Origin of the sequence: Acinetobacter sp. 197, from assembly GCF_048148385.1 — a bacterium.
GTDB classification, from domain to species: domain Bacteria; phylum Pseudomonadota; class Gammaproteobacteria; order Pseudomonadales; family Moraxellaceae; genus Acinetobacter; species Acinetobacter pecorum.
Genome location: NZ_JAYWZK010000017.1, coordinates 1 through 49,753, shown reverse-complemented (window position 1 = coordinate 49,753; position 49,753 = coordinate 1). Strand labels below are relative to the sequence as shown.

General features: G+C 43.4%; 44 protein-coding genes. 24 read left to right on the top strand and 20 right to left on the bottom strand.

Going from position 1 to position 49,753, the window contains the following annotated elements; translation table 11 throughout:
• Positions 1–167 precede the first annotated feature (167 nt).
• Positions 168–740 carry a peptidylprolyl isomerase gene (locus VXQ11_RS14590; RefSeq protein WP_416682165.1) on the bottom strand — a complete coding sequence of 191 codons (573 nt, stop codon included), beginning with the start codon at positions 738–740 and terminating at the stop codon, positions 168–170.
• 103 nt (positions 741–843) lie between these two features.
• Here VXQ11_RS14590 and VXQ11_RS14585 point away from each other — a divergent pair, with 103 nt between their 5' ends.
• A complete protein-coding gene (locus tag VXQ11_RS14585) occupies positions 844–1,518 on the top strand; it encodes an acetoacetate decarboxylase family protein (RefSeq protein ID WP_416706334.1) in 675 nt (224 codons plus the stop codon).
• Between the two features lie 68 nt (positions 1,519–1,586).
• Here VXQ11_RS14585 and VXQ11_RS14580 read toward each other — a convergent pair whose 3' ends face one another.
• Positions 1,587–2,657 carry an alpha/beta hydrolase gene (locus VXQ11_RS14580; protein ID WP_191731291.1) on the bottom strand — a complete coding sequence of 357 codons (1,071 nt, stop codon included), beginning with the start codon at positions 2,655–2,657 and terminating at the stop codon, positions 1,587–1,589.
• Between the two features lie 217 nt (positions 2,658–2,874).
• Between VXQ11_RS14580 and VXQ11_RS14575 the strand changes: the two genes are divergently transcribed.
• From VXQ11_RS14575 to VXQ11_RS14550, 6 genes are all read left to right on the top strand, one after another.
• Positions 2,875–3,360: a hypothetical protein gene (locus VXQ11_RS14575; RefSeq protein WP_416682161.1), complete on the top strand. Its 486-nt coding sequence runs from the start codon at positions 2,875–2,877 to the stop codon at positions 3,358–3,360.
• Positions 3,361–4,125: 765 nt separating this feature from the next.
• Positions 4,126–4,674, top strand: a complete 549-nt coding sequence (gene grpE / locus VXQ11_RS14570) for a nucleotide exchange factor GrpE (protein ID WP_064095248.1) — start codon at positions 4,126–4,128, stop codon at positions 4,672–4,674.
• 119 nt (positions 4,675–4,793) lie between these two features.
• On the top strand, positions 4,794–6,734 hold the full coding sequence (dnaK, locus tag VXQ11_RS14565; protein WP_064095249.1) for a molecular chaperone DnaK: 1,941 nt from the start codon (positions 4,794–4,796) through the stop codon (positions 6,732–6,734).
• A 145-nt stretch (positions 6,735–6,879) separates the two neighbouring features.
• Positions 6,880–7,719 carry an OXA-134 family carbapenem-hydrolyzing class D beta-lactamase gene (blaOXA, locus tag VXQ11_RS14560; protein WP_129717326.1) on the top strand — a complete coding sequence of 280 codons (840 nt, stop codon included), beginning with the start codon at positions 6,880–6,882 and terminating at the stop codon, positions 7,717–7,719.
• A 60-nt stretch (positions 7,720–7,779) separates the two neighbouring features.
• Positions 7,780–8,688: a matrixin family metalloprotease gene (locus tag VXQ11_RS14555; protein ID WP_416706333.1), complete on the top strand. Its 909-nt coding sequence runs from the start codon at positions 7,780–7,782 to the stop codon at positions 8,686–8,688.
• Between the two features lie 105 nt (positions 8,689–8,793).
• Positions 8,794–9,171: a hypothetical protein gene (locus VXQ11_RS14550; protein WP_171254913.1), complete on the top strand. Its 378-nt coding sequence runs from the start codon at positions 8,794–8,796 to the stop codon at positions 9,169–9,171.
• Positions 9,172–9,225: 54 nt separating this feature from the next.
• Here VXQ11_RS14550 and erpA read toward each other — a convergent pair whose 3' ends face one another.
• The 4 genes from erpA to VXQ11_RS14530 form a co-directional block, all read right to left on the bottom strand.
• Complete coding sequence (gene erpA, locus VXQ11_RS14545) at positions 9,226–9,561, bottom strand: iron-sulfur cluster insertion protein ErpA (RefSeq protein ID WP_004281944.1); 336 nt, start codon at positions 9,559–9,561, stop codon at positions 9,226–9,228.
• Between the two features lie 121 nt (positions 9,562–9,682).
• On the bottom strand, positions 9,683–10,690 hold the full coding sequence (locus VXQ11_RS14540) for a putative solute-binding protein (protein WP_064095279.1): 1,008 nt from the start codon (positions 10,688–10,690) through the stop codon (positions 9,683–9,685).
• 193 nt (positions 10,691–10,883) lie between these two features.
• A complete protein-coding gene (locus VXQ11_RS14535; protein ID WP_064095253.1) occupies positions 10,884–11,894 on the bottom strand; it encodes a putative solute-binding protein in 1,011 nt (336 codons plus the stop codon).
• Positions 11,895–12,148: 254 nt separating this feature from the next.
• Complete coding sequence (locus VXQ11_RS14530) at positions 12,149–13,153, bottom strand: putative solute-binding protein (RefSeq protein ID WP_064095254.1); 1,005 nt, start codon at positions 13,151–13,153, stop codon at positions 12,149–12,151.
• 217 nt (positions 13,154–13,370) lie between these two features.
• On the opposite strand from VXQ11_RS14530, the gene VXQ11_RS14525 reads away from it, so the two are divergent.
• Together VXQ11_RS14525 and VXQ11_RS14520 are read left to right on the top strand one after the other, a co-directional pair.
• On the top strand, positions 13,371–15,302 hold the full coding sequence (locus VXQ11_RS14525) for an ATP-binding cassette domain-containing protein (protein ID WP_064095255.1): 1,932 nt from the start codon (positions 13,371–13,373) through the stop codon (positions 15,300–15,302).
• A 325-nt stretch (positions 15,303–15,627) separates the two neighbouring features.
• On the top strand, positions 15,628–16,791 hold the full coding sequence (locus VXQ11_RS14520) for a zinc-dependent alcohol dehydrogenase (RefSeq protein WP_064095256.1): 1,164 nt from the start codon (positions 15,628–15,630) through the stop codon (positions 16,789–16,791).
• Between the two features lie 1,181 nt (positions 16,792–17,972).
• On the opposite strand, the gene gyrB is transcribed toward VXQ11_RS14520, so the two are convergent.
• The 4 genes from gyrB to dnaA form a co-directional block, all read right to left on the bottom strand.
• Positions 17,973–20,441, bottom strand: coding sequence for a DNA topoisomerase (ATP-hydrolyzing) subunit B (gene gyrB / locus VXQ11_RS14515; RefSeq protein ID WP_064095257.1), 2,469 nt, complete (start codon positions 20,439–20,441; stop codon positions 17,973–17,975).
• A 56-nt stretch (positions 20,442–20,497) separates the two neighbouring features.
• Positions 20,498–21,577: a DNA replication/repair protein RecF gene (gene recF / locus VXQ11_RS14510; RefSeq protein WP_144724936.1), complete on the bottom strand. Its 1,080-nt coding sequence runs from the start codon at positions 21,575–21,577 to the stop codon at positions 20,498–20,500.
• A gap of 29 nt (positions 21,578–21,606) precedes the next feature.
• On the bottom strand, positions 21,607–22,755 hold the full coding sequence (gene dnaN / locus VXQ11_RS14505) for a DNA polymerase III subunit beta (protein ID WP_064095259.1): 1,149 nt from the start codon (positions 22,753–22,755) through the stop codon (positions 21,607–21,609).
• A 108-nt stretch (positions 22,756–22,863) separates the two neighbouring features.
• Positions 22,864–24,246 (bottom strand): chromosomal replication initiator protein DnaA, encoded by a 1,383-nt coding sequence (dnaA, locus tag VXQ11_RS14500; protein ID WP_064101908.1) that lies wholly within the window; start codon positions 24,244–24,246, stop codon positions 22,864–22,866.
• Between the two features lie 663 nt (positions 24,247–24,909).
• On the opposite strand from dnaA, the gene rpmH reads away from it, so the two are divergent.
• The 5 genes from rpmH (at position 24,910) to mnmE (ending at position 29,016) form a co-directional block, all read left to right on the top strand.
• Entirely contained in the window at positions 24,910–25,044 is a 135-nt protein-coding gene (gene rpmH, locus VXQ11_RS14495) for a 50S ribosomal protein L34 (RefSeq protein ID WP_000831329.1), read from the top strand.
• A 29-nt stretch (positions 25,045–25,073) separates the two neighbouring features.
• On the top strand, positions 25,074–25,466 hold the full coding sequence (gene rnpA, locus VXQ11_RS14490) for a ribonuclease P protein component (protein ID WP_416682150.1): 393 nt from the start codon (positions 25,074–25,076) through the stop codon (positions 25,464–25,466).
• Positions 25,467–25,475: 9 nt separating this feature from the next.
• Positions 25,476–25,796, top strand: coding sequence for a membrane protein insertion efficiency factor YidD (gene yidD, locus VXQ11_RS14485; protein WP_004281931.1), 321 nt, complete (start codon positions 25,476–25,478; stop codon positions 25,794–25,796).
• Positions 25,797–25,801: 5 nt separating this feature from the next.
• Positions 25,802–27,565: a membrane protein insertase YidC gene (yidC, locus tag VXQ11_RS14480; protein ID WP_064095262.1), complete on the top strand. Its 1,764-nt coding sequence runs from the start codon at positions 25,802–25,804 to the stop codon at positions 27,563–27,565.
• A gap of 92 nt (positions 27,566–27,657) precedes the next feature.
• Positions 27,658–29,016 carry a tRNA uridine-5-carboxymethylaminomethyl(34) synthesis GTPase MnmE gene (gene mnmE, locus VXQ11_RS14475; RefSeq protein ID WP_416682149.1) on the top strand — a complete coding sequence of 453 codons (1,359 nt, stop codon included), beginning with the start codon at positions 27,658–27,660 and terminating at the stop codon, positions 29,014–29,016.
• A 16-nt stretch (positions 29,017–29,032) separates the two neighbouring features.
• Here the strand turns inward: mnmE and VXQ11_RS14470 are convergent, their stop codons facing one another.
• Positions 29,033–30,172 carry an MFS transporter gene (locus VXQ11_RS14470; RefSeq protein ID WP_416706336.1) on the bottom strand — a complete coding sequence of 380 codons (1,140 nt, stop codon included), beginning with the start codon at positions 30,170–30,172 and terminating at the stop codon, positions 29,033–29,035.
• 383 nt (positions 30,173–30,555) lie between these two features.
• Between VXQ11_RS14470 and VXQ11_RS14465 the strand changes: the two genes are divergently transcribed.
• The gene (locus tag VXQ11_RS14465) at positions 30,556–31,257 is read left to right on the top strand and encodes a DsbC family protein (RefSeq protein WP_416706332.1); all 702 of its coding nucleotides are present in this window, start codon (positions 30,556–30,558) and stop codon (positions 31,255–31,257) included.
• Between the two features lie 106 nt (positions 31,258–31,363).
• On the opposite strand, the gene VXQ11_RS14460 is transcribed toward VXQ11_RS14465, so the two are convergent.
• The 3 genes from VXQ11_RS14460 to guaD all read right to left on the bottom strand — a co-directional run bounded on the left by VXQ11_RS14460 (position 31,364) and on the right by guaD (position 33,876).
• Entirely contained in the window at positions 31,364–31,621 is a 258-nt protein-coding gene (locus tag VXQ11_RS14460; protein ID WP_144724926.1) for a GlsB/YeaQ/YmgE family stress response membrane protein, read from the bottom strand.
• 196 nt (positions 31,622–31,817) lie between these two features.
• A complete protein-coding gene (hpt, locus tag VXQ11_RS14455; RefSeq protein ID WP_064095267.1) occupies positions 31,818–32,345 on the bottom strand; it encodes a hypoxanthine phosphoribosyltransferase in 528 nt (175 codons plus the stop codon).
• A 211-nt stretch (positions 32,346–32,556) separates the two neighbouring features.
• Positions 32,557–33,876, bottom strand: a complete 1,320-nt coding sequence (guaD, locus tag VXQ11_RS14450) for a guanine deaminase (protein ID WP_191731282.1) — start codon at positions 33,874–33,876, stop codon at positions 32,557–32,559.
• A 159-nt stretch (positions 33,877–34,035) separates the two neighbouring features.
• On the opposite strand from guaD, the gene VXQ11_RS14445 reads away from it, so the two are divergent.
• Positions 34,036–34,551 (top strand): nucleotidyltransferase family protein, encoded by a 516-nt coding sequence (locus VXQ11_RS14445; RefSeq protein WP_416706335.1) that lies wholly within the window; start codon positions 34,036–34,038, stop codon positions 34,549–34,551.
• A gap of 39 nt (positions 34,552–34,590) precedes the next feature.
• Here the strand turns inward: VXQ11_RS14445 and VXQ11_RS14440 are convergent, their stop codons facing one another.
• Together VXQ11_RS14440 and VXQ11_RS14435 are read right to left on the bottom strand one after the other, a co-directional pair.
• Entirely contained in the window at positions 34,591–35,556 is a 966-nt protein-coding gene (locus VXQ11_RS14440; RefSeq protein WP_416706331.1) for a TerC family protein, read from the bottom strand.
• Positions 35,557–35,887: 331 nt separating this feature from the next.
• Positions 35,888–37,081: a sugar transporter gene (locus VXQ11_RS14435; protein ID WP_416706330.1), complete on the bottom strand. Its 1,194-nt coding sequence runs from the start codon at positions 37,079–37,081 to the stop codon at positions 35,888–35,890.
• Between the two features lie 301 nt (positions 37,082–37,382).
• Here VXQ11_RS14435 and VXQ11_RS14430 point away from each other — a divergent pair, with 301 nt between their 5' ends.
• On the top strand, positions 37,383–37,673 hold the full coding sequence (locus VXQ11_RS14430; protein WP_064101904.1) for a GNAT family N-acetyltransferase: 291 nt from the start codon (positions 37,383–37,385) through the stop codon (positions 37,671–37,673).
• On the opposite strand, the gene VXQ11_RS14425 is transcribed toward VXQ11_RS14430, so the two are convergent.
• Positions 37,666–38,013, bottom strand: coding sequence for a hypothetical protein (locus VXQ11_RS14425; protein ID WP_064101903.1), 348 nt, complete (start codon positions 38,011–38,013; stop codon positions 37,666–37,668). The two genes, VXQ11_RS14430 and VXQ11_RS14425, sit on opposite strands and share 8 nt — an antisense overlap.
• Before the next feature lie 197 nt (positions 38,014–38,210).
• Between VXQ11_RS14425 and VXQ11_RS14420 the strand changes: the two genes are divergently transcribed.
• Positions 38,211–38,684 (top strand): BLUF domain-containing protein, encoded by a 474-nt coding sequence (locus VXQ11_RS14420; protein WP_144724919.1) that lies wholly within the window; start codon positions 38,211–38,213, stop codon positions 38,682–38,684.
• 69 nt (positions 38,685–38,753) lie between these two features.
• Here VXQ11_RS14420 and VXQ11_RS14415 read toward each other — a convergent pair whose 3' ends face one another.
• Positions 38,754–39,836 carry a zinc-dependent alcohol dehydrogenase family protein gene (locus VXQ11_RS14415; RefSeq protein ID WP_064095273.1) on the bottom strand — a complete coding sequence of 361 codons (1,083 nt, stop codon included), beginning with the start codon at positions 39,834–39,836 and terminating at the stop codon, positions 38,754–38,756.
• Positions 39,837–40,193: 357 nt separating this feature from the next.
• The gene (gene mpl, locus VXQ11_RS14410) at positions 40,194–41,558 is read right to left on the bottom strand and encodes a UDP-N-acetylmuramate:L-alanyl-gamma-D-glutamyl-meso-diaminopimelate ligase (RefSeq protein ID WP_064095274.1); all 1,365 of its coding nucleotides are present in this window, start codon (positions 41,556–41,558) and stop codon (positions 40,194–40,196) included.
• 243 nt (positions 41,559–41,801) lie between these two features.
• Between mpl and VXQ11_RS14405 the strand changes: the two genes are divergently transcribed.
• The 4 genes from VXQ11_RS14405 to VXQ11_RS14390 all read left to right on the top strand — a co-directional run bounded on the left by VXQ11_RS14405 (position 41,802) and on the right by VXQ11_RS14390 (position 45,989).
• Positions 41,802–42,143 (top strand): DMT family protein, encoded by a 342-nt coding sequence (locus tag VXQ11_RS14405; protein WP_064095281.1) that lies wholly within the window; start codon positions 41,802–41,804, stop codon positions 42,141–42,143.
• Positions 42,144–42,341: 198 nt separating this feature from the next.
• The gene (gene purE, locus VXQ11_RS14400) at positions 42,342–42,854 is read left to right on the top strand and encodes a 5-(carboxyamino)imidazole ribonucleotide mutase (RefSeq protein WP_064095275.1); all 513 of its coding nucleotides are present in this window, start codon (positions 42,342–42,344) and stop codon (positions 42,852–42,854) included.
• A 15-nt stretch (positions 42,855–42,869) separates the two neighbouring features.
• Positions 42,870–43,991 (top strand): 5-(carboxyamino)imidazole ribonucleotide synthase, encoded by a 1,122-nt coding sequence (locus tag VXQ11_RS14395; RefSeq protein ID WP_416706329.1) that lies wholly within the window; start codon positions 42,870–42,872, stop codon positions 43,989–43,991.
• Positions 43,992–44,696: 705 nt separating this feature from the next.
• Positions 44,697–45,989, top strand: coding sequence for a lytic murein transglycosylase (locus tag VXQ11_RS14390; protein ID WP_416706328.1), 1,293 nt, complete (start codon positions 44,697–44,699; stop codon positions 45,987–45,989).
• Positions 45,990–46,092: 103 nt separating this feature from the next.
• On the opposite strand, the gene VXQ11_RS14385 is transcribed toward VXQ11_RS14390, so the two are convergent.
• On the bottom strand, positions 46,093–47,220 hold the full coding sequence (locus tag VXQ11_RS14385) for an anhydro-N-acetylmuramic acid kinase (protein ID WP_005094877.1): 1,128 nt from the start codon (positions 47,218–47,220) through the stop codon (positions 46,093–46,095).
• A gap of 80 nt (positions 47,221–47,300) precedes the next feature.
• On the opposite strand from VXQ11_RS14385, the gene tyrS reads away from it, so the two are divergent.
• Together tyrS and VXQ11_RS14375 are read left to right on the top strand one after the other, a co-directional pair.
• On the top strand, positions 47,301–48,515 hold the full coding sequence (gene tyrS / locus VXQ11_RS14380) for a tyrosine--tRNA ligase (RefSeq protein ID WP_044112806.1): 1,215 nt from the start codon (positions 47,301–47,303) through the stop codon (positions 48,513–48,515).
• A 485-nt stretch (positions 48,516–49,000) separates the two neighbouring features.
• Positions 49,001–49,270, top strand: a complete 270-nt coding sequence (locus VXQ11_RS14375) for a hypothetical protein (protein ID WP_416706327.1) — start codon at positions 49,001–49,003, stop codon at positions 49,268–49,270.
• Positions 49,271–49,753 lie beyond the last annotated feature (483 nt).

Below are 49,753 nucleotides of genomic sequence, written 5' to 3'. Positions count from 1 at the left end.
TGCTCATTATAGGGCAATTTCTTACACGTGCAAGCGCTTTTAACGCACAAGAATCACGAGTGTTTTATTTTTATGCACCAAATTGGTTCAATTTTATGCAAATCATTACATAAGTACATATTTTTAAAACAGAAATATAAATTAAATATTTCTGGTTTATTCTATGTCTAGTTTTTCACAACTGGTGCTTTAATCGTCACACTGGTGATTTTTACAGGGTTTACTGGCACATTTTGATGCATTCCATAGTTTCTAGTGGGTACTTTAGCAATCTGATCAATTACATCCATACCTTTAGTGACCTTACCAAATACCGCATAGCCGGCATTTCTAGCAGAACGATCCAGAAAATCATTATCGACCAAGTTCACAAAGAATTGTGCGCGAGCAGAATCCGGCTGATTGGTACGTGCCATGGCTAAAGTGCCACGCTTGTTATGCAGGCCATTTGACGATTCGTTTTTAATCGGTGCTTTGGTATTGGCTTTTTCCTGCATGTTCACATCAAAACCCCCACCCTGAACCATAAAGCCGGGAATGACCCGGTGAAAGATGGTGTCCTTATAAAAATTGCTTTTTACATAATTTTCAAAATTTTTTGCCGAGATGGGAGCTTTATCATTAAAGAGTTCAATTTCAATATTTCCCATTGAAGTATTCATCTCAATAATCGTATTTGCAGCAAAGCTTGGCAGACTGGTCGCGGCAAGCGCGATCACACATAATGATTTCTTTAACATTTATTAACTCATCTACTTAGAAGTAATGGTTGTGAATGACTATATATTAATCTTTTATGATTTATATTGCAGTGATCTGCCGACTAAAGACAAGAGAATAAGAATGAAACATGCATTATTACAGAAGCAAAATATCCATCAGTTTCCACCTTGGCGCTTGCAGGGTGAAGGTTTTATTCTGAACTATTGGCTGACCCCCAGCTTTATTGAACAAGCAAAACAGTTCCGTATCGCACCCTCTCCGCTGGGGCGTATGGTTCAAGTGATGCTGGTACGCTATCAAACTTCACCGATTGGTCCCTATGATGAGTTACTAATTCTGGATCATCCTTTAATTAGTAAACGGCGTCTAAGCTCGATTCCTAAAATTTATGTGTCTACCCATGAATCTGTCATACATGGTCAGCATTTATGGGGTATTCCCAAACAATATGCACAATTTAAATGGCAAGAAAAGGATCAGGAAATTCTGTGTCAGATTCAGCATCAGAACCAGCAAATGACGATTCGGTTGAAGAAAACCAAATCTGCACGTCAATTTTATATTAATAGTCACCATATTCCAGCCTCGATGCTCAAGATTCAGCAAGCCTGGAAAGGTCAACGTTTTCAGTTTAGTCCCCAGTTTCGTGGACACCTCTCCACACTTTCACAAGTAGAGTGGCAAGATGCTGAGGATATATTTCCAGATTTTTCCAAAGCCAAATTACTGCAAAGCTTTTATGTCCCCCAATTTAATCTGATCTTTCCTGAAGCACAGATCAGTAACAAGCCATAATCATGCATTTAAATTTAGCTATAAAAAAGGTGTTTCATAAGAAACACCTTTTTCTTTATGCTTTCGGCTTAACTGTTTTTGTCCCAAAATTTGCGGAAGTTCTTACTGATCTCAATCACATATTTTTTGGCACGACGGGAGATCGGGGTCAGATTGATAAAACCATGGGCTTGATCGGTATATTCATCATAATGAACAGCTACACCATTCTGACGCAACTTGTGTGCATAGATTGAACCTTCATCATGCAGGACATCATGACGTGCTGTAATCACATAACTTGGCGGCAAGTTTTTCAGCTCACCATAGGTCGGCGAAATCAGTGGGTCATCCAGTTCAATCTGATGGGTTTGGGCATACATGAAGGTCACCAGATCAATATCCTGCTCTGAAAGTACCAGTCCATCTTTATAGGCATAAAAAGATGGATGGCGACTTTTGAAGTCAACCGCAGGATAAAGCAGAAGTTGTGCCCGGGCGGCATAAGATTTGCCTGCGCTGCGCTGCGCTACCACAGCTGCCAGATTTCCGCCGGCACTGTCCCCTGCCACAGCAATACGGTTTTTATAGACTTTCAGTTGCTTGCTATGCTGATGTGCCCACGCCAAGGCATCTTCACACACCTGTACCATCTGCAAGGGGCTAAATTCTGGCGTCAGCGGATAGGCTACACTTAATACCTGAACTTTGGCATGCACTGCCAGCAAGCGACAAAATTCATCGTGAGTATCCAGACCGCCGACCATAAAGGCACCGCCATGATAAAAAATTACCATCGGTAACTTCTTTTGCGGTGCAGGATGATAATGTCGTGCAAAAATACTGCCACTCTGTAGAGGAAGGCGGAGCTCTTCGACAAATTTGACCGCGGTCGGTCTGGCCCGGATGGCTTTCATGCGTGCGTCAAACAGGGCACGTGAATGTACAACATCTTTACTGATAAAACTGCTGTGCCCCTGTTTGATCTGGATGGCCATCAGGCATTTTACCAAAGGGTCTAAATCAGGATAGACATGAGGATAATCCAAAGCCTTCACTACTGCCTCCTGGGCCATACCGGGTAAGCGATCCAGCATACGGGCTGCAGTTCCCTGTCCTTTTTCCATCAAACGTTGCAGAACCGGATGATTCACTGTCATTACTTTTAGTCCTTATTCTCTTAATTCTTCATAGTTTCTACACGATTAGCGTTTCAGTGACCATATTCTTATAGAAGTCTTAATATCTATGTACAGATAGCTTTTTCCCGATACGTTATCCTCATTTATAGAAGATGTCATTGACCGGTTAAAGGTTATTTTTGACGTAATTTTGCATGGTTAAGTATATTTTTTATTAAAAATCGGGAGAATGCCTATGGCTATTAAAATTATAGCTTTGTCTTTGGCGACTGCATTTTTAGCTGTAGGCTGCGTCGCATTTCCTGAAGATGGCGGCTATTATGACGGTCGCTATGATCAGCGTTATGACCGTCGTTATGAACAGGATCGTCGCTATGACCGGCAACGCTGGGAATATGAACAGCAGCGCAAACATATTGAACAGGATCGACGTAAACAGGAATTACAGCGTCGTAATTGGGAACAGGATCGCAAAAGACAGTTAGATCAGGATCGACGTAAAAACCAGCTAGAACGGCAACGCCAGGAACAGCAGCGTAAAAATCTGATGACGCAACGGCAAAAACAGGCAGAAGCAGATCGTAATAAGCGTCGTCAGGAGCTGGATCGTAAACGTGCCACAGATCAGCGCACGAAAAAAGTCCAGCAAAATCGTTCTAATCCACGCTGGAATGATAACCGACGCCATCAGGAGCAACGCTCACGCGATCGTCGTGATTAAGATCTGTCATTGTATTCACTAAAAGCCCGGATCGGGCTTTTTATTTGAATGCGAGAAAATATCGGGCAAAAAAAAGGCTTATCTAGAGAATAGGATAAGCCACGAAAACACATTCAAAATAAGAAGAAACTACAGCGATAGAATCTAAAATGAATCATACCGAGTTGCTTATTTTTTGTGTAATACTTTATTAGTTAAATATTAATCGCTTTTGTGTCTAATAAATAAGCAGCTAAAAAAGCTGAGTTTTTGGGAGAGGTGTAGCCGAGAAAAGTAAATTAAAAACAGGATATTATGAGGCTGACTTAGTGCATTTTTCTAATTAAGGCCACTAGGATAAGTAAAAGTGCAAGGTTACTTTTTTATAGTGACTTAAAATAAATCAAGACTGCCATTTTAATTTAAAAATACGATTATTATTATTTTCATTTTAATATTTAGTGGATTTTTCTTTTTTATATTCTAATAAATACAACATATTTACATCAGGATACTGGACTTAGGCACATAAAGACGAGCTATCTTTTTAAGATTTTTCCGCTGTATTTTTTTCACAATTATAAAATCTTCTCCCTTCTGTATTCGGGATTTTGCATAAATCATAAAATTTATCTGGGCTTATGCTTGAATTTTTATACCCCGCCCCGATTTCTTAAGGTAATTGACTATTTCAACCTTGGCAGTTCCATCTTAATACGATGAACACTAAGGGCCAAGGACTGTAGACTGTACATGTTTAAGAACCCATTCAAACGGAGTAAATCAATGGCGACTGAGCAAAATGAGCAAGCTCAAGAATTTGAGCAAGAGCAAGCGGAAAAAGATATAGCGCAAACTCAAGCTGAATCCGAGCAGGCAGAAGTTTCTGTTGAGTCTTTACAAGAACAGATTGCGCAGCTTGAAGGCGACTTAAAGCTAGAGAAAGCACGTACGGCCAATGCAGTCTATGAAGCACAGAAAAGCGTGGAACGTATTCAGCGTGAATCTGAAAAACATAAAGATACAGTATTAGAAAAATTCGCCAAAGAGCTTTTGGATACGGTTGATAATCTTGAGCGCGCAATTAATGCTGCGAATGAAGAAGAATCTCCTTTGCTTGAGGGCGTCAAACTTACCTTGAAATCATTACTCACTACACTGGAAAAATTTGGTGTTGTGGTTGTAGATACCAGTAGCGGATTTAATGCTGAGCTTCATCAGGCTGTAGGCATTGATGCAAATGCTAAGGCCAATGAAATTGGTAGTGTTTTGCAGAAAGGCTATACGTTAAACAGTCGCTTATTGCGTCCTGCAATGGTGATGGTTGGCGCTTAAGCTGAATAAATTAGGGAGTTTGTACATTTTTTTCAAAAATGTTACTTGAAAAAAAATGAATGACTCTCATATCAGATAACAAGTGGAAATCACAAGAAAATTTTTGAGGAAACATCCAAATGGCTAAAATTATTGGTATTGACTTAGGTACTACCAACTCATGTGTTGCAGTACTTGAAGGCGACAAAGTTAAAGTAATTGAAAATGCTGAAGGCACACGGACTACGCCATCTATTATTGCCTATAAAGATGGCGAGATTCTTGTGGGTCAATCTGCAAAGCGTCAGGCCGTAACTAACCCGAAAAATACACTATTCGCGATCAAACGTTTGATCGGTCGTCGTTATGAAGACCAAGCGGTACAAAAAGATATCGGTCTGGTACCTTATAAGATCATCAAAGCGGATAATGGTGATGCTTGGGTTGAGGTCAACGACAAAAAACTTGCGCCACAACAGGTTTCTGCTGAAATCTTGAAAAAGATGAAGAAAACTGCTGAAGATTACCTGGGCGAGACAGTGACTGAAGCAGTTATTACTGTCCCTGCTTACTTCAACGATGCACAGCGTCAGGCTACCAAAGATGCAGGCCGAATTGCTGGTCTAGAAGTTAAACGTATCATCAATGAACCAACTGCTGCGGCACTTGCGTTCGGTATGGACAAGAAAGAAGGCGATCGTAAAATCGCAGTTTACGACTTGGGTGGTGGTACTTTTGACGTATCAATCATTGAAATTGCAGACCTTGATGGCGACCAGCAAATTGAAGTGTTATCTACCAACGGTGATACATTCCTGGGTGGTGAAGACTTCGATAACGCGTTAATCGAGTACCTGGTTGAAGAGTTCAAGAAAGAACAGAACTTCAACTTGAAGCAAGATCCTTTAGCGTTACAACGTTTGAAAGAAGCTGCTGAGAAAGCGAAGATCGAACTTTCATCTTCTAATGCAACTGAAATCAACCTTCCATACATTACCGCGGATGCGACTGGTCCTAAACACTTGGTGATCAACGTTACCCGTGCAAAACTTGAAGGTTTGGTGGCTGATCTGGTAGCGCGTACGATTGAACCATGTAAGACTGCACTTAAAGATGCAGGTCTTTCGACTTCTGACATCTCTGATGTGATTTTGGTCGGTGGTCAATCACGTATGCCACTGGTACAACAAAAAGTTCAGGAATTCTTTGGTAAAGAGCCACGTAAAGACGTAAACCCTGACGAAGCAGTAGCGATTGGTGCAGCAATTCAAGGTGCAGTATTGTCTGGTGATAAAACTGACGTACTTCTTCTTGACGTAACTCCATTGACTCTTGGTATTGAAACAATGGGTGGTGTGTTAACTCCAATTATCGAGAAAAACACTACAATTCCGGCGAAAAAATCACAAGTGTTCTCTACAGCTGCTGACAACCAGCCTGCAGTAGACATTTCGGTTTACCAAGGTGAACGTAAAATGGCTCAACAAAACAAATTGTTGGGTAACTTCCAATTAGGCGATATTCCACCGGCTCCACGTGGTGTGCCACAAATTGAAGTATCGTTCGACATCAATGCTGATGGTATCTTGAAAGTATCTGCGAAAGATAAGAGCACAGGTAAAGAGCAATCTATTCAAATTAAAGCAAACTCCGGTTTGAGTGATGCTGAAATTGAAGCGATGATCAAAGATGCTGAAGCGAATGCTGAAGAAGACCGTAAGTTTGAAGAGCTTGCAAAAGCACGTAACGAAGCTGATGCATTAATTGCTTCTGCTCAAAAAGCAGTGAAAGATCTTGGTGAACAAGTGACTGCGGACGAGAAAACTGCGGTTGAAACTGCGGTTTCTGAACTTGAAGCTTCAACTAAAGAAAATGACGCTGAAGTGATTAAGTCTAAAACTGAAGCATTGCAAAACATCATCATGCCGATCACACAACGTGCATATGAAGCAGCACAAGGCCAAGGCGGTGCACAAGGTTTCGACCCGAATGCATTCCAAGGTGGCGAAGGCCAAGCTCAAAAAGCGGATGACGGCGTTGTAGATGCTGAGTTCACTGAAGTGAAAGATGACAAAAAATAATTTGTCGCTTTAACTGAAAAAACCGCGCGAAAGCGCGGTTTTTTATGTCTCGAATTGAGGGAATAAAATAAAAATTACTAAAATTTGATCGTATTTTCAGGAAAAGCTGTTTAAGTTAAATCAATCATTAAAATACCTTGAACCCATGAAAATTCTGATTTTGCTGCCTTTACTGAGTTGCTTGGGCCTGACAGCATGTAGCCTGCCCGTTTCATCTTCCCCATCTCAAAGCACTTTGACTCAATCCACCCAAGCCATCGCCAGCTTATTTGATCAAGCACAAAGCTCTGGCGTTCTAGTGATTCAGCGTGGTCAACAGTTACAGGTCTATGGCAATGATTTGAGCCGAGCAGATACCGAATATGTTCCTGCTTCAACCTTTAAAATAGTGAATGCCCTGATTGGCTTGCAACATGGCAAAGCCACAGCCAATGAAATCTTTAAATGGGATGGCAAGAAACGCAGTTTTGCCACCTGGGAAAAAGATATGACGCTCGGCGAGGCCATGCAAGCTTCTGCGGTACCGGTCTATCAGGAACTGGCACGCCGTATCGGTCTGGAATTGATGCAGCAGGAAGTGCAACGCATCCGGTTCGGCAATCAGCAGATTGGGCAGCAGGTCGATAACTTCTGGCTGGTCGGGCCTCTAAAAATTAGTCCGAAACAGGAAGTCGAATTTGTCTCTGCTCTTGCTCGAGGAGAACTTGCCTTTGATCCTCAAGTCCAGCAGCAAGTTAAAGCCATGTTACTTTTACAGGAACGGCAAGCTTATCGCCTGTATGCTAAATCCGGTTGGGGCATGGATGTAGAACCGCAAGTCGGCTGGCTGACCGGGTGGGTCGAAACCCCTCAGGGGGAAATCGTGGCATTTTCCCTGAATATGCAAATGCAAACCAATATGAATCCAGCCATTCGCCTTGAAATTCTACAGCAGGCTCTAGGCGAATTAGGGCTTTACCCAAAAGCGGAGCAGCAAAGCAAATAGGCATGGGAAAAGTATTAAAATTAAGTTATATTTTTAAAAAATAAACATTTAAATAAAAATATGCGTCTCTTGCTCTGCCTGTTCATTATGGGATTGATCGTGTCTGCCTATCTACATATGCAGACCAAAACCCATCCACAACTGCGCTATAACTCACTGGCTGATCGCTTGACGCATCCTTTCGACACCCGCTTACGTTTTCGCATTGATCAGGTCGATTCAGGCTTTGGAATGAGTAAAGATCAGGTCATTCAGCTGAGCAAGGAAGCAGTCGAGATCTGGCATCAGGGTACAAATCGTGATGATCTGCTGGTATATGATGAAAATGCCAGACTAAGTATTCGCCTGATCTATGATCAACGCCAGCAAGACTACAATGCCTTAAAGAAAATTGAAAAACAGTTACTGGCAGATGATGCCAGGTATCAGCGTCAGGTCAAAAATCTGCAAGCCTCCTATCAACATCTGGAAAGTCAGCAGCAACGCCTCATTCAGCAAAAAAACCAGATCAATAGTGAATTTCAAGCCTTACAGCACCGCCGTCAGCAGTCAGATTTATCCGCATATGAACGCGAACAGATTGAATATGAAGTCTTGGCTTTACAGCGTAAATCGGCAACTTTTCAACGGGAGTTTCAGTACCTGCAGGAACAGCAAAGTTCCTTTAATATGAATGTTTCCATGCATCAGCATGGCCTCCAGAACCATCAGCAGAATATCATTCAGGCTCAACAGCGTTTTCCTGCCCGCGAATTTCATAAGGGTGTTTTTATGGGTGATCAAATTCAGGTTTATCAGTTTGATGCAAAAGATGACCTCCGCCTAACTCTGGCACATGAACTCGGACATGCCTTGGGGCTGTATCACCATAATGACCCCGAAGCGCTGATGTATCCTGTACTGGGCAAACAGAATCTGCAACACTTCCAGCTACGCCCTGCAGATAAAACCCTGCTATATAACCGTTAGTTAATCAGTCTGAATCCCCTAGTTAATTTAAGTGTATAAGTATTATAAAAAAGACTCCATTCTGATTTCATGTTATTGTGAACGGCTACATTGTTCAGGCCATCTTTGGAGATTCGTGTGAGTTACTACCATATTTTAATTGAAGTAAATGACCACATTAGTACGATTGATGAAACCCGTGATATCGAAATCTTTGATATCGAGGACATCCAACCCTATCTTCATTCGATTTTATTGCCTTATTTTAATGAACAACTGATTGAACTCGACGATGAAAATCTGGAATACAAAGATATTCTGCATCTGGCAATCAAACAGACTTTATTACCGATCAATGACCTGATTGAAGAAGAACAGCGCCTGTTGCCAAGCGATACCGATATTACTATTAGCGCCTATGAAATTTTTAATAACCGCGAGTTGAGTCAGGATGTTACTACCGTAATCTTTGACCTGCTTGAAGCGGTGAAACTAGACAGTTAATTTTTTCAGATACAAAAAAAGTCCTTATAAAAAGGACTTTTTTTGTATCTGGATTTAGATCGAGAATGAAGATCCACAACCACAGGTGGTAGTGGCATTCGGGTTTTGTACCACGAAACGTGAACCTTCCAGACCTTCTAAATAATCCACAACTGAACCGACCAGATACTGATAACTCAGTGAATCGACCAGGACTTTAACATCACCATTGGCAAATTCTGCATCATCTTCATTCTGGCTTTCTGCAAAGTTAAAGCCATAAGAGAAACCTGAACAGCCGCCACCGGTGACATAAACACGGAGCATTAAGTCTTGGTTACCTTCACTGTCACGCAACTGGCGTACTTTATTTGCGGCATTGTCGGTGAGCACAAGCGCTTGGGCATTCATGGCGGATTCCTCTGTTGAATGGAATGTCTTTAGAAAGAAAAGACCATATTTAAGTATAACACACTCAATATATGGTCAGTCTCTACAGATTAAAAGTCAAATCAGAGTAATTTTATCAGGATTATTTGTAGTTCTCATCCTGTAAGGCACATTCAAAATTTGTCGGATTCTGTTTGCAACGGAATTGCCACAGCAGTTTCATCATACGTTTGTCATAAACGCCGCGTTTGGTCAGGTCAATTCGGGAATCCCGCATCATTTTTTGATAACCCGGTTTATCTGCCGCAGGAATATCCATCCAGTATTTTGATGGAATATCTGATTTCATTTTACCCAAAATGCCAAAGGCACGCGGTAACTGGCTCTTGACCCACTCACGTGATTTTTGTCCGTATCCGGCCGGGAATTTATCGGGACGGATAATAATATTACCGGTAACCTGCAACACCGGATAATTCACAATCGCACCCTTACTACCTAACCCTTTATGTAATTCTAAAGGCTTAAATGCTGCAGCTGGTGCACCGATAATATCCACCTGACCATTGTTAAACATACTGGCAAAATTGCTGATTTCGGCACTCACCGCTTGTGCACCGACCTGCTGTACCATGATTTTTTGTGCTTCGTCATGGCTCAGTACCGCAATTTTCTTGCCGGCTGCTTTGGCAACAGTATTGATACTGCGGTCATTCACCAGCAGATAAGCATCCCCCACCGGAATCACGCCGACAATTTCATATTTACCTTGCAGCATTTGTTTGGCGAAGGTGGGACTGGCCAGGCCCTGCATGACTTTAACCGCCAGATTCAGATCAGTGATAGCCCCGATTGCATCCAGAGAACCGGTGAACTTGTTAAATTGACGGCCACGCATACCGGTCACACTGATCCCGTCACATTTTCCAGCTTTAAAATCTTCTGCAACTACGGCTTCATTGGTATTTACTCGCAGTTCGACATCTGCACCCCAGTTTTTGGCCGCCAACTGATAGTCTTTCATCACACTATAGACATCACCGTTTTTACCGACCAGATCAAATACGCAAATCACCTGTTTGGCTTGGGCCAGACCTGAAACAGCCAGTGTCGCCGTAGCCAATGCCAGTGCTTTCCATCCTCTATGCATCATTCTCATTTCCTTATTGCTTGTTTTTGTTATTGCAGTTTTAGTCACATGTGATTGTTTTTTATATAAAACATGCGAATTTAATATTTAGATCAAGCTTAAGCTATTTTATTCGCTGCACAATGGCAGATCTGACCGAGGCATCCATAAAAAAAGCTTAGATTCATCTAAGCTTTTTTCTTTAAAAATCAAATTATTCGCCAGAAAGTGAACATTCAAAGTTGGCTTTATCGACAGAACAGCGCGCACGTTTTAATACCGACATCATGCTGGCATCATAGATTCCGCGTTTGGTCATATCCATCCGGCCATCACGTAACATTTTCTGATACTTGGTTTTATCTTCAGCACTCAGATTCATTTTATACTTTGACGGAATACCTGCTTCCAGACGGCTGATCATTCCCATGCTCTTTGGCAGGTTTTTGATAAACCAGTCACGCGATTTTTGTCCAAAACCTGCCGGGAATTTTTCCGGACGAATCACAAAATCAGAAGTCACATGCAGCACCGGGAAATTAAACATCGCGCCGTTATTACCCAGGCCCTTGTAGATTTCCAGCGGCTTATAAGCATAGGCAGGTGCACCGACCATATCTACCTGACCATTATTAAATTTGGCCACAAAGTTGGAAACATCGGAAATTACTGCCTGCGCACCGACACGCTGTACCATGATTTTCTGGGCATCATCGTAGCCAAGTACTGCGAATTTTTTACCTGCGGCTTTTTCAATCGAATTGATATTTTTGTCACGAACAAAAATAAATGCCGAACCCAGCGGAGAAATACCGGCGATTTCATATTTTTTGCCGCCCATATTGGTCACCATTTTGCCTGCATTACGTTTATCCAAGGCAAAACTGATGGCACGCTGGGCGATGGCATTATTCGGTGCACCACCCAAGGCATCGATGGAACCGGCAAACTTGTTATATTGACGGGCACGCATGGCAGTCATAAATACGCCATCACATTTACCTGCCTTAAAGTCATTGTCAGCAACCGCTTCATCCTGACGCGCAATCAGATTGATGTCTGCGCCCCAGCCTTTTGCAGCCAGTGCCCATTCTTGCGCCATCTGGAAAGACTCACCGGATTTACCCAGTAAGTCAAACACACAGATATCGACTTTTTCTGCATGTGCCACACTTGCAAAACCAAATGCAGAAAATGCAGCCAATGATAAGAGTGTTTTTTTCATTGTAGTGATCCTTTGAAATCTTGTTATTTGCTGAGTGTCCGTACACGGAACAAATATTAAGCAAGTTTAATTAAAAAAAATAGAGCATTTACTCCATTCAAAAGCCGCATTTTGGCCTCTAAAGATAAATTCATTTAAGCTGCCCAAGCCACTTTTAAATATATTGTTAATTATCAGTAATTTAAATTTAAATACTGCTTGCTTATAATTACATTTAGCTCGTCATAGTTACAAAGATATACATGATTACAGTTTTATTCACCACTAATTGAACACTCAAAATTGGTTCTTTCTACCGTACAACGCGCACGCTTCAACACAGTCATCATGCCTGAATCATAAATCCCCTGCTTGGTTAAATCGATTCGGCCCTCACGCAAAATCTTTTGATAAGCCACACGGTCTTCACGGCTGAGATTCAGAATATATTTGCTTGGAATTTCAGCTTCCATGCGCTTGACCATGGCAAAGCTGCGTGGTAACTGTCTGACAAACCAGCTTCGGGATTGCGCCGCAAAGCTTGCCGGGAACTTATCTGGTCGAATAATCAGGTCTGCAGTGACATTCACTACCGGAAAATTGATCATGGCACCTCTAGAGCCCAGGCCTTTTTCCAGCTCCAGCGGTTTAAAAGCATAGGCCGGTGCAGCCACAATATCGACTTCCCCCTGATTGAACTTACGGATAAAATTGGAAATTTCCGACATTACCGGTACCGCTTCAATCCGGTTCACCATGATCTTTTGTGCATAGTCATAATGCAATACGGCAAATTTCTTGCCTTTGACCTGTTCCAGTTTATTCAGTCCGCGATCACGAACAAAAATATAAGCCGGACCAATCTGGCCGATGCCTGCGACTTCAAATTTTTCCTTGCCAATTTGGGTCATCAGGCGTTTGCTGTTGCGTTTATCCAGTACATAACTGATAGCTTTCATGGCAATGTCATTATTCGGCACGCCACCAATCGCATCAATTGATCCGGCAAATTTGTTATAGGCCCGGGAGCGCATGGAGGTCATATAAAAAGCATCACACTTTCCAGCTTTGACATCCTGATCTACCTTGGCTTCATCCTGATAGGCGCTCAACTTTACCTGTACTCCCCAGCTTTTTGCTGCCAGTGCCCATTCCTCCAGTAACTTATAGGACTCACCCGATTTTCCCAGCAAATCGAAAACACAGACATTCACACTGGCTTGACTCGAAGTCGACACAAACAGACCCAGCGCAGACAAAATTAAATATCCCTTTTTCATTTTTATTTGACTCTATCGTACTTATTGTTCTAACCATATGAACTATAAACGACTACTCACAGTAAAAATAGAGCTTTTACTCAACTTGAGCGTTTACCTCCTAGTAGGGAACAGAGGTCAAAAAACTTTTCATTTCAGTAAAAACTGCAAGATTTTTCATTTTTCTGGGGCTTTCCTTTAGAATAGGCACATCTTATTGCTTAGCCTTGATTTCTCAATGATTCAGTTAGACCAGTTATCTATACGTCGCGGTGGACGTGTTTTATTTCAAAAAGCGTCGATGCAGTTACACCCAGGATGGAAAATTGGCCTAACCGGTGTTAATGGTGCGGGGAAATCGACCCTGTTTGCAGCCTTGCTCGGTGGTATGGAATCGGACAGTGGTTCACTGACCCGACCTGCGGTATGGACCGTGGCGCATATGGCTCAGGAAATTAAAGCCCTGGATATGAAAGCCATTGATTTCGTGTTGTCGGGCGATGAAGAATACTGGGAGATTCAGCAGAAACTCGATCAGCCGGATCAACTGGATGATGCAGAACTGGCCCATTTATATGGCCGTTTTGATGAAATTTCAGGTTATTCGGCTCCTGCCAAAGCCTCGCAGCTGATGGCTGGTCTGGGCTTCTTTGAACACCAATCACAACTGGATGTTTCAAGTTTTTCCGGTGGCTGGCGTATGCGCCTGAATCTGGCGCGTACCCTGATGAGCCGGTCAGACTTACTGCTTCTTGATGAACCGACCAACCATCTGGACCTGGATGCGATTCTCTGGCTCGAAGACTGGCTGAAAGCCTATGAAGGTACGCTGGTACTGATTTCGCATGACCGGGATTTCCTCGATGCGATTACCGACCATATTTTACATATCGAAAATCAGGAACTGACTTTATATACCGGTAACTATTCGACCTTTGAGCGCACCCGTAGTGAACGTCTGGCACAGCAGCAGCAAGCTTATGAAAAGCAGCTGGAAACCCGCGCGCACCTGCAAAAATATATTGACCGGTTCAAAGCACAAGCGACCAAAGCCAAACAGGCCCAAAGCCGGATCAAACAGCTGGAACGTATGCAGGAACTGTCCGCTGCACATGTCGATACGCCATTTACTTTCAGTTTCCGTGAACCGACCAAAATGAGTTCGCCATTATTGCAACTGGAACATGCCGATATCGGTTATGGTGACAAGCTGATTGTGACCAATGTAAATTTACAGATCACGCCAAACAGCCGGATCGGTTTGCTCGGGATGAATGGCGCTGGTAAATCCACGCTGATCAAATCACTGGTCGGTGACTTAAAACTGATTCAAGGTCTGCGTAAAGATTCAGAATTGCTCAATATCGGTTATTTTGCCCAGCATCAGATGGACGCACTGGATGGCAATGCCAGCCCGATGTTACAGCTGGCACGTATTGCCGATAAAAAAATCAGTGAAGCCAGCCTGCGTTCTTTCCTCGGTAGTTTTGGGTTTAGTGGCGAACGTATGGATACGCCAAGTGAAAGCTTCTCTGGCGGTGAGCGCGCACGTCTGGCCTTGGCACTGATTGTCTGGCAGCGTCCCAATGTACTGATTCTGGATGAGCCAACCAACCACTTAGATCTGGATATGCGTCATGCACTGACTATGGCCTTGCAGGATTTCCAGGGTGCCGTGGTACTGGTTTCGCATGAACGCCAGCTGATTGCCAGTGTCTGTGATGAACTGTTACTGGTTCATAATGGTCAATGCCGTGAATTTGACGGTGATCTCGCTGCTTATGCGGACTGGTTACGCCAGGCCCGGAGCGAGATGATCAAAAACGGGCAGAAGCCGGCCGAACCGGTGAAATCCCAGGTTGAAGTCAAACCGACCATTTCCAAACTGGATAAAGAAGCTCAACGTAAAGAAGCTGCGCGCCAGCGGGAACTCAGTCGTCCGATTCGTAAAAATATTGAAAAATGCGAAGCACAGATTGCAAAGCTTCAGCCGCGTCTGGCTGAAATTGAAACCTTACTCGGTGACAGTGCTTTATATGAAGCATCACGTAAAAATGACTTACTGAAATTGATGAATGAGCAAACCGAGCTGAAAGCCAAGCTGGAAACAGCCGAAGAACAGATGCTGGAACTGATGATGGAACTGGAAAATCTGGAGCAATCCTTCTAAAGCTGTTTCTATCCCATTCATTAGCTGAGAGATGGGTAACAATCGTTACTCGTCTCTTTTTTATTTGAATAGTCTAGTTTCAATATTTTTTTACCCACTTTATTCCCCCGTGCTTTCAAGTTTCCTCTTTATTGATTAATTGACACATTTTGTATGTGAATTACGCAACTCTTATATAAGTTTATTTTTTAAACAATTGAGTGGCTTTTTTCATACATTAATTTACAGCGCCAGTTTACCTCCTAAGGCTCTAATACAAGTACTTTTAATTTTTGACAGCCTTAAATTCAAGTCTGTTTAATGTTGAACTAGAGAGGAAATCCGCATGCGTGCTCTTACTTATCACGGTACTCGCGATGTACGAGTTGAATCCGTTCCTGATCCAGTCATTCAGGAAGCAGATGATGTCATTCTTAGAGTAACGGCCACTGCCATCTGTGGCTCAGATCTGCATCTTTATCGGGGGAAAATTCCAGCAACCGAACAAGGGGATATTTTTGGTCATGAATTTATGGGGGTGGTTGAAGAAGTCGGTCCTGAAGTTACTTCAGTAAAAAAAGGTGACCGGGTTATTATTCCGTTTGTGATTGCATGCGGACACTGTTTTTTCTGTGAACATGAACTCATGGCTGCCTGTGAAAATACCAATACAGGCCGTGGTGCCATCCTGAATAAAAAGCAGATTCCACCTGGTGCAGCATTGTTTGGATATAGCCACCTGTATGGTGGTGTGCCAGGCGGTCAAGCCGAATATGTGCGAATTCCCAAAGGCAATGTGGGCCCGTTTAAGGTACCCGGCTCCTTGCCGGATGAAAAAGTATTGTTCCTGACCGATATTCTGCCGACTGCCTGGCAGGCAGTCACCAATGCCCAAGTTGGTCGAGGTTCCAGTGTCGCCATTTATGGAGCCGGACCAGTGGGTCTACTTGCTGCTGCCTGTGCGCGAATGCTCGGTGCTGAACAGATCTTCATGGTCGATCACCATCCTTACCGCTTACGATTTGCTCATCAAACTTATGGGGCGATTCCGGTCAATTTTGATGAAGTCGATGCTGCTGAGTTTATTATTCAAAATACCGCAGGTTATCGTGGGGTTGATGCAGTCATTGATGCTGTTGGTTTTGAAGCTAAAGGTAGCGTTCTGGAAACTGTAATGACCAATCTAAAACTAGAAGGTTCGAGTGGCTCTGCATTGAGACAATGTATTGCGGCAGTCCGTCGTGGTGGTGTGGTGAGTGTACCGGGAGTTTATGCCGGCCCAATTCATGGCTTCCTGTTCGGGGATGCCTTCGACAAAGGTTTGACCTTTAAAATGGGACAAACCCATGTGCATAAATACCTGCCGCAGTTACTAGAATATATTGAAAATGGGGATCTTTCTCCTGATGTGATCATTACCCATCGCATGAAACTGGAAGAAGCCGCAGAAGGTTATCGTATCTTTGATAAACGGGAAGAAGATTGCCGTAAAGTCATCCTGACGCCATAAAGATGATTAAAGGAAAGCGCCGTCAGGCGCTTTTTTTATTTTTATAGTTATTTTATCACTTCTCTTTTTTCTACTCCTCATCATCACACTTCAGCAATCCCCTCCCTTTTTTCTCTAGAAACGAAAGAGATGTTCGATTTTCAATAATGAAGTCAAAAATAAGCCCTAAGAGAAAAAAGAAAAAATTAAGCAAAAAGCGATAAAAGTATGATTTTAAATAAAAATGAAAGTTCACTTGATTATTAAATTAACTATGTAGTTTAACTACACCCTGAATTTTGATTAAAAAATATGTTCCACGCCAATGATTAGATAAACTACACTATACCAACAAGTACATAATTTATAATAATTTATTATTTTAAAACCCATATAGAAAATAGTCTGGACACTCTACGAATATCTCGCCAAATCTATTTTTAAATTTAAAGTGCTATTTTAAATTTAAAAACACTTATCCACAAGACCATAAAGTTTAACTTTGAATTTAGAAAAAGGAATTAAGAAGTGAATTAAGACTTATTGCAAAATACTATCTTATTCACATAAAAATCGTGGATAACTTCAGAGTTATCCACATATTTAATCAGGTTTACTACACGATTAAAGCAATACCATTCACGTATTATTTAACTTCTTACACCAAATTTTTTACAAGTTATTGAAAATTTAAAAGTTTATATTCAACAATTTTTCATTTCTTTTTGGGATATTGGATTTTTTTGAACAAGCTATTTTTTATTTTTAGCCAATTCCATACTAAGTGTTTGAACAGTCCTTATTGTATTTATATTCCTTTAATTCCATTTTGACCGATACAGTGTTCACCCAGCATTTTGGACTGCATAGATACTCCTCATCATATAAAGAGCGTCCTTCTCCCTCACCTTATTATTCAAAAAATTCTCTTGAAAGTTCTGATGCAGTTCATTTTTATAATGAGATACTCATTCCAAATTTCCTGTATTCCTCCAAGCTGGTGGATCTATACCTAACCCCTTTCCTAGAATCAAACTGGCTCACTCAAGCCGGCTTTTTAAAACTAAAATGAACCAGTTCGATATCTAAAAATCTGTCCATATTTACTCTATCCTGCCTAGTCCACAGGATATGAGTAAAAAATTGATCTAAAAAAAGCGCCTCGAAAGGCGCTTTTTTATGTTTGAGTTTATCCTGAAGGATCAGGCATCAATGTCAGCATTCAAGGCATTTTCTTCAATGAAGGCACGACGTGGTTCTACATCATCGCCCATCAAGCAAGAGAACATACGGTCCGCCTCAATCGCATCTGTGACCGTCACTTGCAGCATGTTACGATTGTCTGGATCCATGGTCGTTTCCCACAACTGCTCTGCATTCATCTCGCCCAGACCTTTATAACGCTGGATCATCATGCCACGACGTGAGTCAGCCAAGATGTTTTGCCACACTTGATGGAAGCTTGAAACAGGGATTTTACGCTCGCCTTTTTGTAGGTAAGCCCCTTCTTCAAGCAAGGTGAACCAACTCTTCGAGTTTTTCAACAAACGTGCGTATTCACTTGAACCCAACAAGTTTGCATCCAGCAAATAAGAATGCGGTAAGTTATGAATATAAATCGTGATACGTGGTAAATAGGTATTTGATTTATTACCTTCAGCATCTTCTTTTTCAAAGGTTTCAATGCTGAGTTCAGGCCGCAAACTTGGTTGCATATTCTCAACATGGTCACGCATTTGCTTAGCCCAAGTTTCTACATAATCCAAATCATTGGCTTGATCAAGTTTGAACGCATCAAGAGCAAGCAAGCCATCAAGTACCGTTGCAGGATAGCGTACAGTTAAACGCGCCAAACTCTTTTGCGAGGTTTGATAATCTGCAATGACTTGTGCCAAAGCTTCACCACGAATCGCGGGAGCCTCTGCGCTAATATGCAGTTCCAGCTCATCAATCGCATTGGAGATCAGGTAAGTTTCCAGTGCATCATTGTCCTTGATGTACTGTTCCTGCTTGCCTTTTTTCAGCTTGTACAATGGTGGCTGCGCGATATAGATATGACCCCGCTCGACCAGTTCCGGCATTTGACGGAAGAAGAAGGTCAAGAGCAGCGTACGGATGTGCGAACCATCCACATCAGCATCGGTCATGATGATGATTTTGTGATAACGCAGCTTGTCCGGATTATATTCTTCACGGCCAATACCACAGCCGAGCGCAGTAATGAGAGTACCCACTTCAGCAGAAGAAATCATCCGGTCAAAACGGGCACGCTCTACGTTCAAAATCTTACCTTTCAACGGTAAAATCGCCTGCATCTTACGGTTACGGCCCTGCTTGGCTGAACCACCTGCAGAGTCACCCTCGACCAGATATAGTTCCGACAGTGCCGGATCTTTTTCCTGACAATCAGCCAGTTTACCTGGAAGACCGGCAATATCCAGCGCACTCTTACGACGTGTCATTTCACGCGCTTTACGTGCTGCATCACGGGCACGCGCTGCATCAATAATCTTGCCGGCAATAGCTTTCGCTGCTTGCGGATTTTCCAGCAAGTACTCAGAGAATGACTTATTCATGGCCTGTTCAACCGCAGTCTTCACTTCACTTGACACCAGTTTTTCTTTGGTTTGTGAAGAGAATTTTGGATCAGGTACTTTGACTGACACGATGGCAGTCAGACCTTCACGCGCATCATCACCCGAGACTACCACTTTTTCCTTTTTCAGGATATTTTCGCTGTCCATGTAGTTATTTAAACCACGGGTCAAAGCAGCACGGAAACCAGCCAGATGTGTACCGCCATCCTTTTGCGGGATGTTATTGGTAAAGCAGCGCACGTTTTCCTGATAAGAATCATTCCACTGCAACGCCACTTCCACACCAATGCCATTTTCAGCCTGTGTGGTGAAATGGAAGATATCATTCAGGTGCGTTTTGCCTTCGTTAATATATTTAACGAATTCGGACAGGCCACCCTCATAGTCATAAACATTTTCAAGATTCACGCGCTCATCGCGAAGCACAATGCGTACGCCAGCATTCAGGAAGGACAGTTCACGCAAACGACGCGCTAAAATATCAACATTGAAAATGGTCTGGCTAAAGGTTTCTGCACTTGGCCAGAAACGAACGGTAGTACCCGATTGATCTGTTGTGCCTGTTTCGCGTAATTTATAAACAGGATCACCATGACGGTATTCTTGTTCATAGGTTTTTCCGGCACGGCTGATATTCAGTAGTAATTTTTCAGACAGTGCGTTGACTACGGAAACACCCACACCATGCAGACCGCCAGAGACCTTATAACTGTTATCGTCGAACTTACCACCGGCATGCAGAATCGTTAAAATTACTTCTGCTGCAGACACACCTTCTTCAGGGTGAATATCGGTCGGAATACCACGGCCATTATCAGAAACTGAAACCGATTCATCTTCATGGATGGTGACTATAATTTCATCACAGTGGCCCGCCAAGGCTTCGTCAATCGAGTTGTCGACTACTTCGAACACCATGTGGTGCAGGCCCGTACCATCGTCTGTGTCACCAATATACATGCCCGGACGCTTACGGACTGCGTCTAAACCACGTAATACCTTGATGCTAGAGGAATCATAAGCCTTTTCAATGGTTTGTTCTGTTTGAGAAGCAGCTTGATCTTCTGAACTCATGGTTTCTCCCTAGTGAAAAATAGGTCTATCCAAAGATGGGTAAAACTCAAAAAATATTATTGCACAACTTGAACAGTACCGTTTTCAACACTGAATAACTGATATGAGATAGACAAATCATGTAAGTGCTTCTGTACTGCTTCATGGTCTAAGGTGGTAATAAAAACTTGACTACCAAGTTGGCTCAATCGCTCAATTAAACGTTGTTGTGCGGTTAAATCTAATTCTGCTGTCACATCATCTAATAATACCACAGTTTCCTTATTACAAGAATGTAGCATTGCGATTTGCGACAGTTTTAATGCGATCATCAGCAGCTTTTTCTGCCCGCGCGACAGGATTACATCTGCGTCCCCCATCGGGGTCTTTAAACGCAAATCTGCGCGATGTGGACCATATTCGGTATAGCGTCGCTCGCAGTCTTTTTCATGATGATTGGTCAGGTCATTCAACAGACCGCTTTCACTATGGAAGCCTGGACTGTATTCCAGACTGACCTGTACGTCAGGTAACAACTGTTTCAGATCATCTTCAAAAAATGGCTTCCATTGTTCTACGATCCCGACACGCTGCGAATGCAGGATTTCTCCATATTCACTCAGCATCTGGTTCCACGGTTCCAGATCGGAAAGACTGAGAAAGCGTTTGCTTTTGAGCAGGCTGTTCCGCTGTTTCAGCGCACGCGAATAATATTGCCAGGCATGATAAAATTCCGGTTCCACGTGGAACATCAACCAGTCCAGCAATTGACGCCGTGGTTTGGCACCATGATCAATAATATCGGTACTTTGCGGATCAATCAGCTGCAAGGGTAGCAGTTTGGCCAGCTGACCCTGAGTCGCGACCAGATCACCATTGACCTTAATCAACTGCTCCCCGCCAGCCATTTTTTGCATGCCTATTTTTTCAGTCGCGGACTGTGCAAACACAATCGCATCCTGTGCGCCATGCTGGATATAATTTTTGGGAATATGGGTACGGAAGGAACGTCCGGCAGCCAGTAAATGAATCGCCTCTAAAATCGAGGTTTTACCTGAACCATTTTGGCCATAAAAAACATTAAACGGCTGCAATCCGTGGAGAGCAACCGTCTTTAAATTCCGTACACGCTCAATATGTAAACGCGTAATATGCATAGCTTATCTGAGTATCAAAAAGCCGCGGCTTAAACACGCATCGGCATGACAACATAGACTTGATCTGTATGTGCCGGGTCCTGTACCAAGACAGACTGGTTCGCTTCAGTCATGGTCATCGACACATCATCGCCATCCAGCACCCCGAGCACTTCAATCAGATACTGCGCATTAAATGACATTTCTAGCGGGGAATCTGAATATTGAATTGCCAGGTCTTCAATTGCTTCATCCTGCTCCGGGTTATTGGCGCGAAGCTGCAAGGAATCGGCATTGAAGTTCAGAAACACACCGCGAAGTTTTTCATTACTTAAAATCGCCACACGTTGCAAAGACTGCTTGAACACGTCATGTGCGATCATCACCACTTTGTCGCCACCACGTGGAATTACACGGCGGTAGTCCGGGAACTTACCATCAATCAGTTTAGTCGTGAAACGTACGGTAATATCCGCCTGTTCCTTGTCACGGCTTGGCATGGTAATGGTCACATTGAGCAGTTCACGGCCAATCAATAAAGATAATTGCTCATCTTCAACGCTCAGCAGACGCTGTAATTCTGCAACGGCTTTACGTGGCACAATCGCCTGAATCGGCTGGGTTGCTGTAGATTGTGCTGTCGTTTCACACAGTGCCAGACGGTGACCATCGGTAGTCACTGCACGAAGCTGATTGGCATCAATTTCCAGCAAGGTACCGGTCAGGTAAAAACGCACATCCTGAACCGCCATGGCAAAAGCAGTTTTTTCAAACAGGCGTTTCAGTTCACGCTGTGTCACTGTCACTTGCGTGCCTTGCGTGTTTTCAGTATTTAGTAATGGATAATCATCAGCAGGCAAGGTACCCAGTACAAAACGGCTGTTACCTGATTTAAGAATGCAGCGCTGGTCTTCAGTAATATGCAAATCGATCAATGCCGCTGAAGGAAGTGACTTACAGATATCAATCAGTTTACGTGCAGGAACTGTGGTCTCACCTTCCTGCAGACAGGCACCTTCAGCCAGCGCCGTACTCGCCACCAGCTCAACCTCCAGATCCGAACCGGTTACGGTCAATGCTTGTGCGGTCACCTGAATTTTCAGATTAGACAGGATATTCAAGGTATGGCGACGTTCAACCGCTCCTACGACATGTGAGAGAACATTCAGTAAGCTTTCTTTCGCGATTTTTAAACGCACGGTGCATTCCTCTAAAGCTGAAGATTAATATAGAAAAAGTGATTTTTTGACGGTTTACTATGCGGCAAAAGCAGCCGCATAGCAAGAATAGAATTTGAGCGTTTTCGGTCAACTTTGCAACAGACGTTGCAGGTTTTTATAGTCTTCGTTAAAGATCGGATCTTCTTCGCGCAGGCTCTGTACTTTCTCGCAGGCATGCATCACGGTACTGTGATCACGCCCCCCAAAAGCCATGCCAATTTCTGGAAAACTGTCGCCGGTGAGTTCACGGGCCAAGCCCATCGCCAGCTGACGGGGGCGGGCATAAATCCGGGTACGTTTTGGACCAACAATCTCTTTTAACGGAATACGGAAATATTCACTGACCACACGCTGAATGTTTTCAGTACTGATGGTACGCGCTCGAATCGCCAGCACATCTTTCAAAGATTCACGCACTACATCCAGATCAATCGGCGTGCCTTTGAAACGTGAAATCGCCACCACTTTATTCAGCGCACCTTCAAGCTCACGTACATTGGCCACGACCTGTTGGGCAATAAACAGCGCACAGTTACGTGGTAAATCCACTCCGGTGTTTTCTGCTTTTTTCAGCAAAATTTCAATCCGGGTTTCAATATCCGGTGGTTCAACACCTACCGATAAGCCCCAGGAAAAACGTGAAACCAGACGTGGATCCAGTTCGGTCAGCTCTTTAGGATAACGATCCGAGGTCAGGATAATCTGCTTGGACTCGTCCAGCAGTGCGTTAAAAGTATAGAAAAACTCCACCAGACTGGCTTCTTTACCCGCCAGCAGATGGATATCATCAACCAGTAACAGATCCAGAGAGCGGCAGTTCTTTTTAAACTCTTCAACCTTGCCCTGCTGCAAAGAGCTGACAAAATCCTGCACAAAACTTTCTGCGGTCATGTACATGACCCGGGCATTCGGTTTGGCCTGCAACAGTGCATTGCCGACTGCCTGCATCAAATGGGTTTTACCCAGACCGGTCGGACCATATAAAAATAAGGGGTTATGCTGGGAAGCACCCAGCTGGGTCAGTACCTTACGACAGGTTTCTGCTGCCATCTGGTTAGAACGACCTTCCACAAACAGCGAAAAGGTGAATAAGGGGTTCAACTGACGTTTACGGCTATTTTTGCCTGAATCTTCTTTTTCTTTCTTGGGACGCGGGGATGGCGCGACAACAGGTGCGGATTCTAGTGCAGCAGTCGTGGTGGCCGGCTGTTCACTCGCAGACAGGATTGCCCCCGGGCGAGAATCTACCAGAATTTCAACTTTACGCACACGACCTTCAGACAGCTGTTCTGCCAGAATTGAAATCAGTTCCAGATGATGTTCCTGAATGTAGCGCGTCCAGTAAGGATTCGGTGCATAAAGACGCAAGGTATCCTCCAGCTCTTCTGCAACCAATGGCCGAATCCACATGGTAAAGACATTTCCAGAGAGCTCTTGTCGCAGGCGATTTAAGCAGTCCGTCCAAAGCATGTGAATCCCCTATTCATTCCATTGTTCATTCGAAAAAAAGCTGCCCGCGACCAAAAGCGGGTCGCCATTCTAACCAAGTTATCCACATCTGTCATGGCAATTTCCACAAAAATTGTGCAAAAAGAAATCAAGGTGCATAAATTTAAATTTAAAACCCGGTGTGGATAAGTTTATCCGCAAGCTGTGGATAAAATATATCACAAAGTTATCCACAAAGTATAAAATTAATAACAACAGTTTTATCCACAACATAAATCAATGTTTATATAAATAAAAAATAGCTTATCCATAGAAAAAGTGCTCCCTAATAGTAATAAATTTAAATTTATAAATTTGAATTTACTTATAAGATCGCGAGTTTTTGTGGATAACTCATAAAGCATTAAATTTAAATTCAAAACTCGGAGTTCAAATTTAAACTCTGGATAACATGTGGATAACTTTGTTGATAGAGTTGTTTATAACTTATATTTATTTAAATAACAATAACTTGATTTGTGGTTAACTCAAATCGAGATAGTGTTATCCAGTTCTGCATAAAAAATACACCTTCTCTCTTTTTTGCTCTTATTTGAAAAGAAAAGTGCTTTTGCATTGACAGCTCAAGCAATGAGCACTAAAATCGCGGACCTTCACAGAAAGATCATTTTTTGGAGTTTCAATATGAAACGTACATTCCAACCGTCTGAATTAAAGCGTAAGCGTGTTCATGGTTTCCGTGCTCGTATGGCTACTAAAGCTGGTCGTCAAGTATTAGCTCGCCGTCGTGCAAAAGGTCGTCATAGCTTAACTGTTTAATCAGTTACGCTAAGACGATTTTGGGTGTTATGACAAAACTTTATAGTTTTGGCACAGAGTTGCGATTACGCTGTGCTGCCGATTATAAAGGTGTCTTTGATGGTGCGCTTTTTAAAGTGCATCAACCCCATTTCTTATTTCTTGCAAAACATTCCGAACTGCCAAATAGCCGTTTGGGTTTAGTTGTTGCCAAGAAGAAAGTGCGACGCGCACACGAAAGAAATAGAGTAAAACGACTTGCTCGCGAAAGTTTTCGCCTGCATCAACAGCAATTAGATGACTTAGATATTGTAATCATGCCGAAAATTGGTATTGAGACAGTACCTAATGCAGAATTGCACCAGCAATTACAATTTGCCTGGCAAAAACTTAACCGTCTTGCCAAAAAGCATTCAAAAATAGCCCCCTTCCCACAAAAGTAGAGTTGGCCAATGGTACGTTTACTGCATTGGTTGATCCGTTTCTATCAGATTGCGATTAGTCCTCTTCTTGGACCGCGCTGTCGTTATATTCCAACTTGTTCTCAATATTCCTTGGAAGCAGTCCAGATGCATGGCGCTGGGCGTGGAGTGTGGCTGGCTACTAAACGTATTTGCCGTTGTCATCCGTGGGGGGGCTCGGGATATGATCCTGTTCCCTCAAAAGCGATTCGTTTTATTTCATTTCAGCAAATAGATTCTCAAACGCTTCACGTTGCTGTACCCTTTCGTGATCGTTTATTGAACCAAAATCACTCTCACCACTTGGGGTAATACATATGCAACAATGGGCCAGGATTGCAATTCTCGGAGCCATGTTTGTTGTCGCATATTTGCTCATTTTGGCGTGGCAAAAAGATTATGGAAATGCTGAAACAAAACCGCAGCAGGAAACTGCTGTTGTTTCGCATGACGTATCTGCAGATTTGCCAAATGGTCAGACGGCTACAGTTGCCTCTGATCTGCCACAAGCAAATGTGCCAGCGCAGCAAGCCACGGATGCCACAGCACCTGTAAGTCAGCAGCTTATTTCAGTACAAACTGACCTTTATCATCTTTGGATTAATCCCAAGGGTGGTGATATTGTTCGTGTTGAATTACTCAATCATGACAAGAACAAAGACAGCGATGAACCTTTCGTCATGCTGGAAAGCGATGCGAAACGGACCTATGTCGCCCAGTCTGGCCTGATCGGTCTGAATGGACCGGACAGCAGCCGTAACGGCCGTCCAACCTATGAAATGGAAAAAACCGCTTATACTCTGGCAGATGCAAAGACAGTCAAGAGCAAAGACGGTAAAAACCTGAAAGTCTTGTCTGTACCGCTGGTGTTTAAAACCGCTGATGGTGTCGAGATCATCAAGACCTTCAATTTCACTGAAGGTGAATATCCGGTCGTGGTAAACCATAAAGTGGTTAACCGCAGTGGCCAGACCTGGCAAGGTCAGATGTTCGGTCAGATCAAACGGGATAACTCGGAAGATCCGGGTAAATCCGATCAGGGTATCTTCACGCTGGGAACATTCCTGGGCGGTGCATGGGGTACTCCGGACGAGCAGTATAACAAACTTAAATTCGACAACTTTGTTGAAGAGAAAGTCAGTACTGAAGCCAAAGGCGGCTGGGTGGCAATGGTGCAGCATTACTTTGTGAGTGCATGGGTACCAGGTCATCTGAAGTTGACTCAAGGCGATGGTGAAGCCTATAGCGCCAAGCTTGAATCACGCAAATCAACCGATAACATGAACATCATCGGTTTTACTTCACCGACTTTCAATGTGCCTGCAGGTACCGTGGCTGAAGTAGATGCGACTTTCTATTCAGGTCCAAAAATCCAGTCAGAACTGAAAGATTTGGCTCCAGGTTTAAACCAGACCGTTGATTATGGCTGGTTATGGCCAATTGCAAAATTGCTGTTCGTGGGTCTTGAATTCTTCCATGGCTTGGTAGGTAACTGGGGGTGGGCAATTATTCTGTTGACCGTTCTGGTGAAACTGATCCTGTGGCCATTGTCGTCGAAGAGCTATCGCTCGATGGCGAAAATGCGCTTGATTGCCCCGGAAATGCAGCGCATGAAAGAAGAATTCGGTGAAGATCGGATGCGCTTCTCTCAAGAAATGATGGCATTGTACAAACGTGAACAGGTCAATCCGCTTGCGGGCTGTTTACCGCTATTATTGCAAATGCCAATCTTCCTGGCCTTGTACTGGGTATTGATGGAATCGGTTGAACTGCGTCATGCCCCATGGATTCTGTGGATTCAGGATTTATCTTCAATGGATCCTTGGTTCATCCTGCCATTGCTGATGGGCTTGACCATGTATATCCAGCAGTCGTTAAATCCGCAGCCGACCGATCCAATGCAGGCGAAAGTCTTCAAGTTTATGCCGATTATCTTTACGGTATTCTTGTTATTCTTCCCGGCAGGCTTGGTTTTATACTGGATCGTCAACAACTTGATCACGATTCTGCAACAAACTTTGATTAACAAGTCTGTTGCCAAAGATCGTGCTAAACGTGATGAGGCCACTCCAGTCAACTAAGTTGTACGGATAGGCTGAATAAATCCGCTTAAGATGGTAATCTTAGGCGGATTTTTTTTGGCTGTACTTTTGAGTCTTTGCAGGTGAATTTTATGCTCAACCGAACCACAACTATTGCTGCGATTGCAACTCCACCAGGACGTGGCGGCGTTGGGGTGATTCGCCTGTCTGGTCCAAAATCCTATGAGATTGCCCAGCAACTGACCCAAAAAGCGCTGCCTAAAGCGCGTTTTGCCGGTTTCCGCCAGTTCTATGATGCAGCCGGTGAGGTCATGGATGAAGGACTGGTCATCTGTTTTCCGAATCCAAACTCATTTACCGGTGAAGATGTGGTGGAACTGCAAGGTCATGGCGGGCCGGTAATTCAGAATGCCCTGCTCGGCCGTTTGCTTGAGCTGGGCGCTACTGCGGCCAAAGCGGGTGAGTTTTCCATGCGTGCTTTTGAGAATGGCAAGCTGGATCTGGTGCAGGCCGAGGCGATTGCCGACCTGATTGATGCAAGCTCGCAAGCAGCCGCCCGTTCTGCGGTACGTTCTTTGCAAGGCGCGTTTTCGACCAAAGTCAATGCAGTGCTTGAGCAGCTGATTCACCTGCGTTTGCATGTGGAAGCCGCGATTGATTTCCCGGAAGAAGAAATTGATTTTCTGGCGGATGGCAAGATTTTAAATCTGCTGGATGGCGTATCCAGTGCAGTCACTCAAGTACAGCAATCTGCACGTCAAGGTCAGTTATTACGTGAAGGCTTGCAAGTCGTAATTGCAGGTAAACCGAATGCCGGTAAATCCTCTCTGCTGAATGCGCTGGCCGGAATTGAACGTGCGATTGTGACCGATATTGCCGGTACCACACGTGATGTCTTGCATGAAAAAATTACCTTAAATGGTCTGCCAATTACCCTCACCGATACCGCAGGTTTGCGTGAAACCGGCGATATTGTTGAAAAAGAAGGAATCCGCCGCGCGATTAAAGAAATTGAACAGGCTGATTTATTACTACTGGTCTATGATTTAAGCCAGGGGGAAGATCCGCTGCAACTTGCTCAGGAATATTTTGCCGAATATATCGAACCGAAACGTTTGATGCTGATTGGCAATAAATGCGACCTGACCGGTACTAAAGCCAAGATTGGGGATTTAAATGGCTTTCGCCATATCACCGTCTCCGCCAAACAGGAAACCGGCGTTCAGGCGCTCATAGAAGCGATTACAGCGCATGCAGGCTTCCAGCCTGAGGAAGACACCTTTATTGCCCGTACCCGTCATTTAGACGCAATGAAGCGCACTCAAATGTACTTGGCTGAAGCGCGTGAACAGCTGGTGGTGTATAACGCGGGGGAACTGGTGGCAGAGTCCTTGCGTCTGGCACAAAATGCCTTGGGCGAAATCACGGGTGATTTTAGTGCCGATGATCTGCTGGGCAAGATCTTCGGATCGTTCTGTATTGGTAAATAATTATTTAAAAAATCCCTCAGTTGAGGGATTTTTGATAAGTCCACCATAGTGCAGAACACAACAGACTGATCGCGATACAAAAGCTGATTACGGCGAAATCCAGCCCCCAGTGATCGGCCAGATAACCCACGGCAATAATGGGCACAATGGTGCCCAGATAGGCAATAAACAGATAGGTTGACATGACGGCTGCACGGTTGTTCATGCTGGTGATTTGGTGAATCATTGCAAAAGCCCCCATCAGGGCAAAACCATGGCCGATTCCAAAGCAAAGATCACTGATGAAAAAAAGCAGGCTGATTTTTGCGTACATACAGAGCGCCAGAATTATCATGCTCAAGCCCATCATCATCAGGCCGATATTCAGACATTTTGAAGCTGCGACCGTTTTGGCCATCATCTGCACGATCACCGAGACCACCAGAATACTGGTAATGGCTAGGCCACTGACCAGAGGACCATGCCAAGGTAAAATATTGCGGACAAAGGAGGGGGACAGAGAAGCAAACAGGCTAAAGGCAGCAAAAGCACTAAAAGCCGTTACTGCAATAATCATAAACACCAGATGAAACTTTGCTTCAGGTCGTTGCAGTTTGGGTGCCATACTAAAGGGCTGCAGCTCAACCTTGGGCACCTTGATCCAGAACAGACCAAACAGACAGAACATAGCGCCCAGAATAACCGGTAAATATGGCATCACCAAAGGTGCAGCGGAAAACTGTGCAATCACTCCCCCGACCAGAGGTCCCAAACCAAACCCCATTGCGGTAATGATTGAAATCAGTTGCGGTGCTGTATGTTTATGGCTTTCTGGAATGGTATACAGCAAACCCATCATGGCAGAAGTAGTCATCAGGCCTGAGGCAATCCCAATAATAAAACGGCCAATCGATAGTATGAGTGCATTCTGGGCAAAGACCGAAACAATAAGTCCCAGTGTGATCAGTGCCAGACCAATTTGCAGGGTGCGTAAAAATCCGATGCTATTGCTGGTCCTGCCCAAAAATAACAGGGTCGAGAGACAGCCCAACATATAGGCAACAAAAATGTAGGTAATCTGACTGGGCAGTAAATGCCAGAGTTGCTGATAGATGGGATAAAGAGGGCTCGCCAAAGCTGTGCCAAGCGTTCCCATCATTAAAGCCAGGCTAACCATCAAGAACGGTCGCCAGCTGGTCGTTATTGTCATGAAAATGCCATTTTAGTATTCATCCTTGGCCAATCCATGTCAGGGCATAGCGAGGAATATAGAAAGTGTCTGCAGTTTAGAATGGATAGAGAAAAATGGTCAAGGCTGAATTGCCCAGATCTTTGGTGGAAATAATTTAAATCATAATTTAATAATAAAATACAAATACTTATTTGTTTTTATTCTGGTTTTGATGTGGTTGAATTAAATGTAATTCTTCTTTTTTGTTCCACGTGAAACATCACAAGAGGATTTAACCCAGAATGCGCAGTAACATAAATGCTTGAGAAATTTAAAAGAAGAGCGTTTAGAATCGAAGTACATTTTTATCTAATTCATGTAGAACATTCATGTTAAAAAAAATACTGATCATGAGTTTAAGTGCCTTCGTTTCAAGCTTTGCATTCGCTAACATTGATACGGTGAAAACGAATTTGGCCAAAAACAGTCCTAACTTAAAAATTGAAAATATTCAGACCACAGAAATGCAAGGCATTTATAGCGGCTCCATGCAGGGCCAGGTGGTTTATCTGAATGAAGATGCCAAGCATGTAATTGCCGGCCCGATGCTGCGGATTCAGGATCAGCATAATTTGACCCGCGATTTAATGCTAAAACAAAATAGTATCGACTGGAAAAAATTACCGCTTCAGGATGCACTGAAAAGTGTAAGAGGTACGGGTAAACGTCAGATTGCGATCTTTTCTGACCCAAATTGCCCGTATTGCAAAAAACTTGAACTAGAGCTGAAAAAACTCAATGATGTAACTATTTATACTTTTATCCTGCCATTAAAATCGCAATCTGTGACTCCTTCAAAACAGGTGTACTGCGAGTCCAATCCAGCCCAGGCTTGGGAAGATTTGATTGCTAAAGGAATTCAGCCGGGTTCTAAAAAAGGCTGTACCAATCCGATTGAGCGTAATAACAAACTGGCGCAATCTTTAGGTGTGAATGGAACACCAGCGATTATATTTTCAAATGGTTTTAAGGTGATGGGTGCCTATCCGGCAGAACAGATTGAACAGATCTTTAAAGAATTCGAGCTATAATATCCAATCAGGTGATCCGTTATGCAATATAAAAAAAGCACCTGATCAGGTGCTTTTTTTTATATGCCGGCAATCAAGCCTGGCCTAACCGGAATAGCAAATTGCTTTAGACGGTATGGCGTTTGTTGATCATATTATAAATAAACAGAATAATCACTGCACCAATCACCGAAGCGATCAGACCGGCAGCTGAGTCCGCAGAATACAAACCCAGCATACGGCCAGCAAAAGTTGCCAACAAGGAGCCTGCTATACCTAGCAAGGTCGTCATAATAAAACCTGCCTTATCGTTACCGGGATGAATGGCACGAGCAATCAGACCTGCTATAAAACCGATGACAATAGCCATAATAATTGTCCACATATGCATACTCCTTCTTGTCATGTCTTTGTTTTACATCGTTCACTCATATTATTGAAATAAAGTCGGGTGGATAAAAAGTTGAATCCTGAAACGGGCTGTTGTGTTTTTGTTCCCTGTGTTACTGAAATTATTCAAGAAATAAAAAAAAGTGGCACAAGGCCACTTTCTAAACAGTGCTTATCGATTTAACCCAATCTTAAAGACCGATTTCACCAATAAAAGGAATATGACGGTATTTCTGATCATAATCCAGGCCATAACCGACAATAAACTTGTCTTCAACTTCAAAGCCCAAAAATTTCACCTCAAGTTCAATCTCGCGACGTGAAGGTTTGCTTACCAACGTACATAACTGAATAGAATTAGGTTTACGGGTCTGCAGGATTTCCAGTACTTTGCTCAAGGTATTGCCCGAGTCGATAATATCTTCAACGACCAGTACATCTTTACCATGAATTTCACCGTCCAGATCTTTCAGGATTTTAACATCACGGCTTGATACCGTACCGCCAGCGTAGCTGGATACAGTCATGAAGTCGAGTTCATGCGGCTTGTTAATGGCACGACATAAGTCAGCCATAAAAATCACTGAACCGCGTAATAAACCGATGAGCACAAGTTCTTTGTCACTATTGGCATAGTGTGCATCGATTTGAGCACCAAGCTCTTTGACTTTAGCTTGAATTTCTTCAGCGGAAATCATTACGCTCATTTGAACGGTCATGGGTAGATACCTAAAAAGTAAAAATAGCAAAATAAAAAAGGTGTTGACCTGCAACACCTGAATTGCGGTAATTTTAATACATCCTTAGCTGAGATGCACCTGTTTTACCTGCGGTAAATGTAATCATTTTTTTGGCTGCCGGGAGTCTCGTTTCAGTGCAAAAGCACAGAGAGCAACGATTGCAGTCAAAATGATCCGGCGCTGACGCGGTTTATTGGGCTTTGACATAGACAGCTTGTCCAGCAACATAAGTAGCTGCAATATTACGGTCATCCCCCAGCATGGTCAGTGCAAAAAAGGTATCTTCAATATTCCTCGCTTTGCTCTGCCGCAGTGTTTGTAAGGCAGTCGCATTCAGATCCAGAACCACAAAGTCTGCCTCTTTGCCAATGTTGAAGTTACCCAGCCGGTCATCCAGACTTAAAGCTCTAGCACCACCTAAAGTGGCATGATACAGCGATTCAAAAGCTGATAGTTTTTCTCCCTGCAGCTGTTGAACTTTATACGCTTCATTCAGGGTTTGCAGCTGGTTAAAGGATGTTCCTGCTCCAATATCTGTACCTAAACCGACTTTAACTCCTTTACTCCAGGCTTTCTTCAGGGGAAATAAACCACTGCCAAGGAACAGGTTGGAGGTTGGACAGAAAGCAATCGCAGAGTCGGTCTGCTGCATACAGTCCCACTCCCCCTCTTCCAGATGTACGCAATGCGCGAAGACAGATTTGCTGCCGGTTAAGCCATAATGATGGTAAACATCCAGATAACCTTCATGTTCTGGAAAGAGTTCTTTTACCCAGGCGATCTCGTTTTTATTTTCACTGAGATGGGTATGTACATACACGTCTGGATATTCACTTTTGAGCTGGCCGGCTTTTTGCAGTTGTTCAGGTGTTGAGGTCGGAGCAAAGCGCGGTGTGATGGCATACAGGTTTCGTCCTTTACCGTGCCATTTCTCGATCAGGGCTTTAGACTCAGAATAAGCCCTGTCTGCAGTGTCCATCAGGGCATCTGGTGCATGACGATCCATCAGAACTTTACCTGCAATCAGGCGCATATTGCGCGTGGTCGCCGCATTGAACAAAGCATCTACAGACTCAGGATGCACAGTACAAAACACCAATGCCGTCGTAGTGCCATTTTTAAGCAATTCCTGCACGAAAAATTCGGCAATTTTTTCGCTATAGGATGAATCCTGGAACTGGATTTCAGTGGGAAAAGTATAGGTATTTAACCATTCCAGCAGCTGTTCACCATAAGCCCCGACCATTTCAGTTTGCGGGAAATGGATGTGGGTATCAATCATGCCGGGAATAATGAGCTGTTCAGGATAGTGGGTCACCGTTAGCCCTGCAGCAAGTTGATGCTGTCCTTCCTGCCAGGAGCCAAACCACTGGATTTTTCCATTTTTTATGATGAGTAAACCATCTTCTACATATCGCACTTGGTCGTGTATGTCACGTGCTTGGGCAACTGTATTCTGAATGTCGAGGAAGCGACCACGGATCGCTGTCGTTGCAATTACAGAAGACATTTTAAACCTACGCTTTTTGATTTTTTCGATTGATTGTAGCTGAAAAAATTGCCATGTTTGTATGAACATTCATATTTAAATAGTGATCCCGATTCTTCTATGACCCCATCCAATGATCATAATCAATTGCAATAGATCGTGCGTGCGCAGCCGATCTTAATGCGCATCTTGCATCAGTTAGCACAATTGCACTCTAAAGCTTATGTCGCAGCGGGTGTATTACGTCATGTGATCTGGGCACATTTACATGGCTGGGAATATGAAATGAATCATACTGAGGTCGATGTGATTTTCTATGATGAAAATGAGCAGGCTCGTCCTTTAGCGTGGCAACTGGCAGATCAGCTAAAGAACTATTTTCTAGATATTATTTGGGATGTGACTAATCAAGCTTTTGTACATGAGTGGTACCGGAGCGATCAAAATAAAAGGATTGAACCTTTGACTTCAGTTGAACAGCCCCTATCTCTTTGGCCAGAAACAGCCACAGCTTTGGCACTGCGCCTGCAAGATGATAATGCGTTAGAGTTGATCACCCCTTTCGGTTTGATCGATTTATTTGAGTTAAAGTTGCGTTGGAATCCAAATTTAGTCAGCTATGCCGTGTTCGATCAACGCATATTGAGCAAACATTTTTTGCAAAAATGGCCCAAATTATCCCTGATAGAACACTAAAAAAAAGCCTGCTGATGCAGGCTTTTTTAATGCTTAATTTTACAGTGTGGTTTCGTTATGCTTCTTGCTATGTCGAATCGACAAGATTGCAGTGATAGTCAAGACAAGCACAATAAAGCTTAAGGAAATCCAGATCGGCATATGGAACACATCCAGCATCAGCATCTTAAAGCCGATAAAGACCAGAATGATCCCGAGACCATAAGGCAGATAATGCATTTTTGAGGCTGCACCTGAGAGCAGGAAGAACATGGCGCGCAGGCCTAAAATCGCCATCAGGTTTGCAGTGAGAACAATAAAGGGATCGGTAGTGACAGCAAAAATAGCTGGAATAGAATCGACGGCAAAGATCACATCAGAGGCTTCGACCAGAATCAGGACCAGGAACAACGGCGTTGCCCAGAGCAATCCGTTTTGACGTACAAAAAATTTGTCACCCTGAAGTTTCGGGGTAATGCGCATGTGTTTACGTAGCCATTTCAGGATGGCCATATCTTCAATATTACTGTCTTCTTCATGCTGACCGCGCAGAAACTTGAAGCCGGTATACACCAGGAACGCACCGAAGATATACAGAATCCAGGAGAACTCCTGTACAAACCAGGCACCAATAAAAATGAAGATGGTTCTGAGTATAATCGCACCCAGTACACCATATAACAGCAATTTACGTTGTAGTGCCGGTGGAATGGCAAAGGCGGCGAAGATCATCAGCCAGACAAAAACATTATCAATTGCCAGGGATTTTTCCAGCAGATAACCGGCAAAGTATTCCATGACCTTGGTATTGGCAATTGCCGCACCTACAGTCTGTTCCAGATACAGCCATAAACCGCCACCAAATAAGGTGGCGACACTGACCCACGCGATACTCCAGTAGGCCGCAGTGCGGACTTTTACTTCCTGGCCATGCTGATGCTTAAAGCCGATAAAATCGATCACCAGCATGACGGCGACAATTGCGAAAAAGACAAGATACAGCCAGAGCGTACCAATTGTTTCCATGTGAATTCTCCACATCGGACGACTGGCCATAAAAAACCTTGACCAGCTGCCAGATGAAAAACATCTATAACAACATGATCAAGGTCTTGCCTACATCTTGGTGTTTCACTTTTTTATATCAAGTGTGACCTAAAGATGCTCAGATACCGACTTTTTGCAAAGTGTAATGACGATATTCTGACACGTTCAAAAACTGAAATTTCATTCTTAAACGTTTGGAGGAGGCTACTCCCCTTGTTCAAACTCAATTCTGTTTGAGCGATTGCTCAATATGCAAGGAGCATGACAGATCTGACTGGAAATCACAATTTATTTTACAAAAAAGCAGCGTTTAATCAGCAGCTTTGGACAGAAAATCTGGACGTTTGACCAGATAGACACTGAGTAGAAATCCAAGCATTGCCAGCCCGGCCCCTACCCAGCCTATGCTGTCTAAACCGATCTTTCTGGTGATGATACCACCAAGTAAGGCACCTGCACCTATACCGACATTATATAGTCCTGAATAAATGGCCATGGCGACATCGGTAGCATCTGCCGCAAGATTCAGGGTTTTGGATTGTAAGGCCAAACTAAAGCCAATAATACTCAAGCCCCACAGCAAGGTTAATCCAGACAGTCCTGTGACCGTAGCAGAGAGTGGCAAGAGCAGTAACATTGAAATGGCCATACCCAAGCTAAAAGCAGGAATTGTCATTTTCGGGAATTGTGCAGTAAAGCGGCCAAACAGATATGAACCCAGAAAACCCGCTCCGCCATAGACCAGCAGTAAGGTCGTAGTCTGTTCAGAAGTAAATCCGGCGATATTCAGGGAAAACGGCTCAATATAACTATAGGCGGTAAATTGCGCTGTAATCATCAGAATGGTCAAAGCAAAGACCAGCATCAGGCTTGGACGTCGAATCAGGACTTTTAGGCTGCTCAAGGAGCCTGAATTTACACTGGGCAGAAGTGGCAAGGCTTTGGCTAGAATCAGACAAATGATAAGCGCTGCACAGGCAATCAGGGCAAAACTGTTACGCCAGCCATATGCTTCACCAATCATCCGGCCAAACGGAATGCCCAGTACCATAGCCATGGCTGTTCCTGTGGCCAGCAAGCCCAGTGCCTGAAATTCTTTGCCTTTAGGTGCCACCCGAACCGCGAGTGAGGCAGTAATCGACCAGAATAAGGCATGTGCGATGGCAATCCCGACCCGGCTAACTAGTAGTACACTAAAACTCCAGGCAAAATAAGACAGGACATGACTCAAAATAAATACTGCAAAGACCAGCATCAGCAAAAAACGCCGTTCTACGGTTTTGGTGAGTAGCATGATCGGAAGTGAGAGTAATGCCACGACCCAGGCATAAATAGTGAGCATGATGCCGACCTGGGTCGCAGACATGGCAAAGCTATGGCCGATTCCGCTCAGTAAGGCCACAGGAATAAATTCAGTCGTATTAAAAATAAAAGCTGCACAGGCTAAGGCAATTACCCCAATCCATTGCTGGGTGACAGAAGAAGCAGAAGCTGAATCAGACATAAGGGATTGCCTGTAAAAAGATGCAGTATTCTAATCCTGTCTCTTAATCAGGAAGTAGATAAAAATTAAAATTCTAGAAAGAAAAAAATGTAGAAAAAACTGTGATGATTTAAGCGAGATTATCCCTGCAATTAAGACAGCAATAAAACCTGATAGAGGGCAGGAAAATTTAAAATAAATAAGGGAGTGAAATAAAAAATTTCATCACCTATTAAAAACTTAACAATAATTCATATTGTTAATTCAGCAAGATGTTTTAAATTGAAAGAACCAGCAATTTTACACAGGATCAGCTTTCAGTATGGATATTCAACATCAGGATTCAAAACGCGGCGGTGTATTTTTTATGGAAGAAAATGGTCGACGTCTGGCCGAAATTACCTATCAGTGGCATGATGCGTCAACCATTGTGGCCGATCATACCTGGGTAGACAATTCCTTGCGCGGTCAGGGGATTGCACGCAAAATGCTGGACGTGCTGGTGGATTTTGCCCGCCAGAAACAGTTAAAAATTATTCCGCAATGTTCCTATGTGGATGTCATGTTTAAACGTGATTCTAGTCTGGCCGATGTCGCAGCAACGGCTATTTGACTATCCAGGGAGAATTTTCAAAAGATCGGCCTAGTTTTTCTTTTAAAACAGGCAGAACTACACCCTGTAACAGGGTATATATACCAAAGCCTGCCATCATACCGGTCATGGCCCAGAAAATTTCTTCAAATTGTTGCAGCATCAACAAAATTGCCATAATCAGCAGATAACTGGCATGGAAATAAATGTGATGACCGACAAATTGTAAAATGGTCCAGCTGATAAAAATCGAACTGATGAGCAGATTGGTTTGAGTACTGAAGGCCAAATTATTTAAAGTGATCATCAGGGCAAAACACCCACATAGTAAGCCGAGGGTTAAGATCAGATCTTTTAACATCAGGCTGTGTCCTTATGTTTATGGTAGGTGTATGAAAATATTCGTTTAATAATTTAGAGGCTATTGTTAAAAGTTCAAATCTAAAATGCAAACAGAAATGCTTGTAAGCAAAAACGGATATTTGCTTAAAAAATAGTCGACTTAAGGTAAAATAATTGATTAAACTGCAGTTTTAATTCCTCCTCTGAGTAAGACGCATGATGCTACAACTTTGCTATGCCAGTGAACGGATAGAATCTGAACAAGAGTTGTTACAAGAGTTGAGCGATATTTTGGCGACTGCCCGGAATTTTAATCAACAGCATCAGATTCATGGCGTTTTATATTATTCCCATGGCAAGTTTTTCCAATGTCTGGAAGGTCAGGCTGAAATAGTGGAAAGCTTATTTCAGCGCATTTCTCGAGATGCCCGCCATCACAATGTCCTGCGTTTTGAAGATGCGATCGTAGAGCAATCCCATTTCTCGGAATGGTCAATGAAATATGTGCATAAACATAGTGAAATTTCTTCTTTATTTTCACGTTTAGGTTTCAAGCAGTTTGAACCGCATGCTTTACAGCAGTCAGGAATTTCTGAATTTTTAAAAGTGCTGTATCGCCTGGAGGAAAATCAGGCCAGTCTGGCATCACCAAAAGGTTATAAGCAACGCGGGTATGTCCCCTATTTCTGATCTATTGATCTGTAGATAAAAGTAGAAAATAAAAAAGTCCGCATAGCGGACTTTTTTATCTGACAGGCATCAGTTCATGTCAATCATGACTTTTAATGCCTTTTCATCAGCTGCATGTTTAAATACATCATAGGCTTTTTCAAAATCGGCAAATTTAAAATGATGGGTTGCCAGTTTTTCCAGTGGCAGTTTGCCGGAACAGCAGGTTTTGAGCAGCATACCGGTTGTATTGGCATTGACTAGACCTGTAGTAATCGTCAGGTTTTTAATCCAGAGTTTGTTCAGTTCAAAGCTGACAGGTTTGCCGTGCACGCCGACGTTGGCAACATGTCCACCCTCTTTGACGATATGTTGACAAATATTCCAGGTAGGTTCTATCCCTACTGCTTCAATGGCACAGTCCACACCGCGCCCATCAGTAATCTCTAAAATTTTCTGGATGGCATCTTCCTTGGCGGAGTTGACGGTATGAGTCGCCCCTATAGTTTTGGAAAATTCCAGCCGGTTATCATCTGTATCTACCATAATAATATTGGCAGGTGAGTAGAATTGTGCAGTCAACAGGCAACTCATGCCAATTGGCCCTGCGCCGACCACAGCGACATTGTCACCTGGTTTGACATCGCCATATTGCACCCCAATTTCATGGGAAGTAGGCAAAATATCTGAGAGAAACACGGCCACGTCTTGATCCAGGCCTTCAGGTAAATGATAAAGTGAAGTGTCGGCAAAGGGAGTACGCACATATTCGGCATGAGTGCCGTCAATCATATAACCCATGATCCAGCCGCCGTCATTGCGACAATGGGCATACAGCTGTTTCTGGCAGTTTTCACAGGTTCCACAGCGGCTGACACAGGAGATAATGACCCGGTCACCCTTTTTGAAGTTCTTGACTGCCGCACCGACTTCTTCCACTATGCCAATGCCTTCATGGCCCAGAATCCGGCCATTAAAACTACCTTCTTTTCGTACGGCTTCTTGCTCAATTTCCGGGTTTTTACCTTTCCATATCCCGAGATCGGTACCACAAATCGTGACTTTTTCTAGTTTGATGATGGCATCGCCAGGATGCAAAAGGGTGGGAACAGGGCGGTCTTCAAAGCGGATATCATTTTCGCCGTAATAGACCATTGCTTTCATACTTGTCATGACACATCTCCTAAGGGAGTGAGGAGTGAGAATGACCTGGCTTAGCCAGAATGGTGAATGCCTTGATCGCTTTTATTAGAGTGGCAGCAATGGGCTGATTCATGATCTAGCTTTCAGGTCTATAAATACCTGTATTCTTCCCGATTATGCCTTGCGTGTTATGGGGCTACAATGAGTCTTATGTATAGATTGCAACAAAAAATCATCAGGGGGAATTTAGGGAGGAATCCGCTGTTTGGATCAATATCTAAGTCATGGTATTTCAGGTCAGTACAGGTATACACTTTTGCTCAATGAATATTTTAAACTGTCAAAAAAAGCCCGCTTAGCGGGCTTTTTTACTAGATCGAGATTAATTTATGCTTGTAAAACAGTCATTAGCTTCTGATGCAAACCGCCAAAACCACCATTTGACATAATCACTACGGCATCCCCCTCGCCTGCTTCAGCGACCACAGTCTGAATGATGTCATCCAGTGTGCGTGCAACTTTGGCTTTGTTGGGCGCAGCATCAATGACCGGTTGCAGATCCCAGTCCAGCCCTTCAGGTTGATACCAAATCACTTCATCCGCCAGACGAGCAGAATGGGCCAGACCATCTTTATGGCTGCCCATACGCATGGTATTGGAGCGCGGTTCGATAATCGCCCAGAGTTTGCGTTCACCCAGACGTTTACGTGCGCCTTCCAGGGTCGTGTCAATCGCTGTCGGATGATGGGCAAAATCATCATACACCTCGATACCACGGACTGTGCCTAGCAGCTCCATACGGCGTTTTACTCCGCCAAAATTCGATAGCGCTTCACAGGCTGTTGCAATGGATACCCCGACATGTTCAGCGGCTGCGATTGTCGCAAGTGCATTGGCAACTGAATGTTGCCCGGTCATATTCCACAGCACTTCACCTTTGACCACACCATGTTGCAGCACTTTGAAATGGGAACCATCTTCCGATAACTGCTCAGCATACAGCTCAGCTTTTTCATTGGCATCCAGACTGGTACGCACCACCGGTGTCCAGCAGCCTTGTTCCAAGACTTCATCAATATTACTTTCAGTAATTGGTGCGATAATCCGGCCTTCGCTGGGAATGGTACGGACTAAATGATGGAACTGTTTTTGAATTGCTGCCAGATCATCGAAGATATCGGCATGGTCAAATTCCAGGTTATTTAAAATTGCAGTTTTAGGATGGTAATGTACGAACTTGGAACGCTTGTCGAAGAAAGCAGAGTCATATTCATCCGCTTCGACACAGAAGTATTTGCCACCGCCCAGACGTGCGCTTTCCGAAAAGCCAAGGGGTACACCACCAATCAGGAAACCCGGCTCCAGACCTGCCTGATCCAGGACCCAGGCCAGCATGGTGGTCGTCGTCGTTTTGCCATGTGTTCCGGCAACACCTAAAACATGTTTGCCCTGCAGCACATGATCGGCCAGGAACTGCGGACCCGAAATATAAGGCAGACCTTCATTCAGCATGTATTCCACAGCATCAATGCCGCGCTTCATGGCATTACCGACAATCACCAGATCCGGATGAGGCTGCAAATGACTACGATCATAGCCCTGCATTAAAGTAATGCCTGCATTTTCAAGTTGGGTCGACATCGGCGGATATACATTCAGGTCAGAACCTGTTACCTGATGGCCCAGATCTCGTGCAAGTAGCGCTAACGAGCCCATAAAGGTGCCACAAATACCCAAAATATGCAGATGCATCTACTTCACTCCGTTCCTGTCTGACCCTGTCACCTTAGATTGGTGCTACTGGCATGATTTATTCAATTTGCAAGCAACGATAGCAAGGCTTTACACGAAAAGATAGTCAAAACTCAGAGCGGATTGCGGGATTTTTTTAATCCAGTTTCAAGGATAAACTCGAAGAAAAGTTACAAGCAGTGCAATATCTTTTCACCAAATAAACGGTAAAATAAGTTAAACCTTTTTGCAGAGTGCATGCAGATGCTCCAGGCTCTATTTCTTCTGGTGATTGCCAACTGTTTCATGACACTGGCCTGGTACGGGCATTTAAAGTTTTTGCCACATGATGCACCGCTCTGGCAGGCAATTTTATTCAGCTGGATCATTGCCCTGTTTGAATATAGCCTGATGATTCCGGCGACCAAATTACTGGCACAGCAAGGACTGGCTGTCGGTCAAATGAAAATTACCCAGGAAGTGGTGACCTTACTGGTGTTTGTACCTTTCATGATTTTCATGTTTAAACAGCCGCTTAGACTGGATTATCTCTGGGCCGCTTTGTGTCTGTGCGGATGTATCTATTTTGTATTCCGCAGTTCCTGAATGGCAGTAACTACGACTACTCCCCTATTTTTATTCCAGTTTTTAAGAATTCAATAAAAAAATAAGAAAAATCGAGTCTTGCTTTGACCGTTAAATTTTATGAAGCTGAATTTTCAGTCTATAATGAGTACTCCTATTCAAGCTTGGCTCTCTCGTCGAGATTTATCTTTTCTTACTTTAATCTCTGGAAAATTTGCAATGAATGCGGCTGCTGCACAAGATACTCCTCTCGTAGGTATTATCATGGGTTCTCAATCAGATTGGGCAACTCTCGAACACACTGCCAATATGCTTAAACAGCTTGGTGTCCCATTTGAAGCCGAAGTCGTTTCTGCACATCGTACCCCAGACCGCCTGTTTGAATATGCCGAGCAAGCGCGTGATCGTGGTATTCAGGTGATTATTGCCGGTGCAGGCGGTGCAGCGCATTTACCGGGGATGTGTGCAGCGAAAACTGATTTGCCAGTACTGGGCGTACCGGTGAAATCTTCGATTTTAAACGGTGTTGATTCATTGCTGTCTATTGTGCAAATGCCAGCCGGTATTGCAGTCGGTACCTTGGCGATTGGTCCTGCCGGTGCCACGAATGCTGCCATTATGGCGGCGCAAATTCTGGGTTTGACCCGTCCAGAGATCGCAAAAAATGTTGCAGATTTCCGTACGGCGCAAACAGATAAAGTGGCAAGCAACAATATTCCAGGCCAGGTTTAAGTCGAGATACAGATTATGGATAAAACCATCGGTATTTTTGGTGGCGGTCAGCTGGGTCGTATGATGGCGCAAGCGGCACTTCCATTAAATATTCAATGTACATTTTTTGAAGCCAGCACAGACTGCCCTTCTGCTGCATTAGGTCCAGTGATTTCGAGCAAAGCTGAAAATGGTCTGCAAGACTTTATTAACAGTGCAGATGTATTTAGCCTAGAGTTTGAAAACACGCCCCTTGCAGATGTTGACGTACTGACGCAAAGCAAGCAACTGCATCCGCCACGTCAGGCTTTGGCGATTGCACAGCATCGTCTGTCTGAAAAAGCCTTGTTTGATGAACTGGCTATTCCGGTTGCACCGTATAAAGCGGTCACTTCACTGGAAAGTTTAAAAACAGCTGTAGTTGAACTGGGCTTGCCGATCGTACTGAAAACCTCGCGTGGCGGTTATGATGGCAAAGGCCAATTCGTTTTACGTTCGGCAGACCAGATGGATCAGGCCTGGGCAGAATTGGGTCCTGCGGGTGAACTGATTGCTGAAAGTTTTGTAACTTTCTCACGTGAAGTCTCAATCATTGCAGTACGTGGCCAGAATGGCGATGTCAAAACCTGGCCTTTGGCAGAAAACCATCATCATAACGGGATCCTGTCGCATTCGATTGTGCCTGCACCACACAGTGCAGATTTGCAGCCTGTGGCGCAGGACTACATCACTCGCCTGCTGAATCATCTGAACTATGTTGGTGTGCTGACCCTTGAGCTGTTTGTGACAGACAAAGGCTTATATGCCAACGAGATGGCGCCACGCGTGCATAACTCGGGGCACTGGTCGATTGAAGGCGCCGTATGTTCACAGTTTGAGAATCATGTACGTGCAGTGGCAGGTTTACCTTTAGGTTCAACTGAAGTGATCCGTCCAACTGTCTTGGTGAACATCATTGGGCAGTATCCAAAGTCTGAAGATGTACTGGCATTAGAAGGGGCGCATTTGCATCTTTACAACAAGTCAGAGCGCGAAGGCCGCAAGATTGGTCATATTACCCTGATGCCAAATGACAGTACGCAATTGTCTATACTTTGCCGTCAACTGGCGAAAATTTTACCGAATCCATTGGCATTGAGCGAAGATATGACCATCTAAGTTGTAACCTGCTGATAAAAAAAGCGATCACTACTGTGATCGCTTTTTTATTTGCCTGCTTTCAGGCATGATTGCGCCTCTTCAAAAATACCTGCCATTGGTCGGATCATTTTGTGGATGAATTGATTATAAACCGGTCAATTGATTATAAATATCATCATCTCATTCAAGCCGATTTTGCGCGGGAGTGTGTGCTATTCAATTATGGATAAGCCTGAATCAATATTTGAATTTAAAACTAGGATATGGGTTTGAATTTAAATTCATAAAAATAAATTCAAATTTAAAACAACTTTGAATTCAAATCTGTACTTTTAAATTTAAAAGTATGAATTCAAATTTAAAATCCAATAAATAAATTCAAAGTTTCTGAATTTAAAACTGGCTCGTCATTTTAATGAATTTAAAACCAGCATCGTGTCAGCCAGAAGCTCTGACGGTTTAAAGCACTCTATTATCAACTTAAGTTATCCACAATTAATTTTTAAATTCATAAAATTGGACTCAAGTTATAACTTTAAATTCAAAACCGCGCACATTTTGAATTTAAAAAACAACCTGTGGATAAATATTTAAATTTAAAACTACAAAATGAATTCAAAAGTGTAGAAATTATGAATTTAAATTTACGTATTGGCGCTTTAATTTTCATCATGAGCTGCTAAGGTAAAAACATAATTCGAAATCTAAATATTCAGGGGTCTTATGCAACGGCTTGCACTTTTTGTTGGTTCTGTGGTTTTGGCTGTCACTCAGGCACAGGCAGAACTTATTATTAATGGCCAGCGTGTCACACCGACTAATTTGCCTGCTAGTTCAAGTAGTCCAAATTATGCATCCCAAAATAATTTTCAGAACTGTCTTGCCAATTTACGCAGTCAGGCAGTTGCCCAAGGAGTAAGTGGGTCAACTTATGATCGCTATACCCAAAATTTAACACCCGATTATTCTGTGATCGAGCGCCTGAACTATCAGCCTGAGTTTTCAACACCGATCTGGGATTATTTGTCAGGTTTGGTTGATGAAGAGCGTGTCCAACTGGGCCGGCAAAAACTGCAGCAGCATCGTGAAGTGTTAAACCGTATTAGTGCCGTTTATGGGGTGCCTGCAGAAACCATCGTGGCGGTATGGGGAGTAGAAAGTAATTTCGGTGATATTTCGGGTCGTTACCCTTTATTGCAGGCTTTGGGTACCTTGAGCTGTGAAGGTCGTCGTCAAAGTTATTTCCGTGGTGAGTTCTTTACCACCATGAAACTGCTGCAGCGTGGTGATGTGCGTGAAGAGCAGCTGCGTGGCTCATGGGCAGGCGCATTTGGTCATACCCAGTTTATGCCATCGACTTATGATGAACTTGCAGTTGATTTTGATGGTGATGGCCGACGTGATCTGGTTTCAAGCATTCCTGATGCGCTGGCGTCGACGGCAAATTTTTTAAGCAAGCGAGGCTGGCAGAGCGGCCAGCCTTGGGGTTTTGAAGTCAAGATTCCGCAAGGCATGTCGGTTTCTGGTGAAGGCCGTCGTAATAAAAAATCCTTGAGTAACTGGCTTAATCAGGGGGTGGTGCGTGCCGACGGTTCGCCTTTAATTCAAGGAAATTTATCACAATCCTCTCAAGCTGGATTACTTGCGCCTGCGGGGCCGAATGGCCCGGTGTTCCTGGTCTTTAAAAACTTTGATGCCATTTATAGCTATAACGCGGCAGAAAGTTATGCCTTGGCGATTGCACATCTGTCAGATCGTTTGCAGGGTAAAGGTAGCTTTACGGCCACATGGCCCACCGATGATCCGGGAACTTCTCGTGCAGAACGTCGTGAGATCCAGCAATTTTTATTGAATCGAGGTTATGACATTGGTGCGGTGGATGGCCTGATTGGAGATAAAACCCGTCAGGCGATTCGTCAGGAACAGCAGCGTTTGGGCTTAAGTCCTACAGGTCGTGCCGGTCAGCAAATTTTGCGGGCCTTTAGAAATGAAAATGCCAAACGCATGATGCAATAAAGAATATTGAAAACTGAAAAAGGTCTGCATTTTTGCAAACCTTTTTTGATGACTGTTTTTGAGTAGCTATATAGTCATGCAAGATAATAGTAATTCGCTGAATTTAAACAGCAGTAATGGTGCCGAGAACGCGATAGCCAGCGGCACCAGTGACTGCAGGCAGGTTGCCATTTAGCTGATTCATAAAACGCATGGCCAGCCAGGCAAAGGCAGTAGCTTCTACCCAGGTCGGACTGAGGCCTAGATCGGCGGTAGTCTGTACGCTCCATTCATGTTTGCGCAGGCGCCAGCGCAACTGCTCCAGTAAATGTGAGTTGTAGGCACCACCACCGCAAACAAAAACCTGTCCGGTATCCATGCCGGAGCGGTAAATGGCTTTTTTAATGGCACGAGTGGTGAGCTTTAATAAAGTCGCCTGTACATTTTCTGGAGTGTCTTCCAGTTCATCGTATTGCAGGTCATTGCGCCAGTCAGCAATCTGTTCATCCAGCCATTCCAAGTTGAAATCTTCACGACCGGTACTTTTCGGAGGTTCTTTGGAGAAGAATTCGTGTGACTGCAAGCGATCAAGCAAACTGCGAATCGGGGTGCCATAGGCTGCCCAGTTGCCATTTTCATCAAAAGGCTGACCGGTATAACGGGAACACCAGGCATCCATCAAGATATTGGCCGGTCCGGTATCAAAACCATACACCTCTTCAGGCTTGCCGGCAGGCAGCAGGCTGACATTGGCAATACCGCCCAGATTTAAAATGACCCGGTGAATGCTGTCATGCTGGAAAATATCCTGATGAAATGCCGGAACTAAAGGCGCTCCCTGACCACCTGCCGCCAGATCACGACGACGGAAATCTGAAATTACCGGAATCTGGGTAATTTCAGTAATGATATTCGGGTCACCAATTTGCAGGGTAAAACCATGTTCAGGACGATGCCGGATAGTCTGGCCATGCGAGCCAATCGCCTTAATTCTGGATTTATCCAGGTTATTTTTTTCAATCAGCGCATTAATACCATGACCAATCATTTGTGCCAGTGCAACATCGGCCTTACCCATGCGGTCAATTTCATTGTCATCTGGCAAGGTTAGTGCCATCAGCTCATCCCGAAGGTCGGGATCAAATGCCAAAGTGAGTGTGGCATGAAGCTGGAGTGGATCAAAAGAAGCAGCAACAATATCGACACCATCCATGCTCGTGCCGGTCATTACCCCAATATAGATCGCTGTCATGGTTATTCTTAAGCCTGCAATATGCTGAAAAAGTGTTAGTATATCGCACAAATTGAGTAACTGATGTATTGGATTTTGTGATGTCAAATTTCCTGCCGGCTGAAGAACAACTTGCCCTCATTCAACGAGGCACCCACGAAATTATTTCTGAAGAAGACCTTCTCAAGAAATTAAAACAGAATCGCCCATTAAAAATTAAAGCGGGTTTTGACCCGACTGCGCCTGACTTACACCTGGGTCATACGGTTCTCATTAATAAGTTAAAAGTATTCCAAGACTTGGGTCATGAGGTGTACTTCCTGATCGGTGACTATACTGCGATGATCGGTGATCCAACCGGTAAAAGCGCGACACGTCCACCATTATCACGTGAACAAGTTTTAGAAAATGCTAAAACTTATCAAGAACAGGTATTTAAGATTCTTGATCCAAACAAAACCAAAGTGGTGTTCAACTCGGAATGGTTTGCTCAAAAAACTGCTGCTGATCTGATTCAACTGGCATCTCAGCAAACGGTTGCACGTATGCTTGAGCGTGATGACTTTACCAAGCGCTATAACAATCATCAGCCAATCGCGATTCATGAATTCTTGTATCCATTGGTTCAGGGTTATGACTCGATCGCACTGGAAGCAGACGTAGAGCTGGGTGGTACAGACCAGACTTTTAACCTGTTGATGGGTCGTACGCTTCAAGGTCGTTATGATCAGGAACCACAAGTCTGTATTACTGTGCCAATTCTTGAAGGTCTGGATGGCGTCAACAAGATGTCCAAGTCTTTAGGTAACTATATTGGTGTATTTGATGCACCAGGTGCGATGTACCAAAAAGTGCTTTCAATGCCGGATTCTCTGATCGAGCGTTATTTTGACCTGTTAAGTTTCAAGTCAATTGAAGAAATTCAGCAACTATTAAAAGAAGTGGCAGAAGGTCGTAATCCGCAAGAAGTCAAAAAGATTCTCGCGTTAGAGCTGGTCGAGCGTTTCCATGGTGCTGAAGCGGCTGCCAATGCACATAAAGGTGCAGGTAATATCATTACTGAAGGTGAATTGCCTGAAGGTACGCCTGAAGTGACCATTTCACGTGCTGAATTCGGTGGCGAAATCTTTATTACTTCAATTTTACGTGAAGCAGGTTTAACTAAAAATGCAGCACAAGCCAAAGATGCTTTAGGTCGTGGTGCGGTAAAAGTAGACTGGAAACCAGTTGATGCCTCTTTTTCTGTGAAAGAGAACGTGACTTTGATTATTCAAGCGAGTAAAAAATCCATCGCTAAAGTGACTTTTGTTGACTAAATTTAGAGCTAAGTTGTTGAAATAAAAGCAGGCTTCGGCCTGCTTTTTTATTGATGTCCTATATTCATAAATCGAATAAGTAACTTCAAAAAAAACCCTATGAAAACAATAGGTAATTTTTTCCAAATTGCTTGCTTTTCGGGAATATTATGTATAGGATTTATTCATCTAGAGAATTTGTTTAGACATCTAGAGGGTAGTAATAATAAGGTAAATCCACAATTTATAAGGTCTCCTTCCAAAGAGACTCTTTTTAAGCTTTAAAGTGAATAACTATAATAATGACATCGTGGATCGGGTAAAGATTCAATTCTAAGGGAGAGATTTTGGGAGAGATCTCTTCCTTTTTTATTGCTGTGGTCTAAGCGCGATTTTCGGTATTCAACAAATGAAATAAAGTCAAAATTAGCTTCATCCTTTTTTAAACCTCATTTCATTTATAAAAAAGAAAGGTAAATAAGGTGTATCACTACCAGACTGAACAGATGTTTGATGAAGATGTTGATTTCATTTTACGTTTTTTATTTGAATATGACGTTTCTGAACAAAAGCGAAAGTCTTTTCACTATGCTTATGCTTTATTCCAGCAATTAGATCTTGCCTCACATTATCTACTTTTTTCCTTAGTGAAAGAGCGATTACCGCATCGGGCTAAATTATTATTCGCTGCTGAAGACTATAACGGTAAAAAAGAGGTTATTCAGGAAGTGATGCAGTATTGGATAAAAGATCGTAGTTCATCAAAGACGAATTAATCTACTTTAATCCCTTTTTATCGTTAAATATCTTTAATGAAATTTTAGAACTGATCTGGAACCAGTAGGGATCAGGCCTGTATTTGTGCTTTTAAAAATCTACTAGTAAAAAAGATCATAGAAAAATTAGTAAATTTGGCATTCCACCTCTATTTGTCTAATAAGTCAGTTAGAAAACAGAAAAAGATATAAATAGATATAAGGAAATTTTAGAAAGTTCTGGATATAGAGTGTGGAAAACTTAACGTCTGATTGAAATTTAAGCATTTTTTTGAAATTTAGACATTTTTGATAGCTAGGAGGTCTTAATGAGATTGGCGGTATTAAAGAAAATTGCACTGAGTACAGCTTTTAATGCACAAAAATGCTCAAAATTTAGATAAAAAAACGATTTTTTAATGAATTTCGTAGAAAAAAGATACATGCGTGAAAAATATAGTGAATTGGGGGTTGCAATGATTCTGAAATCCTCTAGAATGCACC

Excerpts from the sequence above, each read along its gene's own strand:
- VXQ11_RS14590 (WP_416682165.1), bottom strand. The coding sequence starts at position 740 with ATGTTAAAGAAATCATTATGTGTGATCGCGCTTGCCGCGACCAGTCTG.
- VXQ11_RS14585 (WP_416706334.1), top strand. The coding sequence starts at position 844 with ATGAAACATGCATTATTACAGAAGCAAAATATCCATCAGTTTCCACCT.
- VXQ11_RS14580 (WP_191731291.1), bottom strand. The coding sequence starts at position 2,657 with ATGACAGTGAATCATCCGGTTCTGCAACGTTTGATGGAAAAAGGACAG.
- VXQ11_RS14575 (WP_416682161.1), top strand. The coding sequence starts at position 2,875 with ATGGCTATTAAAATTATAGCTTTGTCTTTGGCGACTGCATTTTTAGCT.
- grpE (WP_064095248.1), top strand. The coding sequence starts at position 4,126 with ATGGCGACTGAGCAAAATGAGCAAGCTCAAGAATTTGAGCAAGAGCAA.
- dnaK (WP_064095249.1), top strand. The coding sequence starts at position 4,794 with ATGGCTAAAATTATTGGTATTGACTTAGGTACTACCAACTCATGTGTT.
- blaOXA (WP_129717326.1), top strand. The coding sequence starts at position 6,880 with ATGAAAATTCTGATTTTGCTGCCTTTACTGAGTTGCTTGGGCCTGACA.
- VXQ11_RS14555 (WP_416706333.1), top strand. The coding sequence starts at position 7,780 with ATGCGTCTCTTGCTCTGCCTGTTCATTATGGGATTGATCGTGTCTGCC.
- erpA (WP_004281944.1), bottom strand. The coding sequence starts at position 9,561 with ATGAATGCCCAAGCGCTTGTGCTCACCGACAATGCCGCAAATAAAGTA.
- VXQ11_RS14540 (WP_064095279.1), bottom strand. The coding sequence starts at position 10,690 with ATGCATAGAGGATGGAAAGCACTGGCATTGGCTACGGCGACACTGGCT.
- VXQ11_RS14535 (WP_064095253.1), bottom strand. The coding sequence starts at position 11,894 with ATGAAAAAAACACTCTTATCATTGGCTGCATTTTCTGCATTTGGTTTT.
- VXQ11_RS14530 (WP_064095254.1), bottom strand. The coding sequence starts at position 13,153 with ATGAAAAAGGGATATTTAATTTTGTCTGCGCTGGGTCTGTTTGTGTCG.
- VXQ11_RS14525 (WP_064095255.1), top strand. The coding sequence starts at position 13,371 with ATGATTCAGTTAGACCAGTTATCTATACGTCGCGGTGGACGTGTTTTA.
- VXQ11_RS14520 (WP_064095256.1), top strand. The coding sequence starts at position 15,628 with ATGCGTGCTCTTACTTATCACGGTACTCGCGATGTACGAGTTGAATCC.
- gyrB (WP_064095257.1), bottom strand. The coding sequence starts at position 20,441 with ATGAGTTCAGAAGATCAAGCTGCTTCTCAAACAGAACAAACCATTGAA.
- recF (WP_144724936.1), bottom strand. The coding sequence starts at position 21,577 with ATGCATATTACGCGTTTACATATTGAGCGTGTACGGAATTTAAAGACG.
- dnaA (WP_064101908.1), bottom strand. The coding sequence starts at position 24,246 with ATGCTTTGGACGGACTGCTTAAATCGCCTGCGACAAGAGCTCTCTGGA.
- rpmH (WP_000831329.1), top strand. The coding sequence starts at position 24,910 with ATGAAACGTACATTCCAACCGTCTGAATTAAAGCGTAAGCGTGTTCAT.
- rnpA (WP_416682150.1), top strand. The coding sequence starts at position 25,074 with ATGACAAAACTTTATAGTTTTGGCACAGAGTTGCGATTACGCTGTGCT.
- yidD (WP_004281931.1), top strand. The coding sequence starts at position 25,476 with ATGGTACGTTTACTGCATTGGTTGATCCGTTTCTATCAGATTGCGATT.
- yidC (WP_064095262.1), top strand. The coding sequence starts at position 25,802 with ATGCAACAATGGGCCAGGATTGCAATTCTCGGAGCCATGTTTGTTGTC.
- mnmE (WP_416682149.1), top strand. The coding sequence starts at position 27,658 with ATGCTCAACCGAACCACAACTATTGCTGCGATTGCAACTCCACCAGGA.
- VXQ11_RS14470 (WP_416706336.1), bottom strand. The coding sequence starts at position 30,172 with ATGGTTAGCCTGGCTTTAATGATGGGAACGCTTGGCACAGCTTTGGCG.
- VXQ11_RS14465 (WP_416706332.1), top strand. The coding sequence starts at position 30,556 with ATGTTAAAAAAAATACTGATCATGAGTTTAAGTGCCTTCGTTTCAAGC.
- VXQ11_RS14460 (WP_144724926.1), bottom strand. The coding sequence starts at position 31,621 with ATGTGGACAATTATTATGGCTATTGTCATCGGTTTTATAGCAGGTCTG.
- hpt (WP_064095267.1), bottom strand. The coding sequence starts at position 32,345 with ATGACCGTTCAAATGAGCGTAATGATTTCCGCTGAAGAAATTCAAGCT.
- guaD (WP_191731282.1), bottom strand. The coding sequence starts at position 33,876 with ATGTCTTCTGTAATTGCAACGACAGCGATCCGTGGTCGCTTCCTCGAC.
- VXQ11_RS14445 (WP_416706335.1), top strand. The coding sequence starts at position 34,036 with ATGCGCATCTTGCATCAGTTAGCACAATTGCACTCTAAAGCTTATGTC.
- VXQ11_RS14440 (WP_416706331.1), bottom strand. The coding sequence starts at position 35,556 with ATGGAAACAATTGGTACGCTCTGGCTGTATCTTGTCTTTTTCGCAATT.
- VXQ11_RS14435 (WP_416706330.1), bottom strand. The coding sequence starts at position 37,081 with ATGTCTGATTCAGCTTCTGCTTCTTCTGTCACCCAGCAATGGATTGGG.
- VXQ11_RS14430 (WP_064101904.1), top strand. The coding sequence starts at position 37,383 with ATGGATATTCAACATCAGGATTCAAAACGCGGCGGTGTATTTTTTATG.
- VXQ11_RS14425 (WP_064101903.1), bottom strand. The coding sequence starts at position 38,013 with ATGTTAAAAGATCTGATCTTAACCCTCGGCTTACTATGTGGGTGTTTT.
- VXQ11_RS14420 (WP_144724919.1), top strand. The coding sequence starts at position 38,211 with ATGATGCTACAACTTTGCTATGCCAGTGAACGGATAGAATCTGAACAA.
- VXQ11_RS14415 (WP_064095273.1), bottom strand. The coding sequence starts at position 39,836 with ATGACAAGTATGAAAGCAATGGTCTATTACGGCGAAAATGATATCCGC.
- mpl (WP_064095274.1), bottom strand. The coding sequence starts at position 41,558 with ATGCATCTGCATATTTTGGGTATTTGTGGCACCTTTATGGGCTCGTTA.
- VXQ11_RS14405 (WP_064095281.1), top strand. The coding sequence starts at position 41,802 with ATGCTCCAGGCTCTATTTCTTCTGGTGATTGCCAACTGTTTCATGACA.
- purE (WP_064095275.1), top strand. The coding sequence starts at position 42,342 with ATGAATGCGGCTGCTGCACAAGATACTCCTCTCGTAGGTATTATCATG.
- VXQ11_RS14395 (WP_416706329.1), top strand. The coding sequence starts at position 42,870 with ATGGATAAAACCATCGGTATTTTTGGTGGCGGTCAGCTGGGTCGTATG.
- VXQ11_RS14390 (WP_416706328.1), top strand. The coding sequence starts at position 44,697 with ATGCAACGGCTTGCACTTTTTGTTGGTTCTGTGGTTTTGGCTGTCACT.
- VXQ11_RS14385 (WP_005094877.1), bottom strand. The coding sequence starts at position 47,220 with ATGACAGCGATCTATATTGGGGTAATGACCGGCACGAGCATGGATGGT.
- tyrS (WP_044112806.1), top strand. The coding sequence starts at position 47,301 with ATGTCAAATTTCCTGCCGGCTGAAGAACAACTTGCCCTCATTCAACGA.
- VXQ11_RS14375 (WP_416706327.1), top strand. The coding sequence starts at position 49,001 with ATGTTTGATGAAGATGTTGATTTCATTTTACGTTTTTTATTTGAATAT.